The following is a 57671-nucleotide window of genomic DNA, read 5'->3' as shown; positions in this document are numbered from 1 at the left end:
TACATCTTCAACTGGAAGCTGCTCCGCAAGATGCTGACGGCCGACATGAAAGATCCGGACTCCAGCCATGACTTCGGCAAGGACATCATACCCGCCATGCTGAACGACGGCAAAAAGCTGGTGGCCTACAAGTTCAAGGGCTACTGGAAGGATGTGGGGACCATCGACTCCCTGTGGGAGGCAAACATGGACCTGCTGGACAAGAACAATGAGCTGGATCTCCACGATGCATCCTGGAAGATCTACACAGAGGATGCCACAGCTCTTCCCCAGTACATAGGACCGGACGCCGAGATCGACCAGGCCTTCATCACGCAGGGCTGCGTCATCGAGGGCTCCATCAAGAATTCCGTCCTGTTCACCGGCGCCAGAGTCGGCGCAGGCGCAAAGGTCATTGACAGTGTTCTCATGCCCGGCGCAGAGGTAGCCGAGGGGGCTGTTGTGCAGCGGGCACTTGTGGCGGACAATGTCAAGATTGGAAAAGAGGCTCAGGTCGGCAGCGCTGACAGCGAGCACATCGAGCTTGTCGCCAAACGTGTAAAGGGGGTTGAGTAATATGGCCAAAGCATTAGGTATTGTAAACTTTTCCGGAAACCACATCTGGGTGGAGGGGATGCAGGCTCACCGCCCCATCGGCGCCTTCTCCTTCCTGGGACGGTACCGCGTGATCGATTTCCCGATCTCAAACATGAGCAACAGCGGCATTGACCAGATCCAGGTATACATCCGCAGAAAGCCCCGTTCCCTGACAGAGCATCTGGGAACCGGACGTCACTATAACATTAACTCCAAGCGCGGCAGACTCCACATCCTGTTCTCAGAGACAGGTCTGGAGCACGATATCTACAACAATGATATCGCCGCCTTCATGGAAAATATGGAGTGCATCCGCACAGTAAACTGCGACTATGTGGTGATCGCGCCCAGCTACATGATCTACTCTCAGGATTTCAGCGAGCTGCTCCAGACCCACATTGACTCAGGGGCGGACATCACGCTTTTGTACCACTCCACAGACGACGCGAAGGAGCATTTCCTGAACTGCAATACAGTCAACCTGAACAAGCAGAAGGGCGTCCTTTCTCTGGAGATGAACCGCGGAACAGCAAAGAACCGCCATATCTTCATGGACACCTACGTGATGTCAAAGGATCTCTTCATCGACTTAGTTAATAAGGCCCACAAGACCTCCTCCATGTACAGCCTGGCGGATATCGTGAACGTGGCCTGCGATGAGCTGGATGTGAGGGGCGTCTCCCACAGAGGATACTTTGCCTCCATCACAGACTTCAAGAGCTACTATGACGCGAACATCTCCCTCATTGACTTCAAGACAGCTCTCAGCCTTTTTGACAATGAGTGGCCCATTTACACACGAACCAACGATTCCTGCCCGACTCAGTATTTCGAGGGCTCCAACGTAAAGAATTCCGTTGTGTCAAACGGCTGCCTCATCGAGGGAACCATCGAGAATTCTGTCATCGGACGTGGATGCGTGATCAAGAAGGGAGCTGTTGTGAAGAACTGCGTCATCCTTCCTGACGTCATCGTGGACACAGACGTCCATCTGGAGAACATTGTGGTGGACAAACACGCCAAGATCACTCATGTGAAAGAGGTTGTGGCTGACCCCAATGAGCCGGGATACATCAAGAGAAACGATGTGATTTAAAAAGACACAGAAAAATAGACACAAAAAGAAAGCCCGTCAGATGGGCTTTCTTTTTGTGTGCTTTTTTCTTGTTATTGCACTCTTTCCTTTTTATACTCTGCAGCCGGTCTATCCCAGCATCATTCTGTCGTTGTCCAGCTCTCCGCCGCTGACCTCCTCGAATTTCTTCAGCAGGTCGGACACGTGGAGCTGCCGCTTCTCCTCGCCGGACACATCGTAGATGATGCGTCCCTCGTGCATCATGATCAGACGGTTGCCATGGGCGATGGCGTCCTTCATATTGTGGGTAACCATCATGGCTGTGAGCTGGTTCTCCTCGATGATCTTATCAGAGATCTCCAGCACCTTCTTCGCCGTCTTCGGGTCCAGAGCCGCTGTGTGCTCGTCCAGAAGCAGAAGCTTGGGCTTTTTGATGGCAGCCATGAGAAGAGTCACCGCCTGCCTCTGCCCGCCGGACAGAAGTCCCACCTTGGTGGAAATGCGCTCCTCAAGCCCCAGTCCCAGAGCTCCCAGCTTTTTCTTGAATTCCTCTCTCTCTTTTCTGGAGATGCCCCACCGAAGGCCTCTCCTCTGCCCCCGCCTGGCGGCGATGGCCATGTTCTCCTCAATGGACATGGTGGAGGCCGTGCCGGTCATGGGGTCCTGGAACACCCGTCCCAGATAGACAGCCCTCTTGTGCTCCGGCAGCCTGGTGATGTCCACTCCGTCTATGACAATATTCCCCTCGTCCACAAGCCAGGTGCCTGCAACGGCGTTTAGGGTGGTGGACTTCCCGGCTCCGTTTCCGCCGATGATGGTCACAAAATCTCCCGGGTTCAGGTTCAAATTCACCCCGTCGAGAGCCTTCTTCTCGTTGATGGTCCCCTTGTTGAATGTCTTGTGAATGTTTTTGATCTCAAGCATGTATCCCATTTTCTAGGCCCTCCTTCTCACTGCCCAGCGGCCTTTTAAGTAGGGCACAGCCAGGAACACCGCAACCACGAGCGCGGAGAACAGTTTCATATAGTCTGAAGGCATCTTCAGCCAGAGCACCAGCGCGTAGGCCACGTAGTAGAGGATTGCCCCCACGAACACGGCCGCCAGCGTGTAGGCAAAGGCGATCTTTTTGCCCGCGCAGAGCTTTCCGAAGATCACCTCGCTGATGATCACGGCTGCCAGTCCGATGACAATGGCGCCACGGCCCATATTGACGTCCGCCGCTCCCTGATACTGAGCCAGGATGCCGCCGCACAGGCCCACCAGACCGTTGGAGATGGTCAGCGCCAGCACCTTTGTGTAGTTAGTGTTGATGCCCTGCGCCCGGGCCATCTGGGGATTGCAGCCTGTGGCCCTGATGGAGGCGCCCATCTCAGTCCCGAAGAACCAGTAGACGATGGCCACCAGGATCAGGCATCCCACGATCAGTTTCAGGAAGAAGAAAACTCTGTCATCTCCTGTCACATATCTGGAGGAAGCCACCAGACCCTGCTGGGTCAGGCTGATGCCCTGGTTGGATTTCCCCATGATGCCAAGGTTCACGGAGTACAGGGACACCTGGGTCAGGATGCTGGCCAGGATACCCGGTATGCCAAGACCTGTGTGGAGAAGTCCGGTCACCATGCCCGCCGCCATGCCTGCCAGCAGCGAGAACACAAGGGAGAGAGCCGGGCTCATCCCGCCCTGTATCAGCATGACCGCTGTGGCCGCTCCGGTGGCCAGAGATCCGTCCACCGTAAGATCCGGGAAATCCAGGATGCGGAAGGTAATGTAAACTCCCAGCGCCATGATCCCCCATATAATACCCTGGGCCGCTGTTCCCGGCATTGCCCGAAGCAATGCCAGAGGATTCAGGGAAAGAAAATATTCTGCTATCATTTTTCTGTCTCCGCCTTTCTACTTTTATTCCGCAGCGGATGCGGACTCGATGGGCTCGTATCCCTCAGGGACAGTGATTCCCAGCTCCTCGCATATCTCCGGATTGTACATCTTGGTCGGCTCCGGCGCTGTCCGCACCTCCATAGTTGTGATGTCCTCGCCGTTCGCCAGGATGTCATAGGCCATCTCGCCTGTGGTGTAGCCCAGCTCATAGTAGCTGATGCACAGGGTCGCTATTCCCGCCACGCTGCATGTGCCCTGCTCGCTGGCAACCACCGGGATTTTTGCCGGGCGGCAGATATTGTCGATGATGCCCGGGTTGGCCGCCATGGTGTTGTCTGTGGGAATGTAGATGGCGTCCACCTCCTGCACCGCGTTTGTCACTACAGACTGGATCTCATTGGAGTCCGCCGCTGTGTACTCCTTGTACTCCACGCCGTCCTCCTCCAGCTCCTTCTCAAACATCTCTGCCTGATACTTGGAGTTGGACTCTGCGGAGCAGTAGAGGATACCCACTGTCTTCACATCCGGCAGGAGCTCCAGCATCACATCCTCCTGCTCGGCGATGGGAGCCAGGTCGCTTGTCCCTGAAACGTTTACCCCGGTTGTCCCTGTCCAGTCGTCTATGCCAAGAGCGCTGCCGTAGTCTGTCACGGACGTGCCCAGGATGGGGATGTCCGCTGTCGCCTGGGCCGCTGTCTGGAGAGGCAGGGTGGCGTTTGCCAGGATCAGATCCACATCAGAGGAAACAAAATTATTCATGATAGTGGAGCACATGGTCTGCTCTCCCTGCGCGTTCTGCACGTCAAACTCCACATTGTCCTCGCCGAACAGCTCCTTGCAGGCGTCCTGGAAGCCGGCTGTCGCGTCGTCCAGTGACGGGTGCTCCATCTGCTGGCAGATACCGATCACATATTTCCCGGAGCCGTCCGCTCCTCCCTCGCTCTCACCGCTGTCTGAGGATGACTCGCTTCCGCAGGCCGCAAGGCCGGCAGTCATTGCCATCACCATCAGAATTGCCGCTGCTTTTTTCCATTTCATCTCTTATTCCTCCCTGTTGCTTTTATACTTTAAAAATTTCTCACTTCACTGTACGAAAGTCATCTACGAAAGCTAGTATACAACGCAAAAAAAGAGAAGTCAATCTATTTTTATAAAATAGACTGACCTCCTGCAAAAATTTTATTCCTTCTTATTTTTTAATCCTTTCTAGTCCTCCATGTAATCGTAGTACTCTTCCTCGCTGGCGAACAGCATGTAGCTTCCCTCCACATATCCCATATAGCCTTTATCTGTATTGTAACCCTTCATAAAAAGAACAGCTCCTTTCCACAACTAAGTTTTTTCTTATCTTTAAACTCAGTGTAGTCCAGAAGCTGTCCTATAAAAATGCCACCTTTATTCTTTCGGCTTCCCTGCTAAGGCTGCCCGCTGATCCCGTACTGCTCCATGAGCCTGCGGATTTCCCGGTTCACCTGCTCCACCACAGGCTCCGGTCCCAGGATCTTCACCTCATTTCCCAGGGAAAAGACCCAGCTGATAAACTGGCCGCTCACCGCCACGTCCACGCGGACTGTGAAATGCTCCTCATCCGCCGGTATCATCATGATATCCTTCCCGAACCGGTCTATGATCACCCCGGCCAGCCGGTTGTGCACCAGCAGCTTGACCTGCTCCTCCTGGCCGCCGAACATGCCAAAGCTCTTCTTCGTGTAGGCCGCCATATCCAGCCCGCTGAAGTGCTCTTTCCCCTCTCTCTCCTCATCGGACATCCGGATGTGCAGCATCTTGTCCACCCGGTAGTGCTTGATCATGCCCGCCTCCGAGTCGTAGCCCACCAGATAGTAGTTCTCATTGTCCCAGGCAAGCCCCCAGGGGCTGATCCTGTAGAAGGCCCCGCCGTGGCGCAGCTCCATCTCCTTTTTCGCGTTCCACTGAAAATACTGGAACAGGATCTTCCTGTTGCTGGCAATGGCGCTGTAGATGGCGTCCACCGTGTAGTAGATGCTCTCGTTCATGGTCTTGATCCGGCCGGACACGTAGACCTGGCGCTGCAGCTCCCTGGCCTCGTACTCACTGACCAGGCTCTCCAGCTTGCGGATGAGCTCGTTGGATTTCTTCGCCGTGATGAACCGGGAGGACTGGATGGCATCCACCAGGAGCTTCAGCTCCGGCATCTCGAACTGCCGGCCCACCACGTGGTAGCGGTAGGATCGGCCCCAGGGCTCCCCCTCCACCTCCACTCCCAGGTGCTCCAGGTCCCGCAGGTCCGTGTAAATGCTCTTCCGGTCCGCCGTCACCTCGCAGGAGCGCAGCGCCTCCAGTATCTCCGGCATGGTCAGGTAGTGGTCGTCGTCTGTCTTTTCCAGCATGATCTTCGCGAGATAGTACAGCTTCAGTTTCTGGTTCTGTCCTTTGGGCATAGGGAAAGCCTCCTTATCAGCTTGTTTTCTGCTTACTCTCTCAAGTATAGCACGCTGATGAGCAGGCTTTCAACGTTATAAAATATTGTTATCTGTCCATTTCCCCCATCCCGCGCCTGATCCGCACAAGGGCCGCCAGGGCCCGGGCTGTGCCCTCCACGCCGAGGAGGGCGCTGTTGATGATCACATGCTTGTGGGCCGGGTCGTCCGGCGCGTAGTGGGCGAACCTTCTGTGGTAGGCCAGCCGGGCCCGGTCCACCTCCCGGATCATCCGTCTGGCTGTGTCCTCCTGCATGCCGAGAGGTCCCACGCAGTTGGACAGCCGCGCCTCATAGGGGGCGTAGATGTAGACATGGATGGCATGCTTCTCGCCGGCCAGCACATAGTCCGCGCACCTGCCGACGATGATGCAGGAGTCCTTTGCCGCCAGCCTGCTGATGATCCCGGACTGGACCTGAAAGAGCTGCCTCTGCTTCTCCTCCGCCTCTGTCCCCAGGGGGAAGAGCATCCTAAAAAAGCCGGAGCTCCGCTCCTCCCTGTCGCTGACAGCGGACACAGGCAGGTTCATCCGCCGGGCCGTCTCCTCCACAATGTCCCTGTCATAGTACTCCACCTGGAGGATCTCAGACAGCCTTTTGGCAATGGGCCGCCCCAGGCTTCCAAACTGTCTTGTGATGGTCACGACATATCTGTCTCCGGCTCTGTCCCGCTTCACCAGCCGGATGTCCGGCCCCCCGGAGGGATGGGAGGCCGGCCTCTCCTCTCCTACGCGGCCAGGAACCTTGACAGAAATGACTTTGTCCTCTCTTCCCTGGGATGGCCCATGACCTCCTCCGGAGTTCCCTCCTCCACGATATAGCCGTCCGCCATGAAGATCACTCTGTCTGCCACGTCCCTGGCAAAGGCCATCTCGTGGGTGACCACCACCATGGTCATCCCCTCCGTGGCCAGCTCCTTCATGACGCTCAGCACCTCTCCCACCAGCTCCGGGTCCAGAGCGGAGGTGGGCTCGTCAAAGAGAAGGGCCGCCGGGTCCATGGCCAGGGCTCTCGCGATCGCAACTCTCTGCTGCTGGCCGCCGGACAGCATATCCGGCTTTGCCTCCGCCTTGCTCTCCAGCCCCACTCTCTTTAAGAGCTCCATAGCGTACTCCCTGGCCTCCTTCTTTGTCTTGTGCTTTGTGAGCACCGGCGCCAGAGCCACGTTTCCAAGGACAGTCTTCAGCGGGAACAGGTTAAATCTCTGGAACACCATGCCCACCTCCTCCCGGAATTTCCGGATATCTGCTTTGTCCTCCAGGACATTCTCGCCCTTGTACATGACCTCCCCGCAGGTGGGCGTCTCAAGCTGGTTGATGCACCGCAGAAGGGTGCTCTTGCCGGAGCCGGAGGGGCCGATGATGCACACCACCTCTCCCTGGTGGATGTCCATGCTGATGTCCTTGAGCACCTCCAGATCCCCGAAGGATTTCCTCAGATTTTTTACCGATATCAATGTCTCTGCCATAGTATCACTCCTCCTGTTATTTTGCTATTTTCCGCTCCACGTATTTCTGCAGGATCATAAGGATGGACAGCAGCACCAGATAGACCAGCGCGCAGATAGTGTAGGCCGGGATCGTGTTGAAGGTCCGGGCCACATAGTTCTGGGTCTGGCGCGTGATCTCGTTCACCGATATGATGGACAGAAGGGCCGTGTCCTTGACGGAAATGATGAACTGGTTGAAAAGTCCCGGGATCATGGCCTTAAAGGCCGGCGGAATGACGATCCGGAACAGGATCTGGCGGTGGGAGAGGCCGAGGGCTGCCCCCGCCTCCCTCTGTCCCTCGTCCACACCCTCCAGGGCTCCCTTTACGATGGCCGAGATAAAGGCCCCCGCGTTCAGGGTGATGACGATAATGCCCGCCACTGTGCTGTCCAGCACGAACCGGTCCCCGGTCGCCAGGGAGATGATGGCCGGCACCACAAAGTACACATACAGTGCCTGGACTACGATAGGCGTTCCGCGTATGATCCAGATGTAGACCGATGCGATCCCTCTGGCGATCCTGCTGCGGCTCTGGAGGGCGTATCCGCTGACAGCCCCCAGGACAAAGCCCAGCAGGATGCCGATGACCGCCACCTGCAGGGTGACCTGCAGTCCCCGCAGCATCATGGGAAGAATGGTGGATAAAAGTTCAGCACTCATACAGTCATCTCCCCTTTACGCCTCGCACCACTGGGTGCTTAATTCGTCCAGAGTCCCATTGTCGGACAGATACTGGATGGCCTCATTGAACCAGTCCACGATGTCCGGGTACTCCTCGCAGATGGCAAAGGAGAGGGCGATGGCGTAGGGGGCCTGGCCTGTGTAGAACTCATCGCCCACGATCTTTAAGTGGATCTCCCCTGTGCTGATGGAATAGGCTGTGCCGGGCGCGTCGTAGATGGTGGCGTCCGCCTGTCCGTCCTCCACAGCCCTGTAGGCCAGCGCCTGGGAGTCAAAGGTCTGGAGACAGGACTCGGGAAGATTTGCGGCCGCGTACTCATAGGAAATGGTTCCTGTCTGGACAGCCACTGTATAGTCGCCGCTCTCCAGGTCCTCCACGCTGGTGATGTCTGTGTTGTCCTCTCCCACGACAACCACAATGCCCGCGTCATAGTAGGTATCTGTAAAGTTCATGTTCTCTTTTCTCTCATCTGTGGCACAGAGAGCGGCTGCCGCCACGTCGATCTGTCCCTGGGTGATGGAGGTGGTGAGGGCTCCGTAATCCATGGCCTGGATCTCTCCGCCTGCAATGTCAAAGCCCAGGATGTTCTGGAGCTCCTCCAGAAGGGAAATGTCGTATCCCTGGAGGGTCATGCCGTCATCCCCGTAGTAGGAGAACGGAGCGTATGTCCCGGAGGTTCCCAGGTTCAGCGTCACGCCGTCCAGGGCTCCCTCGCAGTCAAGACCTGTGCTGCCCCCGTCCGATGCATCGTCCTGGGCGGCTGTGTCAGCTGTGTCCGCCGCGGCTCCGGATGCGTCGTCAGAGGAGCTGCCGCAGCCTGCCAGCAGCGCGGATACCATGGCTCCTGTAAGTAATATGGAAACAATTCGTTTTTTCATGTCTCTTACCTCCCTGTCTTTTTTAGGCGACCCAAACAGCGGGAGAAATAGGGAAAATAAATGAGAAAGGCAGGCACAGCGCCTTTGTAAGCGCCATTGCCTGCCGTGCTACCGCTGTCCGGATCATATGGGCATTATAGTCCCCTTTTCCCCTGCTGTAAAACGAGAAATATTGATCACGTCATGACATTTTCTCATGCTGGCTTTCCCTCATGGGGCGCATGCCCGGGCCTTTGGCCAGGCTTTTGGACCAGCCTTTTTAGCCGGGCGCCGCTTGCCTTTTTCCCGAAAATCCTCTATAATGACTCCTGTAAAAGGATACTCGCAAAACGAACACACGCATGCCAAGGGAGGTGTCTTCTCTAATAGAGAGCGCCTCCTTTTTTTATTTCAAGCAGGGAGGCGTAATTATGGATATCAGTAAATATGCACTTTTCGCAGATATTGCGGAGACAAAGAATTTCACCAAAAGCGGGGAGCGGATGGGCTACACCCAGTCCGGTGTGAGCCATGTCCTGAAGGCCATGGAAAACGAGCTGGGTTTCCCCCTCTTTCTCCGGGACAGACGCGGCGTCTCCCTCACCTCGGACGCCCAGGCCCTGCTGCCCCTGGTCCGGAACCTGCTGTCTGTCAACGAGCATCTGGAGCAGACGGCAGCAGCTCTGAACGGGCTGGAGATCGGTCATCTGACCATTGCCTCCTTTGCCAGCATCTCCTGCAACTGGCTCCCCTCCGTGATCCGCACCTTCCGGAAGGAGTGCCCCGGCATTGAGATCGAGCTGCTGGAGGGCAGCACTGACGAAATCCTGGACTGGCTCCACAACAGCCGGGCGGATTTTGGGCTCCTGAGCAGGAGAAACATCGGCACCCTGGAGTGGCTGCCCCTTTACGAGGATCCCCTGGTCGCCATTTTCCCCAGGGACTTCTATCTGGAGGGCATGACCTCGTTTCCCATACAGGCCTTTACCGACATGCCTTTTATCATCTCCGCCCTGGATGTGGACTACGACATACACGACGCCATCCAGGAGGCAAGGATCTCGCCCCGCATACGGGTCTCCTCAAAGGACGACCATGTGATCTCCTCCATGGTGGCCAGCGGCCTGGGCGTCAGCATCCTCCCCCGGCTGACCGTGGAGAGCGCAGGGGACAGCATACAGTACCTCCCCCTGGATCCGGGATTTTCCCGGGAGCTGGGCATCGGCCTTCGGTCACAGAAGGCCCTCAGCCCGGCGGCCCGGCGCTTCATCGCCCTGGTCCAGGAGATGAGCCCTTCCTTCTGACCTGTTCCAGCGTCCGTCAGTTCAGCGTGTCGTCCTTGAGCGGCCCGCTCAGGTCGCTGCCAAGCAGCCTCCGGGCTCCCAGCCAGTAGGCCAGTGCCACTGACAGGATGATGGCAAGGGCGTAGATGGCCACCGGCAGGAAGGGCGCCTCCTCCAGGAAGACTCCTGTCTCCAGTTGGCTGGCGCTGACCATGAAGGCGGTCACCGGCACAGTGATGAGAAGCCCCAGGAAAACAGGCCGCCCGGCGACGATCGCCGCCTCGATGCAGAGCATTTTTTTCATGCCGGACAGATCCATCCCCACTGACAGATATCGGGCAAACTCCCGCCGCCTCTGACGCAGAAAGCCAAAGGTGTTGGTAAAGATGCCTGCAAGGCCGATCACTCCCAGAAGGACGCACAGCGCTCCCAGTATGGTCCGGGCTCCCAGGAGCATCTGGTCATTGACCATCCTCTCTTCTATCCGGTTCTCGCTCTCCACCCGGAAAGAGGAAGCCAGAAGCCCTGCCGCCTCCTGCTCGATCTCATCCAGCGTCTCCACATCCGCCTTCTCCGGTCCAAGGATGCGTACATACGTATCCTTTTCCACACCGCTCACCTGAGTCTCCAGAGTTTTCCACAGAGAGAGCGGCATAAACTGCACCAGGGCATAGTCCTCATACTCCTCCCTGAGAAGCGGCGTCTCCTCCGTGTAGAACAGAACCGGTATCTGCGCTGTTTCCCCCTCCCCTGTGTACATAGAAAGAGTGTCTCTGTCCTGCTTCATCAAAGGAATATACTCCCTGTGCCGGAAGCTGCTGCCGGTACTGTCCCAGATCCGGTTCAGCAGAACCGCGCCGGACGTCTCAGCCGGAGCGCCGATCTGTTGGCAGTACTCCAGAAAGCTCTCATCGTCCAGGATGAATATCTGAGAGGGGATCCCTGAGGCTTCCGTTTTGTCTGTCAGGGCGCTGTATCCCCCCAGCGCTTTCAGCTCCTCGCTGATCCAGCTCTCATCCAGAGGGATGCTCCCCTCTGCCTTCTGGTAGCAGACACTGCTGCGAACGCCGGGGAGCTGTCTGATCTGCGAGACCGCCCCAATCTCCTTCAAATCCGCATCCCTCACTATCACCATCACATCCCATGCATCCTGGTACCGCTCAAAATAGGTATACCTGGTGCTGATACCGGCAAGTGCGAAAAAACAGAGCATGGACGTGAAGCCCAGGAAGGACAGGGTCAGGGAAATGCGGGAGATGCGCAGGGCTCTCCTCTGCAGTCTCAGGGCGCTGCCCGCCAGCTCTCCCTCTATGCCCAGCATGCGGCTCAGCACAGCGGTTCCCAGTCCTCTGATCCTCCTGAGCCCTCCCATCCGCCTGGGCTCCCTGTATGCCTGCCCTCTCACTGCTTCAAGAGGTGTCAGCCGGGCCAGTCTGCCGGCAGGTATCTGAGACGCCAGAAGGACTGTAAGGGCTGCCGCTCCAAAGGCGACAGCGAACACGATCGGATGACAGTGGAAGATGGCTCTGTGCCTTCCCGGCACATCCGCCGCGAACCGGTTGACAGCGGCCAGAATTCCGGCGCAGCCGGCTCCGCCAAGGAGCACGCCTCCCAGCACCGGCAGTACGCAGAGGGCGGCCGCCTCCTGCAATAGACACAGACGAATCTGCCCCGGCGACGCCCCGATGCTGGACAAAATACCAAACTGGCGCACTCTGGCCTGCATGGATATCTCAAAGGCCGTGCGGATCACCAGGGCAAGGGAAACACACAGGGCCATCAGCACCACAGCAAAGAAGGGCAGGAGAAGAGGCGGGTTCGGATCCTCTGGATCTGTCACCAGATACCGGGACAGCAGGAGCTCATGATAGACCACATCCTCCGGGTCAAGTCTCAGCTTCTGGCAGATCAGAGCCATCTGCCTGTAGGTCTCCCCCACATCTGCGAACCAGATTTCTGTCACTTCCTCATCATCAGTCCCGGCCTCGGTTCCATCTGTACTGATCTCTGCGCTCCTCTCTGTACTGACCTCTGCACTCTCCACTCCCGCAAAATTCCGGATCAGATCCAGCTCCTCCTGACTCAGGGGCGCCTCAACACGGACGTGCCAGCTCCCCTCATCCAGCTTTATGGCCTCCACATCATAGGCCCACAGATTGTAGAACAGGCTGCACAGCAGGGAGAGGAAAAAGGCCGCCCCGAGAGCTGCCGCCATGATGGAAAGGCCCGCCGTCCGGTTTTGTCTCAGATAGCTTTCTGAATACGCTTTCCACATACCTCTCACCTGACCTTTCTGTCGCTGACGACGCGCCCGTCTTCCAGGGTGACAATGCGCTCCGCCTCCAGCGCCAGCTTCTCATCGTGTGTGACAAGAAGGATGGTCTGGTGAAAATTCTTGTGAAAGAGATGCAGAAGATCCATGATCTCCCTGGCATTTTCCCTGTCCAGGTTGCCTGTAGGCTCATCCGCAAGGAGAAGCAGAGGCCGGCTCATGAGCGCCCGCCCGATGGCCGCCCTCTGCTGCTGCCCGCCGGAGAGCTGAAATGGCAGAGCCTGCAGCTTTTCCTCCAGTCCAAGGCTCTCCACGATCCGCCGGAAATAGACCGGGTCCGGCTTTCTCCTGTCCAGAAGAAGCGGCATCTGCATATTCTTCTCCACAGTCAGGGAGGGAATCAGGTTATAAAACTGGTAGATAAGCCCTGCCTTTCTCCTCCTGTATATGGCTGCCTGATGCGAGTTCAGCCTGCCTATATCTGTTCCTCCCACCAGCACGGTTCCTTGCGTAGGCCGGTCCACACTCCCCAGAATGTGGAGAAGGGTGGATTTTCCCGAGCCGGAGGCCCCTGTGACGGCCACAAGCTCTCCTCTCTCAAGGATCAGGTCAACGCCCCGCAGGGCCTCCACTTTATTTTCTCCCTCTCCGTATACTTTTCTTACTCCTGTGCATTTCAGCAGCTCCATAGCGCTCCCCCGATCTGTCTTCTGACTGGATTTTTTCAGCGGCAGTATCCGCCGATACTGTCATCTTACCAGAGCAAAGTGACATTCCGGTGACATCAGCGGTACATGCGGAGCTCAAAGCAGGCTCCTCCGCCAGGCCTGTTATAGGCCTCCAGCACACCGTTCTGGGCTTCCACCAGCTCTCTTGCCAGAAAGAGCCCGATGCCGACACTGTCCCTGTCCGCCCCCTCTCCTCTGTAGAACCGCTCAAACAGATGGGGCAGGTCCCTCTCAGAAAATCCTTCACCCTGATCCCATATGCGGATTTTAATATAGAGAGGATTTTCCTCCCAGTCACAGGAGACCACTCCACCGGCAGGACTGTGCTCCAGACAATTTTTCATCAGGTTCATGACCGCCTCCAGCGTCCACTCCCTGTCCGCCCGGAGGCAGGCCGGCGAAAGCCGGGGCACATGGATGCGAACCCTCTTTTGCCGGCAGATATCCTCCAGATTTTCCGCCCCCAGCTCAAGAAGGGTGTACACATCTGTTTCCTCCCTGTGCAGCGCAAGAGCCCCTGCGTCCATGCGGGACATGAGAAGCAGCGTCTCCTCCAGATGCGTAAGACGGCCAAGCTGCCGCTCCACTGCCGGAAGCCCCTCCAGCGTTCCCTTCTGGCCCATCCTCTGGACCAGAAGAGCGATAGCTGTCACCGGAGTCTTCATCTGATGGGCCATATCAGCCAGGCTGGCGGCAAATCGGTCTCTGGCCTCCCGGGCTCCGTCTCTCGCCTGGCCAAGAGCAGCCACCGTCTTGCATATCTCATCCCGCAGACAAGAAAATGCATCCTCCCGCTCCTCCGCCAGAAGCCCCTGCTGCCCGGTGCCCGCCTTCTCCAGGTAGGCCAGCAGCTCCCGGATCTGCCTCTCCTGTCTTCTTTTCATCCCCAAAAGGGCAAAAAGAAAGAGCAGGACTGCCGCCAGGAAGCCTGCTAACGCCACTCCGTATATCCTGCTGTCTGACTCCTGGAAATCCTGAGCCCTGTAGCCGTAAGCCCGCAGATACTCCGCACCTGAGGACTCCGCATCTCCCTTCTCTTTTTCTGTTTTCAGCGCGCGCAGGAGGGCTCCCCGGGCCTGGGGCGACTGCTCCTCCACGGTCTGGCAGACCCGTCCCAGCAGGTCAAACTGCCTCTGCGCAAAATAGCTGCCCGCCAGCGCTGTCACGACGGCCGCCGCGGCCAAGAGAGCCGCCAGAGCGGACAGAATACCGGCCGCTCTTTCTCTTTTTATTCTTCCCTTCACCTTCTCTTTTCCCCCTTTTCGTCTCCTGCCTCCATCCGGTATCCAAAGCTGCGGACAGTACGCAGGCTCTCCGGGCTGCCCAGCTTCTCCCTCAGCCGTTTCACGGCCACGGTCAGTGTGTTGTCATTGACATAGCTGCCGCCGCTATCCCAGACCTGCTCCAGCAGGCGCTGCCGCGTGACCGTCCTGCCTTTATTTTCCATGAGAAGGAGAAGGATCTGGTATTCTGTCTGTCCCAGCTCCACCTTCCTGCCGTCTATCCGGACCTCCATCCGGTCCCTGTCCAGGCGTATATCTCCGCAGGAGAGTATCTGCTCCCGTCCGGACCTTCTAAGCAGAGCCTGGATGCGGGAGAAGAGTATTTCCAGCTCAAAGGGCTTGGTCACGTAGTCATCCGCCCCTCCTTCCAGCCCATTCACAATATCCCGGGTATCACTGCGGACCGTGAGAAAAATCAGGGGAAGCCGGGGCCATCTGTCACGTATCCAGCGGCAAAGAGCCATCCCGTCCCCGTCCGGCATGTTCCAGTCCAGGATGACGAGGTCCGCCTCCTCCTTCCCCAGCGCCTCCCTGGCGTCCTGCGCCCCGGCGCAAAGTGACACCTGAAATCCTCTCTCCTCCAGGTATTCACTTACCACGCCGGCAATATCCCGTTCATCCTCGACATAGCAGATCCTGGTCATCGCTCTCCTCCCGCTTTCTTTTTTTCACCTCTCCTTATCACGTACAGGACCAGTCCCACGGCCACGCCGAGGAGCGCGGGGCACACCCAGCCAAAGCCCTGACCGGAAAGAGGCAAAAATCCCAGAACCGCGGCCGTAAGCCCGTCCAGATGAAGAAGGCTCCTGGTCGCTGCCGGCAACGCTCCCAGCCCGTCAAACAGGGCAGCCGCCCCGGTCAATCCCAGCGCCCACCTAAGGACTGTAGGATCATTTCCGAACCATCGCCCCGCCAGCGTGAGGAGCACCAGCACAATGGCGAGGGGGTAGAGGAACATGAGAACTGGCAGGGAGTAGGCGATGATGGCGTCCAGTCCCAGGTTGGCCACCAGGAAGGAGCCCACCGCGAAGATCACCGCCCAGACATGGTAGGAAGGACCGCCCGGGAACATTTCCGCAAAGGCCTCCCCACAGCTTGTGATCAGCCCCACCGCTGTCTTTAGGCAGGCCACGGTGACGATCACCGCCAGGATAAAGGCTCCCCCGCCGCCAAAGTAGCTCTCCGCGATCCGGGCCAGAGCCTCCCCTCCGTTGCTGCTCACCTCCAGCTCTCCTGTGCTCTGGGTCCCCATGACCGATACGAGAACGTAGATGACCGCCATGAGGATGGAGCTGAATATCCCTGCCCGCACCGTGCTCTTTGCCACCTCGCCGGGCTCCGTCACGCCCAGCCCCCGGATAACGTCGATAACCACGATGCCAAAGGCAAGCCCCGCCAGGGCATCCATAGTGTTATATCCCTCCAGCAGTCCCGTGGCAAAGGCGCCCTCCGCATAGCTTCCGGAGGGGACCGCCTCCCCGACGCCTCCCATGGGAGCGGTCAGAGCCCGGATCACAAGGACCGCAAGAAAGACCAGAAAAAGCGGGTTCAGCACCTTTCCGATCCAGGTCATGATCTGCCCCGGCCTGAGGGCGAAGAACAGTACCGCAGCAAAGAAGATAAAAGAAAAGGCTGCCAGGAAGAGAGGATGTCCTTTCCCCGAGAGTATCCCCTCCATCCCGACGGTATAGGAAACGCTGGCGCATCTGGGGATAGCGAAGAAGGGGCCTATGGTCAGGTAGAGGGCGCAGGTGAAGAAGACACCGTATCCTCTCCCCACTCTGCTCCCCAGTCCCAGAAGGCCGCTCTCACGGCTGATCCCCAGGGCCGCCACGCCCAGGAGGGGCAGTCCCACCCCAGTGATGAGGAAGCCCGCCGCAGCCTGCCAGATATGGCTGCCCGCCATCTGTCCCATGGATACGGGAAAGATCAGATTTCCCGCTCCGAAAAACATGCCGAACAGCATGCTCGCCACAAATATAGTCTCTTTGAATGTGAGTTTTTTTGTCATTTTCCCGCATCTCCTGTTTTTTTATCGTTTCCTTTACTATAGCACACTTTCCGAAAAATAGCGAAGCGTGCAGGTGTTCCGCGAACCAACATTACACGTTTCGAAAGCGGAGCTTACAATCCGTCTCTTGAGATGCTCGTAAAACCGGCTTCCGCTCTCGGGATGACTTTGCAGATCAAACTATTGAACAAGCAGTAAATTTTCTTGGGATAATCAGATAAGAAAAGGGATGCGATTTTCATAATGCTCTCAGGTTTCAACAGAAAGTGAGGGTGATTCCTATGAATACAATGAAAGTTTTACCTTTATTTCTACTCGTTTTTGCGGCATTGACTTACATAAATAATAGACGTAATAGAGGATAGCATCCCCGGCCCCAGGAAAGTCTGGGATGCTATCCTTATAGCATATTCTTTTACAGAGGGCATCAGATCTTGTATCTGACACTTTTCTTATCCTGATAATACACAGGGAGGCTTGAAAAATCAAGCCTACCGTTTATGTTTCTCCATTTGTTTTTACTTGTCTTTTCTACGTCCTCATCGCCCCGTCCACAGATAAGATCTCTCCCGTCACATAGGAGGCCATATCGCTGGCCAGGAAAAGGAAAGCATTGGCAATGTCTTCCGGCTCGCCTACCCGGCGCAGGGGGATGGCGTTGATCAGAGGATCTATCATCTCCTTGGGGAGCGCCGCCACCATGTCTGTCTTTGTAATACCCGGTGCCACAGCGTTGACCCGGATGCGGCTTGGGCCAAGCTCCCTTGCCAGGGACCAGGTAAGTCCGTTCACGGCAGATTTGCTTGTGGGGTAAGCCACGCCCGAGGGCTGTCCACAGATGCTGACCATGGAGCTGGTATTCAGGATGCATCCGCCTCCCTGCTCTTTCATGATTTTCACTGTGGGCATGATGCAGTTCATCATGGCGCTTACATTTAACTGCATCACTTTTGCAAACTGCTGTGCCGTGTAGTTGTCAATAGGTGTGCTGTCCGACATGCCGGCGTTGTTTACCAGGATATCGATCTTTCCCAATGTCTCTTTGACCTTTCCGATCTCCCCGGCCACCGCCTCGGCATCCGCCAGATCCGGCCAGGCGCCGTACACTTCCCATGCCGGGTTTTCCGCTTTCAGAGATGCCAGGGCCTTGTCAACTGTCTCCTGGCGGGAACCGAACAGCACGACCGCCGCCCCGTTCTCCAGAAATTTTTTCACCGTCGCGTAGCCGATGCCGCGGGTGCCGCCTGTCACAACTGCCACTTTATTTTTTAGCATTTTCATTCCTCCTTTGCGCAATTTTCTGTTTTTTTATATTTTTATCTGTTAATTTTATTTTATACCGGCTGATCCCTGTTTACAAGGAACGTTTAATATTAGTCAATCTACAGCTCTTTCCTAACAATTCAGATTGGACTATACTATGAGATACAGAAACACAACGGAAAGGAAATGATGACAGATGATAGACAAGATGAAGATCCGGGGCGCCCGGGTCCACAATCTGAAAAATATAGATGTAGATATCCCGCTGAACAAGATCGTGGGGATCGCCGGCGTGTCCGGCTCCGGCAAATCCTCCCTGGCCCTGGGTGTCCTCTACGCGGAAGGATCCAGGCGGTATCTGGACGCCCTCTCCACCTACACAAGGCGCAGGATGACCCAGGCGGCCAAAGCCGATGTGGATGATGTGCTCTACGTGCCGGCAGCTCTGGCCCTCCACCAGCGCCCGGCTGTCCCCGGCATCCGCAGCACCTTCGGGACCGGCAGCGAACTTCTGAACAGCCTCCGGCTCATGTTCTCCAGACTGGCCAGCCACCGCTGTCCGTCCTGCGGCTGCTGCCTGCCGCCTACCCTGAAAGTGGCCGCCGAGCAGGAGCTGGTCTGCCCGGACTGCGGCGCCTCCTTCTACGCTCCCTCCGCAGAAGAACTGGCCTTCAACAGCCAGGGGGCCTGCCCTTCCTGTGACGGAACCGGGACCGTCCGGACAGTGGACCGCTCTACCCTTGTACCGGACGAGACCCTCACCATCGACCAGGGCGCCGTGGCTCCCTGGAACTCCCTCATGTGGTCGCTTATGACCGACGTCTGCCGGGAGATGGGAGTGCGCACGGACGTGCCCTTCTGCCAGCTGACAGACAGGGAGAAGGACATTGTCTACAACGGGCCCGCCGAGAAAAAGCATATCCTCTACAAGGCAAAAAGCTCCAACCAGGCGGCGGAGCTTGATTTTACTTATTTTAATGCTGTGTACACCGTGGAGAACGCCCTCTCCAAGGTGAAGGACGAAAAAGGCATGAAGCGGGTGGAAAAATTCTTAAAGGAGGAGGTCTGCCCGGACTGCGGCGGGACCCGACTCTCCCAAAAAGCAAGAGCGCCCCGGCTGCGGGGCTGCTCCCTGGATGAGGTGTGCCGGATGCCGCTTGCGGATCTGGCTGGCTGGGTGTCCGGTGTCCCCGCCTCCCTGCCGGAGGAGATGCGCCCCATGGCAGAGAGTATCTGCGAGTCCTTCCACACCCCCGCCCGGCGGCTCATGGACCTGGGCCTTGGCTACCTTTCCCTAGACCGCGCTTCCTCCACCCTCTCCACCGGGGAGCGCCAGCGGATGCAGCTTGCCCGCGCTGTCCGCAACCGCACCACCGGGGTGCTCTACGTGCTGGACGAGCCCTCCATCGGCCTGCATCCCGCCAACATCGAAGGGCTGAAAGGAGTCATGCACGACCTCATAGCAGACGGCAATTCCGTCGTACTGGTGGACCACGACACACAGATCCTGTCGGAGGCTGACTGGATCGTGGAGATGGGGCCGGAGGCCGGACTGAAGGGCGGCCATGTCATCGCCCAGGGCAGTATTCCCCAGATCATGGCAGATCCCGGCTCCATGATCGGCCCCTTCCTGGCCGGCAGGACAGACGGCTTCCGGCGGGAGCAGGCTCCGGCCTCTGACATGTTCTCCCACGGCCGCATCCGCCTCTCCACCGGTTCCATCCACACCGTAAAGCCGCTGGAGGCAGACATCCCAAAAGGACGGCTCACTGCTGTCACCGGCGTATCCGGCTCCGGCAAGACCACCCTCGTCCTGGAGAGCCTGATCCCCGCCCTGGAGGCACAGATCAAGGGCAGAAAACTGCCGGAACACGTGCGTTCCCTGGAGGCGGATGGGATCGGACAGGTAAAACTCATCGACGCCACCCCCATCGGCATCAACATCCGCTCCACCGTAGCCACCTACGCCAATGTCCACGATGAGCTGCGGAAGACATTTGCCAGGACACCAGGCGCAAAAGAAGCCGGCTACAAGGCAGGGGACTTTTCCTACAACACAGGGAAGCTGCGCTGTCCGGTCTGCGACGGCACCGGCGTCATCAGCCTGGATGTGCAGTTCCTGCCGGATGTGGAAGTCACCTGCCCCGGATGCCGGGGCTCCCGGTACAGCAAGAAGGCCGCACAGATCCGATATGCGAACAAGGAGGGGAAGTCCTTCTCTCTGCCGGAGCTGATGGCCATGGATGTGAACACCGCGCTGGATGCCTGCCGTCATCTGAAAAACGTCAGTCAGCGTCTGCAGATCTTAAAAGATCTGGGGCTGGGCTACCTGACTCTGGGTGAGGAGACCCCGGGGCTCTCCGGCGGAGAGGCCCAGCGGCTGAAGCTTGCCAGCGAGATGGACCGCCCCCAGGGGGACTCGGTCTTCGTCTTTGACGAGCCCACCATCGGCCTCCACCCTCTGGACGTGCAGACGCTCCTTCTCGTCTTCGAGACCCTCATCCGTCAGGGAGCCACTGTCATCGTCATCGAGCACGACCTGGACGTGATCCGCAGCGCAGACTACGTCATCGACATGGGCCCCGGCGGCGGGGAGAGCGGCGGACGGATCGTGGCAGCCGGAACGCCGGAGGAAATTAAGACAAATGCGCAGAACGTGACAGGGAGATATCTGTAGACAGACGAAAGGAGGGCTGCCCCGCCGGGCAGTCCTCCTGTGTTTTTCCATTGTTTTATCCTTTCACCGCGCCTGCTGCCACACCTTTGATAATGTGCTTCTGGCAGAACAGGTAGAAGATGATCACCGGGATGACCGCCAGGATCAGCGCCGCCATGATGGCGCCCATGTCCACCCGGCCGTAGCTTCCCTTCATATACTGGATCGCAATGGATATGGTCTTGTATTTATTCAGGTCCAGTACAAGGTAAGGCAGGAGGAAGTCATTCCAGATCCACATGGTTTCCAGTATCCCCACAGAGATGTATGTCGGCTTCATAATAGGAAGCACCACAGAAAAGAAAGTTCTAAGAGGCGTGCAGCCGTCGATAAGAGCCGCTTCCTCGATCTCCAGCGGGATGGATTTTACAAAACCACAGAACATAAAGACTGCCAGCCCCGCCCCGAATCCCAGGTAAATGATGATAATTCCCCAGGGTGTGTTGAGCCTGGTCCGGTCCGCCACCAGAGACAGGGTGAACATTACCATCTGGAAGGGAACGACCATGGAGAACACGCAGAGCAGATACAGGATCTTTGTAAACTTTGTCTTTACCCTTGTGATATACCAGGCGCACATGGATGTGCACACAAGGATCACCAGCACAGAGCCAACGGTAATAAATACCGTCCAGCCCACGGCGCTGAGCAGTTCGTACTTGTCGATGGCCGTCAGATAATTCTCAAGGCTGTTCCACGTCTTTTCCGTCGGCAGCGTAAAAGGTTCTTTGTTGATATATACTTTTTTCTTAAAGGAATTCATAAGCACGATCAGTATCGGGGCGATGTAGACCAGCCCCAGTATGGTGAAAGCGCCGGTCCCCAGCGTGCTTATCCTGCTTCTCTTTTTCATTTACTGCTGCACCTCCTTTGAGCGGGTAGCCCGGAGCTGGAGCATGCCGATAGCCACAACGATGACGAAGAAGATCACTGCTTTGGCCTGGCCGACGCCCTCCCATCCGGTACGTCCGTAGAATGTGTTGAAGATGTTCAGGGCCATCATCTCAGACATCTTGGACGGTTCTCCTGCCGTCAGCGACAGGTTCTGGTCAAAGAGCTTGAATCCGTTGGTAATAGACAGGAACATGCAGATGGTGATGGATGGCATCATCATGGGGATGGTCACTTTGAAAAGTCTCTGGATCCGCGATGCGCCGTCGATCTGGGCCGCCTCCATCACGTCTCCGGGGATGGACTGAAGCCCTGCAATGTAAATGATCATCATATAACCGATCTGCTGCCAGCTCACCAGAATGATCAGTCCCCAGAAACCGTACCACTCATTCAGCCCCAGCGCTGTGCTGTAGTGCGCCAGCACGCCGTTGAAGATGAGCTGCCAGATGTAGCCCAGCACGATGCCTCCGATCAGGTTAGGCATAAAAAAGATCGTGCGGAAAATATTGGTTCCCCGCATTTTCTGGGTCAGCGCCATGGCAAGGGCAAAGGCGATCACATTGATCACCACCAGCGATACCACGGCGAAAAGGGCGGTATACCAGAAAGAATGTCTGAACACCGTGTCCTTAAACGCCTCGATGTAATTGGATAATCCGACAAACTTCGCATCCGTGACTGTGGTAAATTTGCAGAACGAAAGCCAGATCCCCATTACGAACGGAATAATAAATCCAAGGATAAATGCGCAGAATGTGGGAAGCACAAAGATGGGCATATACCGCTTGATCGCTTTTTCCATATAAATCCTCCTCCTTCTGAAAAAGCGGCGTTCAGACTTTTTCTGCCCGCCGCTTTCCTGTTCAATTCAATATGTCTTTCAGATCTTCCGGAAAGATTACTCTGCTGATGCCGCTGCCTCTGTAGCCCATCCGTCCACAAATGCGCTTACAACTTTATCCCAGTTGGCATCTGTCTGATCTGCCGCATATGCAGTCAGCGCAGATCCTACGCCGTTTTTCCACTCTTCAGAAGGCATGGTTGAGAATACCCATGTCACAGGTGTTTTCCCGTCTTCCATGTACGCGTTGGCTTCGTTTACCAGTGTATTTTCAGACTCAAGGTTGGACTCGAACGGAATGACAAATCCCATATCCTTGCACATAGCCTCCACACCTTCATCGGAAGTTACACACCAGTTCATGAAATCCAGTGTTGCCTGGATATCTTCCTCAGATGCCTTGGAGTTTACACACCAGTAGTTCTCTGTTCCTGTGCAGACGCCCTGGTTCTCCTCGCCCTCAACTCCGATGTAGATTGGCAGAATGCCAAGGTTCTCATCCCCGATATCCGCAATGTTGTTGTACTCCCATGTACCGTTCTGGTAGAAGACCGCTTCCTCTGTCACAAACTCTGCTGTAGAGTCATCGGCTGTCTTTGTGGAAATCTCTGTCGGTTCGCAGGTTGCATTATTGATGTACAGATCCCAGATCTGGCGGTAATTGTCAAGGTATGTGCCCTTGATGGCGTCTGTATTGTCAATGCCCTCATCCTTGTACTCATAGTAGATCGGAAGATTTGCCAGATGTGTCTTGAATCTCCAGTCAGATGAGCTGTCCATGCCTGCTGATGTAAAAGCGGAAAATCCAAGTTCATCCTTTCTTGCCGTAATGTCTTCCACTACCTTTTTGAAGCTGTCAAAGTCTGTGATATCGTCTGCTGTGTAGCCTGCTTTCTCAAGAAGGTCCTTGTTGTAGATAATGCCGTAGTTCTCGATAACGTAGGCAATACCTGCCATCTTATCGCCGTCCATCAGCGCAAAACTGTCGTCTGTCAGCTCCCCTGCGATATCGGAGTCAGACAGATCATAGCAGTAGTCTTTCCAGCTTGCCAGTCCCACAGGTCCGTTTACCTGGAACAGGGTAGGCGCATCTGTCTTTGCCATCTCTGATTTCAGTGTCTTCTCATACTCTCCGGAAGCTGCTGTCAGAACTGTCACCTCCACGCCGGTCTCCTCTGTGTAGACTTCCGCCAGTTCCTGCCAGTACTCGTCCGCCTCAGGCTTAAAGTTGAGGTAATATACCTTTCCTTCTGCCTCACTGCTGCCGCTGTCCCCGGAGTCAGAGGAGCTTCCACATCCTGCCACCAGGCCTGCTGTCATGGCTGCAACTAATAATAATGATATTACTTTTTTCTTTTTCATATCCTTCCTCACCTTTCTGAAAACCTCTGTTTTCTTTGTTCTGGGACTATTATAACCGGCTGTTCTTCCGCCCCGTTATCAAATAAAAAACCAGGAATGCCAAAAAAAATACTTCAGCGCCGGTATCTTCTTCGGCGCCGAAGCATCACTGCTCCTCCAGAAATTCCTGGATGCTCTCGTCTTCTTTTCTTGTAAATTCCTCCGGGCTGATCTTCCCCTGGGCCAGATCCGGGAGGATGGTTCCCAGCGTCTCCTCCTGCAGGATGGAGTTCCATTTCACCTGGTAATTGGGGACAAGGACCGGGCCGCTCTTGTATGTCTCTATATAGTCCCGCTCTGCCTGGGTCAGGGAATCCGGACTCTGTTCAAACAGCTCCTCCCTCTGCTCCATGTTCATCTGCGTGCGCAGCTTCAGAAGCGCCGCCGCCCCCTCTTTGACTTCCTGGCTGTAGCTGGACACAATGGCCCAGCCAAATGTCTCAGGGGATGAGATCAGCCTGTTTTCCGGAAATGCCGAGAACCTTACTTTGTCCTGCCACTCTTCGGGAATCTGATCCATCATCCAGTATCCGTTGGGGATCATGGCTGCCTTCCCGGAGAAAAAATTCTCATAGGACACATCAAAATCCACATACAGCGCATCACCTGTGGTGTACTGAAACAGCCGCTCCAGCGTCCGGGCAATGCGCAGCCCGCTTTCGCCCTGATAGGTATCCGGGTAGAACTGCTGCATGAACTGCGCCCCTTCCTCCGTGGAGGCTGCCTCCGCCGTGGCAAAAAGCATGGGCGCCCAGGCCGTCCCCTCGGTATGAAGGGCCAGCGGAGTGATGCCGCAGCTCTCCAGCTTCTCGCAGCACTCCCAGAATTCCTCCCAGGTTTCGGGAAACTTCTCAATACCTGCCTGGGCAAACAGCTCCTCGTTCCAGAAGATCCCGGAACAGGAAAATGCCGCCGTACTGACAGGCCCCAGATAGATACTGCCGTCCTCCTCGCTACAGGACTCCAGCACCGACGGCTCGATCATCTCCATCCACTCTTCATCTTCCTTGATATACCCGGACAGTTCCTCGATCCTGCCATCCTGGATCATCGTATAATAGAAAGCGGGAAGCATCCGGAGATCCGTAATAACTGCCGGGAGGGTATCCGTCACATTCTGCCGTTTCAGGTTCTGCCGGTACTCTTCCTCCGTCTCCATGACCCACTCCACATCCGCCTGCCACTTCCCATCATACAGTTCATTGAATGCCTGGATCACATCCTCCTCATTTTTATTGCCTGTAGAGGAGTCCACGATCAGGATGACCGGGATGGACACCTCCTCCCCGCCTGCTTTTTCCTCTGTCTGCCTTCCCGCGCAGCCTGCGGCTGCCACTGAGAAAAGCAGGGAAACCGCTGCCGCCTGTATGACTCTTCCTTTAAATCTGTATCTGTTCCTGCTCATATGCCTCCTGCCCGTCTCCCCGGGGAATTTTGATCGTACAGCTTGTTCCATCTTCCTGTGCTCTGCAGTAAAAGGCTGCCCCGTCCCCGTACTTCAGTCTGAGCCGGGTCAGAATATTTACCACGCCGTAACCGTGCCGCTTATCCGGAAAGCAGTTTTTCATCTCTCCCAGAGGCAGCTTGTTCATTCCGTTGATCTTCTGCACCATGTCCGCCTCCATGGGGGTGCCGTTGTTGTACACCTCCAGGTACAGCTCCTCTTCTTCCTTCCACACGGTGATCCGGATCTGTCCTCCCTCAAATATATCCCGGAATCCATACTTTACTGCATTTTCCACAAGCGGCTGCAGGACCAGCTTCAGAACGGTTGTGTGGGCGGCATCCACCCGGCAGTCTACCTGGTAGGAGAAAAGATCTTTGTTTCGTATCTGCTGGATCTCCATGTAGCTCTTCACATTCTCCAGCTCGTCTTCCACAGTCACTATATCGTTTCCTTTGCTCAGCGACAGCCGCAGATATCTGGACAGGGCCTGGATCATCCGCATGGTCGTCTCTTCCTTGTTGATCCGCGCCAGCATATAGATCGTATCCAGTGTATTGTACAGAAAATGAGGATTGATCTGGCTGATCAGCATGTTCAGCTCCGATGTGCGCAGCTCTCTCTCCTGCTCCTTGATCTCCTCCAGCAGCCTCTGGATATTCCCGAGAAGTTCATTGTAGGAGTGACCGATCTCGTCCAGCTCTGTGTTGGTATGGAGCTCTATGGTCCGGTCAAAATTGCTGCCGTCAAATTCCGCCATGGCCGTCCGGATCTCCTGGATGGGCTTTGTAAATCTTCTGGAGAAATAAATACTCAGCACCGCGGCCACAGCCAGCACCACAAGATAGATCCCGGCCAGCACCAGGAAAACAGGGAAGATCCCCTGGTTCAGCACCCTGTCCGGCACAAAGGAAAAGACCGCCAGCCCGCTGGCCTCATCCCGGTACGCCGACAGAACGCCTCCCGGAACACTCTCCCCCTCCAGGATCATGCCGGCAGACCCGCTCCCGGCGATACGCTCCGCTATATCCGCCTGGCGCTTCTTACCCACGCTGAATTCCTCCGGAACCGAGAAAAAACAGAGCTGCCCTTTGGCGTCAATAATTCCAACCGCCGCCTCGCTTGTCAGCTCTCCACTTGTCCCTGTGATCCCCTCCAGAAACGCATCATCCATCCTGAAGAACAGCATCCCGGGGTCGTGGGCGTACTCCATGCTCCGGACATACCTTCCGATAAAAAGCGCTTCCTCCTCTGTTCCAAAAAGCGTATCTTTCGCCCAGAACCATTTCGTCCGGGCGTAGTCCGCTCCCAGATACTCCTGGAAACCGCTGTCTGTCACATCCTCAAAGGTTACATCTGAATAGGATTTACTGTATACGTTCCCTTTATTATCCACATAGCAGTAATCCGCGATGTGCTCCAGCCCCACATAGGCGAAATATTTACTCAGACCAATGCGGCTGACTTCCTCCAGCCCCTTACTGCGCAGGCTCTGCTGCACATCGTCATAGAGGACGCACTCTGCCGTCGCCTCGTCGCTCTGGCGGAACAGATTTTCCAGGCTGATGCCCATTCTCTCCGTCATAAACTCGTATTTTGCGATCACCGCCCGGGTCAGCCTGTTCTTCACATACAGGCCGGCCCCCAGGCTGGAGAGAAGAAGCGCAAGCCCCAGGAGCGCCGCCGTATACTTCAAATATTTTTTCTGTATGCCGGATACCTTCTCGTTTCTTTTCATATCGATTTCTGTCTATCCCTCGTACTCTTTCTTGTATTCGCTTGGGAGCTTCCCCGTGTACTGCTTGAACACATGGGAAAAATAGGACGGGTTGTGGATCCCCACCGCCTCACAGATATCTCCGATACTGCCTTTTCCTTCCTCCAGCAGCTTTTTGGCCTTCTCCATCCTCTGCTGGAGAAGATACTGCTTGAACGTCATGTGGAACGTATTTTTAAACACCCTTCCGAAATAGACCGGGTTCAGATAAATGTGGGAGGCCACAGATACAATGGACAGCTCCTCATCCCTGAGATGTTCCTCTATATAAGCCACTGCCTCTGACATGTACTCTTTAAAATATCTCGTCTCATCCTGCTTTGCGTCACTTTTTCTCACTTCAATGGCCGCGCACAGGATCCGGTAACAGACATCCACCATCTTTGCCGTGCCGATGGTTCCCAGATTATCGTAGTAGCCCCGGAACTTTTCCCGGATATCCTCTGACAGCCCGTAAGACGCCTGGAGCATGAGTTCCACTTTCAGCATCATCCGGTGGAGATGCTGCCGCTGCTGTTCCTCCTCGTGAGGCAGCCCGTAGACAAACTGGACAAAGGCCTCCTTCAGCTCTTTCTCACTGTTCCTGCGCACAGCGTTCACGATCAGATTGTCCACGTCCCCGCTTTCTCCGGCCGTCGCCGCCTGGTCCGGCAGCTCCACCCCCTCCGGGGAAGTAAAAGCACCCGCTCCGGACACACTGGCAATCTCGAACAGCTTCCGGGCTTCCACATAACTTCTTTTGATCCCGGCAATTCCTTTGTAGGGCTTGGATATGGCGGCTATAACCCTGCTCTGCTCCTCCTTTTTGATGTATTCCAGGAAGTGCTTCAGCTTTCCCACCGCCTCTTTGTCCGTGGTGCGGACGATAAAGGCGCTGCCCGTCTCCTCGCCGTCGGCCCGCCAGCAGAAATAGCGGCTCTCCAGCTCCTCTTCCAGCCTTTTAAGAAGCGCAAATCTGGCCGCTTCATAATCCAGGTAATCCGTGATCTTGTAGGCCACATCTATATCCGCGTACACAGTGATAAAGCGCTCCTCATTTCCAGGCATGTCTCCCAGCGTCCGGAAGACTTCTTCCACCTTTTCCTCCGGTAGCCTGTCCCGGACATAATTCTGCACAACCACCTGCTGAAAGCTGGTTCCATCCTGTACCAGCAGCTTCTCCCAGCTCTCATACCTGGCCTCCTGCTCCATCTGCTCCATGCAGGTCCGGTAGGCTGCCTCCATGGTCTCCCGCAGCTTCTCATCCTCAATAGGCTTCAGCAGATAAGCGAAGGCCCCCAGATCGCAGGCCTGCTGGGCATAGTCAAAATCCCGGTAGGCGCTGAGGACGATAAACATGCAGTCCATGTCCGTTTTCTGGATCTCCTCCATCACCATTAGCCCCGTGATCTGTTTCATCCGGATATCTGTCAGCACCACATGGGGCTTTGTCTCTTTGATCACCTCTATGGCCTGCTCGCCGCTCTGGGCTGAGCCCACTACCTTAAAACCCATGTCCGCCCAGTCGTAGGTGTCAAGCAGTCCCTGCAGCAGGATAGGTTCATCGTCCACGATCACAAGTTTCAATAATTTCATAAAAACCTCTTCTCCCAGGAGCGCCCGGCCAGCCCCTCCGCCGTCCGGTACACTGAGTCTATCTTATCATATCATCACGTACTATTTTAAGTCCTCCGGGAGAAAAACCTGTAACAAAAACTATACCTGGCATGCAAAAAATTAAACCTGTGTGTTTTCCAGACACAAAAAGAGCACTCCTTGAAAGATCTCTCCTCCAAAAAGTGCTCTTCTGCAGTCTCATTTCTTATATTTTCTATTTTTAGTACAACTTTGCTCCTGCCGGAATCTGGTCATCCACCGTCAGCAGGTTCAGCCCCTCATGTCCGTCATACTCGTACACCGCGCTGATCAGCATACCCTCGGAGTCAATGCCCATCATCTTCCTGGGCGGAAGGTTTGTAATGGCGATCGCTGTCTTTCCGACCAGCTCCTCCGGCTCGTAGTACTCGTGGATACCGCTCAGGATCGTGCGCTTCCGGTCTGTCCCGTCGTTCAGGGTGAACTTCAGGAGCTTCTTGCTCTTGGGGACCGCCTCGCAGGCCTCGATCTTCACGGCGCGGAAATCGGACCGGCTGAACGTCTCGAAGTCCACCATATCTTCAAACAGGGGCTCGATCTTCACCCTGGACAGGTCAAGAGCAGGAGCGGATACCGCCGCTGTCTGTGCCGGCGCAACGGACTGAGCCTCGTTGTTTGCCGCGTTCTTTGCGGCACCCTGACTCTTCATGGTCGGAAACAGGAGCACGTCCCTGATGGCCGCGGAGTCTGTCAGGAGCATGCACATCCTGTCAATACCGAAGCCAATTCCGCCTGTGGGCGGCATGCCGATCTCCAGCGCGTTCAGGAAATCTTCATCTGTATGCTCGGCCTCCTCGTCGCCTGCTGCCGCATTGGCATCCTGCTGGGCAAAACGCTCTCTCTGGTCAATGGGGTCGTTCAGCTCAGAGTAGGCATTGGCCATCTCCCAGCCGTTCATGAAGAACTCAAAGCGCTCCACGTAGTCCGGATCATCCGGCTTTTTCTTTGTGAGCGGTGAGATCTCGATCGGATGGTCTGTGACAAAGGTAGGCTGGATCAGGTGTTCCTCCGCATACTCCTCAAAGAACATGCTCAGAATGTCGCCCTTCTTATGACGCTCCTCATAGGCAATGTGATGCTCGTCCGCAAGCTTTTTCGCGTCCTCTGTTGTCTTCACCTCATTCCAGTCGATGCCTGCGTATTTCTTCACAGCATCCACCATAGTGATCCTCTCAAAGGGCTTGCCAAGATTGATCTCCACACCGTTGTAGGTGATGGTGGTAGTTCCCAGCACCTCCTGGGCCACATGGCGGTACAGGTTCTCGGTGAGATCCATCATTCCGTTGTAGTCTGTGTAAGCCTGGTACAGCTCCATCAGGGTGAACTCCGGGTTGTGTCTTGTGTCCAGTCCCTCGTTTCTGAACACCCGGCCGATCTCGTAAACTCTCTCCAGGCCGCCCACGATCAGTCTCTTCAGGTAGAGCTCCAGGGAAATACGGAGCTTGAAGTCCTCTCCCAGAGCGTTGAAATGTGTCTCGAAGGGTCTGGCCGCAGCGCCGCCGGCATTGCTTACCAGCATGGGGGTCTCCACCTCGAGAAATCCCTGGCTGTCCAGGTATCTGCGGATTGAGCTGATAATGTGGGATCTCTTGATAAATGTATCCCGCACCTCCGGGTTCATGATCAGATCCACGTACCTCTGGCGGTAGCGTGTGTCTGTGTTTGTCAGGCCGTGGAATTTCTCCGGCAGGATCTGAAGGCTCTTGGACAGGAGCTTCACCGCAGAGGCGTGAATGGAAATCTCGCCTGTCTTTGTCTTGAAGACCTCGCCCTCAATGCCCACGATATCGCCGATATCCAGCTTCTTGAACTCCTTGTAGGGCTCCTCACCAACGCTGTCTCTCGCCACATAGGACTGAATATTGCCGCTCTGGTCCAGAACATTACAGAAAGAAGCCTTGCCCATCACGCGCTTCTGCATGATACGGCCGGCAACGGACACGTGCTTGCCCTCCATCTCCTCATAATGATCTTTGATGTCAGCCGCATGGCATGTCACATCATACTTTGTAATCTTAAACGGGTCCTTCCCGTTTGCCTGGAGATCCGCCAGCTTTTCGCGGCGCACCTTCCTGAGCTGGTTCACATCCTGTTCCTGTACATTGTTCTGCTGCCTGGTCACTTTATTCACTCCTTCTTTTTCTTCTTATTCTTGTACTTATTCTGTACCTGTTCTCTTGCTATCTGTACTCTTATATCCGTATGGCTCCTTCGCCCAAATCCATCCGCCTGCGTCTGCCTGGTCTGACCTGATCCTGTCGCTTCCGGTCCGGTCAGCCCTCATCCGGCCTGCGGGATTTAGTTTAAATGGAGCGCTCGATCTTAAGTACCTTGTACACCAGTTCCCCTGCCTGCGTCTCCACAGTCACTTCATCGCCCTCCTCGTGGCCCAGAAGCGCCTGACCCACCGGGGACTCATTGGAAATCTTGCCCTGGAGACTGTTTGCCTCAGTGGAGCCAACAATCTTGAATTCCATCTCCTCCTCGAATTCCTCGTCGTAGACAGTCACTGTGCAGCCAATGCTGATCTTGTCCAAATTGACCTCATCCTCCACAACGACCTCTGCGTTCTTCAGGATCTTCTCCAGCTCCTCAATACGGGCCTCGATATCTCTCTGCTCGTCCTTGGCTGCATCGTACTCAGCGTTCTCGGACAGGTCTCCCTGCTCCCTTGCCTCCTTGATCTTTCCGGCAACCTCTTTCCGTTTTACAACCTTCAGGTTCTCCAGTTCATCCTCCAGCTTTTTCAGGCCTTCGTAGGTCAGAATTGTCTTTTTTTCTTCCATTTTGATCCTCTCCTCTTCCTGCTTACATTCTGTCTATTTTACAGAAGTTTTCTTCTGTTTAAGTCCACTTTCACAATTTCAATATTATACATAACGTCTTTTTCAATGTCAATACATTTTTCCCCTTAACTGTATACTTAATATATACGTAAGAAACGCAAAAAAGAACAGGGACACCACCTGATTGTGATGCCCTGTTCCCGCTTGATTTATACAGACGGACAAACCCTTTTTAATTTCTTTTATACCAGCCGTTCATGCAGAAGAACCTCCAGCTCCCCGTAGGTCTCCACCTGGTTGATCTCCTCCCGGAGCCGGGCCGAGCCCCGCAGCCCTCTTGTATACCAGGAGACATGGCTCCTCATCTCCCGGATGCCTGTGTACTCTCCCTTGTACTCCACCTGGAGACGGGCGTGTCGCAGCATCATCTCCCGGATCTCCCGGATGTCCGGCCTGGGCGGGATCTGCCCTGTCTCGTCATAGCTCTTCAGCTCGCGGAAGATCCACGGGTTCCCCCTGGCTCCCCGTCCGATCATGACGCCGTCGCAGCCGGTCTCCTCCATCATCCGCAGGGCGTCCTGCACACATGTCACGTCCCCGTTGCCGATGACCGGGATGCGGACCGCCTCCTTCACCTGGCGGATGATATCCCAGTCCGCCTGCCCGGAGTAGTACTGCTCCCTTGTCCGCCCGTGGACAGCCACTGCCGCCGCCCCCGCGTCCTCGATGATCCTGGCGATCTCCACCGCATTGACGCAGGTGTCGTCAAAGCCCTTCCGTATCTTGACTGTCACCGGCTTGCGGATGGCCTTCACTGTCCGGGACACGATCTCGTGGACGAGGCGGGGCTGCTTCATGAGGGCAGAGCCCTCCCCGTTCTTCACCACCTTGGGCACCGGGCAGCCCATGTTGATGTCCAGGATCTGAAAGGGCAGCTCCTCTATGGCTTTGGCCTGCTCGCTGATGACCTCCGGCTCGGAGCCGAAGAGCTGCAGGGATACCGGGTACTCCTCCGGGTGAATGGAGAGGAGGGCCTTTGTGTTCCTGTTCTTGTACTGGAGCGCCTTGGCGCTGACCATCTCCATGCACAGAAGTCCCGCCCCCTGCTCTTTGCAAAGCAGACGAAATGGCAGGTCTGTCACGCCTGCCATCGGTGCCAGCACATAGGGGTGCTCGATCGTGAGTGTTCCTATCTTCAGCTGTCTTCTCTCTCCCATGTCCTGTGTATCCTTTCTCCCGTCCGATCTTTCTTGGTCTATCCCTTCTCTAGGCATCCTTTCTCCCGTCCGGCCTCCTGCTGCGGAACCGGTTTCTCTCATAGACCAGCCGCAATCCCTCCAGCGTCAGGATGGGATCATAGATGTCAATGCTCTCCGTGGCCGCAGCCAGGATATTGCCCAGTCCGCCTGTAGCCACCACCCTGGCGTCCGTATAGCCGGACTCCTTTTTCATCTGGCTGATAATGTACTCTGTCTGTCCGATGTAGCCATAGACAAGTCCGGCCTGCATGCTGGACACAGTCTCCCTGGCCAGGATGGTCTCGGGCTTACGGATCTCGATCTCCGGAAGCATGGCCGCATCCCCCCAGAGAGCCCTGGCGGAGGTACGGATACCGGGCGCTGTGACCCCCACGGCAAAGGTGCCGTCCGGCTCCACCAGATCGTAGGTGGTGGCAGTTCCGAAGTCCACCACAATGACCGGCCCGCCGTAGAGATAGTAGGCGGCCACCGCGTCCACGATACGGTCCGCTCCGGTCTGCCTTGGATTTTCCGTAGCCACCCGGATGCCTGTCTTGATCCCAGCTGACACGATGATCGGCTTCCGGTCAAAGTACTTGATAATGCAGCTGGTCAGAGAGTGCATGATATCCGGCACAACAGAGGCGATAATGATATCGTCCACGTGATCCGGATCCTCCCCCTGGTTGCGGATCAGCTCACGGATGGCGATCCCGTACTCGTCCGATGTGCGGGGCAGCTTTGTGGTCATACGGAATTTGGCCACCAGCTCCTCCTCACGGAAAAGTCCCATTGTAAAGTTTGTGTTTCCCACATCGATTGCAAGAAGCATCTGTCCTGTTTCCTCCTTACTCCCCTGGCGGGGCTGTTCTTATACCTGCTACAGATCCAGGTCCTCTCCCATAAAAAACACTCTGTAGTAGAGCTGGAGGGACTGGAGCAACTCCGCCTTCTCCTGCTGGAGCTGCTTGATCTTCAGCCTGCTCCCGATCTCGTCGAACATGGCATCCCCCTCCGCGGATGTGACCTCAAAGCACAGGTCCCCGTTCTCCTCGTAGACAAGGGTCAGGATGCCTCCCACGTCGTGGACATAGAGGACGCACATGATCTTCAGCTCGTCCTTTACGTGATCCGGAAGCTGCTCAAAATCCGGGTTCAGATAATATTTTTCCTCGTATGAATTGGCTCCGCAGAGCACGATCTTTCCATTATACATATCCATAAATTCCTCTCACAGAGACCTCCCCCGCAAAGACGGCCTCCCTGCTGCCGTCCTCCTTCCGCACGAGGAGCTCTCCCCTGTCATTAATGCCAAAGGAGAGGGCATTGTACTCGTGTCCCGGCTCCAGGACCCGCACCTGCTCTCCCACATTCACCAGCAGCTCATTGTAGGCCTCCCGCATCCCGGACAGGTCATTTGTCCCCAGGAAGCGGCTGTAATTGTCCTCAAAGCGCTCCATCACCGCGGCTATGAGGGGCCCCCGAAGGAAGCTCCTGCCCGCCTCCAGCATAAGAGAGGTGGCCCTGTCCGCAATGTCCTCCGGAAAGGAGGGCTGGTTCACATTGATCCCCACGCCGATGACGATATAGTTGATATAGTCCATCTCCGCGCTCATCTCCGTCAGAATGCCGCAGAGCTTTTTCCCGCCTGCCACAATGTCATTGGGCCACTTAATGCGGGCATCGATGCCGGTCTTCTCCCGGATGGCTTCCGCCACGCTCTGGGCCATGACAAGGGTCAGCATGGGGGCGTCCGAGGGCCGGATGTCCGGCCTGAGGAGAAGCGACATATAGATGTCCCTGCCCGGCGGAGAATCCCAGCTGCGTCCCCGGCGTCCTTTTCCTGCCATCTGCCGGTCCGCCACCGCCAGGGTCCCGGCGGGAGCCCCCTCCTCACCCAGTCTCTTGGCCTGGGTGTTGGTGGAATCCGTCTCGCGAAAATAAGAGACATTCCGCCCTGCCCACTCAGTGGAGATCCTGCTCTCGATCTCCGCCTGTGACAGTATGTCCGGGCTCTCGCTCAACCGATATCCCCTGTTGCGGACTGCCTCTATCTGATAGCCTTCTTCCTTCAGCTGTTCTATTACTTTCCAGACAGCAGTTCTGGAAACATGGAACTTTTCGCAGATCTGCTGTCCGGACACATATCCTTCGCTCTCCCGGAGCATGGATAAAATCTCAGTCTTCTTCATATCCCACTTAATCACCGAGGGTGGCGACCATGATGGCCTTGATGGTGTGGAGACGGTTCTCCGCCTCGTCAAACACGACGGATGCCTCGCTCTCGAACACGTCCTCGGTTACCTCTTTTCCTTTATTTGCCGGCAGGCAGTGGGAGAACAGTGTGGTAGACTTGCCTGTCCTCTTCATGAGCTCCGCGTTGACCTGGTAGGGCAGCGCCAGCTTGGTGCGCTCCTGCTCCTTCTTCTCCTCTCCCATAGAGAACCATACGTCGGTGTAGAGCATATCTGCTCCCTCCACAACGTCCAGCTTGTCGGAGACCTCCACAGTGGAGCCGGCTGCCTGCGCAAAGCCCTTGCATGTCTCCACCAGCTTCTCGTCCGGCCAGAGCTCCTTCGGCGCTGCCACGGCCACGTTAACGCCCACCTTGCTGCAGCCCACCAGAAGGCTGTTGGCCACGTTGTTGCGTCCGTCGCCCAGATAGACGATCTTCAGCCCCTTGACATGTCCAAAATTCTCCTTCAGCGTCAGCAGAGTGGCCAGGCACTGGGTGGGATGCCACTGGTCTGTCAGTCCGTTCCACACCGGCACGCCGCTGTACTCGGCCAGAGCCTCCACAAAGGACTGCTCAAACCCGCGGTACTCGATACCGTCGAACATGCGGCCCAGAACCCGGGCTGTGTCCTCTATGCTCTCCTTCTCCCCCAGCTGGAGCTCGCTTCCCGCCAGGTAGGTGGCTGTGGCCCCCTCGTCCTGGGCTCCGATGGTGAAGGCACACCGGGTTCTGGTGGACGGCTTCTCGAAGATCAGGGCAATGTTCTTTCCCTTCAGGCTGTCGCCTTTAATTCCCTTTTTCCTCTTCTCCTTCAGCTCCTCCGCCAGGTCCACCAGATACATGATCTCCTCCGGTGTAAAGTCAAGTAATTTCAAAAAGCTTCTTCCTTTTAAATTCATTTTATATACATTCCTTCCTGCTGTCAGTGTATACACCCTATAATCATGCATACAAATGCATAAAAATGAGGTGTACCGCTTTCATCATAGCACTTTTGTATATTTTATTCAAGAATTTTGTATATTTATGCTTTCTTTTCTTCCTTTCCGTCCGAGGCGCCCACCTCTGCCAGGGATTTCACCAGGCCGGCAATTCCCTGGATCTCGGAGGGGATGATGATCTTGGTGGCCTTTCCGTCAGCCGCCTTCTCAAACGCCTCCAGGCTCTTGATAGTGAGGACGGACTGGTCTGCGCCCGCCTCCTTCAGGAAGCGGATACCGTCGGCATTTGCCTGCTGCACCTTGAGGATGGCCTCCGCCTGTCCTTCTGCCTCCCGGATGGTGGCCTCCTTCTCTGCCTCTGCTTTGAGGATAGCTGCCTGCTTCGCGGCCTCGGCGTCCAGGATGACGGACTCCTTCTTACCCTCCGCCACGAGGATGGAGGATTTCTTCTCACCCTCTGCCCGGAGGATGGCCTCACGTCGCTCACGCTCCGCCTTCATCTGCTTCTCCATAGCGTCCTGGATGGCTGCCGGCGGGATGATGTTTTTCAGCTCCACCCTCTTCACCTTGATGCCCCAGGGATCTGTAGCCACGTCCAGAGTAGCCCGCATTTTCGTGTTGATAGTCTCCCTGGATGTCAGCGTCTGGTCCAGCTCCAGGTCACCGATGATGTTTCGCAGCGTGGTGGCTGTCAGGTTCTCGATAGCCATGATAGGATTTGCCACGCCGTAGCAGAACAGCTTCGGGTCTGTGATCTGGTAGAACACAACGGTATCGATGCGCATGGTAACGTTATCCTTTGTGATCACAGGCTGGGGCGCGAAGTCCACCACCTGCTCCTTCAGATCCACACGCCTTGCCACCCGCTCGATGAACGGGATCTTGAAGTGGATGCCCACTCCCCATGTAGCCTGGTAGGCTCCCAGCCGCTCAATGACGAGCGCCTTTGACTGCTGTACTACCTTGACACAGGATATGAGTATCAGTACGACAAAAATCAAGAGAATAATTCCAACAACTGCCCCCAACATATTACAGTTCCTCCTTTTTCTTTACAATCAGTTTCACGCCCTGCACTCCTTCTACAGAGACGATCGTGTCCTTCGGGATGACTCCCTCCGGTTCATCCGTCCTGGCGGACCAGGTCTCCCCGTCCACCTCCACCAGTCCCTGGCTCTTTATCGTGTCGATGTCCTCCAGGACCACGCCCTGGCGCCCGATCATGCTCTCCACGTTGGTGCTCTGCCGCTTGTTGTTGAAATACTTCAGCGCGATGGGGCGCGTCAGCACAAGAAGCACAACTGACACCACCAGGAACAGGACGATCTGCGTGATGATCCCGAACCCCAGTATACCTGCCAGGAAGGCTACCAGCGCGCCTGCGGCAAACCAGATAGTGGTCAGTCCCAGGGTGGCTATCTCGATGACGAGCAGCACGATAAAGATGATGATCCAGTAAATTGGCGACATGCTTCTCCCTCCTTCTCTTCTAGCTTTCTATACTGCTTTTATCTCTTATTCTCCTCTGCCTGCCCGCCTCGAACATGAGCACAGTGGAAGCAATGGCGACATTCAGAGACTCTACCTCTCCCTCCATGGGGATGCGGATCCAGGTGTCCGCCAGCTCTGCCACCTCCCGTCGCAGGCCGTTCCCCTCATTTCCCATAAGAAACGCGCACCCGCCTGTGTAATCCTCCTCATCGTAGGCCCTCTTTCCCTCCAGGTGAGCGGCAAAGGTCCGTATCTTCTCCTGTTTCATCTGCCACAGAAGCTCCGGCACATCATCCACATACAGACAGGGCATCCGGTAAATGGAGCCCATGGTAGACCGGATAGTCTTCGGGTTGTACAGATCCACACAGTCCCTGCCAAGAAAGATGCCTGTCACCCCCGCTCCCTCTCCGGTGCGGACGATGGTGCCCAGATTGCCCGGGTCCTGCAGATTGTCCAGGACCATGAGAAGAGGCATTTTCCCACTTTCGTCCGGCCGCAGCAGCTTCTCCCGGGACACCCCCGGCATCCTCCCTGCCACGCAGAGCACTCCCTGGGGCGTCTTTGTGTCGGACACGTATCCAAAGACATGGTCGGAGAGGATCTCCGGTCTGACACCGGCCTGGCCGGCCTTTCTGTCCGCCAGCTCCCGCTCTCTCCCGTAAAATGTCTCCGATACGTAGAGCTCCCGCAGCATCTCCCCCGGGATCTCCCGGAACATGCGCAGCCCCTCCGCCAGAAAAACCTGCTCCTCATCCCTGGCTCTTCTCTTTTTTCTGAGTGTGACCAGTCTCTTCACTTTTGGATTTGCCGTGCTCGTGATCATGCTGCCTTCTCTCCCCCGCGGTGTTTTCCGGGAAGCCCACAGGGCTCTCCCTCCAAAATAGTAATAAAAGGGCTGCCCGCGCAACTGCATCGCCGCGCGGACAGCCCGATAGATCCGATGAATTTCCTACATCTTAAAGCGGTAGCCCACTCCCCAGATGGTCTCAATATACTGCGGATTGGCTGTATCCATCTCTATCTTCTCACGGATCTTCTTGATATGCACTGTGACAGTGGCGATATCTCCGATAGATTCCATGTCCCAGATCTCGCTGAACAGTTCATCTTTAGTATACACATGATTAGGGTGACTTGCAAGAAAAGTCAGCAAATCAAACTCCTTTGTCGTAAAATTCTTCTCCTCCCCGTTGACCCACACTCTGCGGGCCGTGGTGTCGATCTTCAGTCCCCGGATCTCGATGATCTTGTTGGCCTCCGCCGCGCTTCCCACAAGCCGCTCGTAGCGGGCCAGATGGGCCTTCACGCGGGCCACCAGCTCGCTGGGACTGAAGGGCTTGGTCATGTAGTCGTCGGCTCCCAGGCCCAGCCCACGGATCTTGTCAATGTCGTCCTTCTTGGCCGACACCATGATGATGGGCGTATTTTTCTTATCCCGCACCTGACGGCAGATCTCAAAGCCGTCCACCCCGGGCAGCATCAGATCCAGGATGAGAAGGTTGAAATCCTCGTTTAAAGCCTTCTCAAGCCCCGTCTCCCCGTCATTGGCCACTTCCACCTCAAATCCGCTCAGCTCCAGATAATCCTTCTCCAGATCTGCGATGGCCTCTTCGTCTTCCACGATCAGTATCTTATTCATTTACCGGCACCTCCTGATATTTCCGGAGGACAAAATACATGGTGGTCCCAGTGCCTTCCCGGCTGGTGGCCCATATTTTTCCTCCATGGTCTTCTATGATCTTCTTGACAACGGAAAGACCGATCCCGCTTCCTCCCTTAGAGGAGTTCCGGGACGCGTCCGTCCTGTAAAATCTCTCGAATATATTGGTCAGGTCCTTGGCGGCAATGCCGCAGCCGTTGTCCTCCAGCTCCACCTGGACGAAATCTCCCACGTCCTTGACACGCAGGTTGATCTTGCCCTTTGCCTTGTCCATATATTTCAGAGAGTTGTTGATGATATTGTGGATCACCCGCTTGATCTGCTCCGCGTCCGCGATGACCTTCACGTCCTCCTCCACATAGTTGAAATAGCCGAACTCCACACCCCGCTGCTCCAGCTCCAGAGCCAGATCCTCGGCGCAGTCGTCAAAGTAGTTGTTCACCGAGAGGGTGTCAAAATTGTAGGGGATGCGGTTCGTGTCGATCTTGGAGTAGAAGGTCAGCTCGTTGATGAGAGTATCCATCTCCCCCGCCTTGTTGTAGATGGTGCGGATATATTTTTCCAGCTTCTCCGGCGTGTCCGCCACGCCGTCCATGATACCCTCGGCATAGCCCTTGATGGTGGTCACGGGGGTCTTCAGGTCATGGGAAATGTTGCTGATGAGCTCCTTATTCTCTTTATCAAAGGCCAGCTTCTCCTCCGCGTTGGCCTTCAGTCTCTTGCGCATCTCCTCAAAGTCCCGGCACAGCTGTCCCAGCTCGTCGTCGGTCTCCCACTTCATCTCAAAGTCCAGGTTTCCCTCCTTAATGTTCTGGGCCGCCTGCTGCATCCTGCCCAGGGGCTGCATGACAGTCCGGTAGATCCAGAGCACAAGCAGCGCCGCCGTAAAGATAAGCACCAGGGCGATGACCACCAGCACGTCCACCGCAAACTCCCTGATCTCCGGGATCATATCCCCCACGTCCGTGACGATAAAGGCGCTTCCGTCGGTTCCGTCGGTGTACTGGAAATCAATCTGTTTCACAAGGATCTGTACATTCCCCCCATAATAGAGGCCTGCGTCAGAGGTGGTCTCTGTGTTTCCGTAGGGAGGCAGCTTGCTCAGCACGCCGTCCAGGCTCTGCACCTTCTCTCCCATATAGGTGATCGTGTCGTCCTTGCGCACGATAAGGCAGGATTTCTTGTCCGCCAGCATATCGTTAAATTCTGCCAGGTAGGTGGCGTCCTCCAGCTTGTCCGGCTCTGTCAGGGCTGTCGCCTTCAGCTGATGGCAGGGCTCCACGGTGAGCTGCCCCAGCACCTGCACCGGGTTGGTCAGCACCTCCAGTGTGGTCCCCGTCAGGCCGTAGGTCTTCTCGATGGAGCTGATCTGGTATCTCCCCAGCAGAAGGATGAACAGGGATGTGAGCACCACAGGCACCATGATAACTGTAAAAAATGCAATGATCAGTCGGGTTTTAAACTTCATAGCATAAACCTCCGCTGTTATTTTAACATAAAAAGAGCGCTTTCCCAAAAAAGCGCTCATAAATTTTTATAAACTTTTTATAAATATGGCGCCGGGCCTTTACAGGCGCCCGGAGGACACCGCAAATATTCCGAGGCTCCTACAGATATTTCTTCAGATCCTCTGCCCTGTCTGTCTTCTCCCAGGGCAGATCCAGATCCGTGCGGCCAAAGTGTCCGTAGGCCGCCGTCTGCTTGTAGATAGGCCTTCTCAGGTCCAGCATCCGGATGATGCCGGCCGGGCGGAGGTCAAAGTTCTCCCTGATCATCTCCACGATCTTCTCATCAGACAGCCTGCCGGTTCCGAAGGTGTCTACCATGATGGATGTAGGATGGGCCACGCCGATGGCGTAGGAGAGCTGGATCTCGCACTTCTTCGCGATCCCCGCGGCCACGATGTTCTTGGCCACGTACCGGGCCGCGTAGGCCGCAGACCGGTCCACCTTGGTGCAGTCCTTTCCGGAGAAGGCGCCGCCGCCGTGGCGCGCCATGCCGCCGTATGTATCCACGATGATCTTGCGGCCCGTCAGTCCGCTGTCCCCGTGAGGTCCGCCGATGACAAACCGTCCTGTGGGGTTGATGAAGAACTTCGTGTGCTCATCTGTCATGCCCTCCGGGATGACCATGTCAAAGACATACTTTTTGATGTCCTCGTGGATCTGCTCCTGGGTCACATCCGGGTCGTGCTGGGTGGACAGAACCACTGCCTCCAGCCTGGCGGGCGCTCCGTTTTCATCGTACTCCACTGTCACCTGGGTCTTGCCGTCCGGACGAAGGTAGGGAAGAGTTCCGTTCTTCCTCACTTCCGCCAGCTTCCGGGCCAGCTTATGGGCCAGAGCAGCTGAGTAGGGCATCATCTCCGGCGTCTCGTCTGTGGCGTATCCGAACATCATGCCCTGGTCGCCGGCGCCGATGGCGTCCAGCTCCTCCTCGGACATCTTGTTCTCCTTTGCCTCCAGGGCCTTGTCCACGCCCATGGCGATGTCGGAGGACTGCTCGTCAATGGCTGTGATGACACCGCAGGTGTCCGCGTCAAAGCCGTATTTTCCTCTCGTGTAGCCGATCTCCCTGACTGTGTCGCGGACGATCTTCTGAATATCCACATAGGCGTTTGTAGTGATCTCTCCCATGACAAGCACCAGACCGGTAGTAGTGCATGTCTCGCAGGCCACACGGCTCATGGGATCCTGCTCGATGAGGGCATCCAGAATGGCGTCTGAGATCTGGTCGCACATTTTATCCGGATGGCCTTCGGTTACTGACTCTGATGTAAATAATCTTTTTTCCATTGTCCTCTCCTTTTCTTTTCTCCTGTTCATATCCTGCGCATAGGGCAAAAAAGAAGTCCGCTTATCAGGAATAAGCGGACTGTTATACACCCAACAAATCCTCTTATTGTTCGATCGCTCGCTCAGGTTGGCACCTTCCGTCGCCGGGGTTGCCGCAGCTTCACAGGTCCTTTGTACCTCCACTGCTCTGAATAAGAGAAATTTTCTTTATTTACTGTTTTTATATCCCGTAAGATACAATAGCTACTTTACATTCTTTTCCGTCAGAAGTCAAGCACTTTTTAGCTGACCTTCAGCATGAACTTTCGGATCTCCTTCTCCGTGGACACCTTCTCAATGACTGCGCCCAGGCTCCGCAGCTTCTCCTCAAAGCGCTCGTAGCCTCTCTGAATGTAGACGATGTCGTCCACAATGGTAATCCCTTCTGCGGCCAGTCCCGCGATGCACAGGGCTGCCCCCGCTCTCAGGTCCGGTGCGCTCACCCTGGCGCCGGAGAATTTCTCCACGCCCTCGATGGTGGCGGAATTGCCCTCGATCTTCACATTGGCTCCCATCCGTGCCAGCTCATCCAGGTATTTAAACCTGTTCTCAAAAATGCTCTCCGTGATGATACTTGTCCCCTCGCACAGAGCCAGGGTCACGCCGATCTGGGGCTGCATATCTGTTGGGAATCCCGGATAGGGAAGGGTCTTCACATGGGTACATTTCAGTCTGCCCTTGGAGACTACCCGCACGGCGTCGTCAAACTCCTCCACCTCGCATCCTATCTCCAGCAGTTTGGCCGTGGTGGCCTCCAGATGCTTGGGAATTACGTTCATCACCGTCACGTCTCCCTGGGTAGCCGCTGCCGCGAACATAAATGTCCCCGCCTCAATCTGGTCCGGAATGACAGAGTACTCTGTCCGGTGCAGTCTCTGAACGCCTCTGATCCTGATGACGTCTGTCCCGGCTCCCCTGATGTTAGCTCCCATGCTGTTGAGGAAGTTGGCCACATCCACAACGTGGGGCTCCTTGGCCACGTTCTCCAGGATCGTCAGTCCCTCTGCCATGGCTGCCGCCATCATCACGTTAATGGTGGCTCCCACGCTGACCACGTCAAAATAGATGTGCTTTCCTACCAGCCTTGATGCCTCGGCAATGATCTTGCCGTGCTCGATCTCCACGTCCGCTCCCAGAGCCCTGAAGCCCTTGAGATGCTGGTCAATGGGACGGCTGCCGATATTGCAGCCTCCGGGGAGGGCTACCTCAGCATGCCTGTATTTCCCGAGCAGAGCTCCCAGCAGATAGTAGGACGCCCGGATCTTCTTGATATAGTCGTACTCGATATCAACGCTTGTCACGCCTTTTCCGTTGATCTTCACTGTGTGCCGGTCCACTCTGTGCACCATCGCGCCGATCCCCGCAATGGCGTCCAGAAGTACATTGATGTCATTTACATCCGGAAGATTATCGATCATTACAGTTTCATCGCTCATAATTGCAGCCGCAAGAATAGCAAGAGCCGCATTCTTTGCTCCGCCTATCTCCACTTCACCGACAAGCGGATTGCCGCCTTTAATAATATATTGTTCCATACTGCACCTCGATCATACTCTCATTCTCCGCCCTCGCCGGCGAAGCCCGATTTTCTTGATATTTCCTAATTTTTCTGATGTTTCCGTATTCCAGCTATATATGTCCAGATCTTCTAATCTGATTATACTCTTATTATTTCTTGATCCCGCGCCAAAATTCATGGGAGTCATATCCTTATCCGGGACATTTTCCTTGTTTCAACGCAAAATCCGCCTTCACCATTATATCACATATAGTGTGCTTGTAAAACATTTTTTACAAGTGCGTAAAATTTCTGTAACATTTTACCATATAATGGATGTGTATGGCCTGTATTATTTTTCTAAAACGTTTAAAACTTTACCAATAGTTTCTTCCAATGTCAACCCATCTTCGCAAATTGTAATATCCGCATACTTTTCAAACAGGACTCTGCGCTCCTCGTACAGCTCCCGGAGCGTCTGGCCGTCCCGCAGGGCAACTCCTCTCTCATGGGGATCCCCGATCCTGTCTTTAATGGTCTCATAGGACACCTGAAGGTACACCACTTTTCCGATCCTCTTGTAGTGCTCCATGGCGTTTTTGCAGTAGACCACGCTCCCGCCCGGCGAGATGATGCAGTGCTCCGCCTCCACCTGGGCGTTGATCCGATCCTCCACCTCCAGGAACCCTTCCGTTCCGCGCTCCTCAATGATCTCATGCAGGAGCTTCTTCTCCTTCTCCTGTATGAGAAGATCCACGTCCAGAAAGCTGTAGCCCAGCCTCTTCGCCGCCACAACTCCTATGGTGCTCTTCCCGGCCGCCGGCATTCCGATGAAAATAATATTATCCATACTCCTCTCCTTCTCTCTTTGTACGTCTCCCCTTATCCAGTGCGTCTCCCCCGCACTGCGGTTCCACATTTCTTTTCGCACATTATAGCACGCTTTCGGCGCATTTGTCCACGGTTCGTCTGTCTCTGCGCTATATGGTTATTATATGCCGCCGGAGGGCCCCCGGTCACCGCCGCCCCTGGCTTTTGCACACGCTTCCAGATCAAAAAAACAGGAGGGCTCACAGACTCAGCGTCTCTGATGCTCTCCTGTCCTCTCTGGCTGTCAATAAAATTTCCGTTTGTACTTTCTGTGGTCGCAGCGCCTCTTGCAGACCTCCTGGTACAGCATGACCTGGATCAGATCCCGCAGCCACTCACCCGGCTCCTCCTCTTCTTTCTCCATCTTCTCGTATATCCGCCTGCACATCAGGCCGAGCTGCAACTTATCCGGGTACTCATCGTAGAGCATGCTGCCCTCGTATTCCATGCGGTCACATTCGTCCTCCACATAGGGCAGCGCCCGCTTCGCCGTGTCAGGATACATGCTCTTCATATAATCCAGATCCCGTCTCTCTATCCGCTCATCGTCATATAAGAGGGGTGTCGGATAGGCCATATAGTAAGGTAGCTTCCGTTCCATGCGCAACACACTCCCAGCTGAAAAGTTCTTTCTACGTACAGCATATGCGAGCCTTCTTATTTTGTTACATTTCATTTACATATATTGTTTTATTATGTCATTTATGCTATTGTAATTATGTTGTCCGGAACCTCCGACAGAGAGGAGGTGATATCTGTGGATTATTTTACAAACCTAATCCTTTCGGTCATGGCTGGTCTGATCGTACATCTCATCAGCAAGTGGTTAGACCGAAACAAACCAGACAACTAGCCCAGCTACATAAAAACTCCCCGGAAGGCCAATTTCCGGGGAGTTTTCTCTGTGGACTATTTTTAAACCTTTATAGCTCTCGCTATATCCTTATAATATATCCCTTTTTTGTTTCTGTCAATACTTTTCATTTCGTTTATGTCGCTTTTATCGTATACTTATTATGTTGTCCGGAACCTCCGACAGAAAGGAGGTGATCCTATGGAGCACTTTTTAAATATAGTGTGTTCGGTCACGGCTGGTCTGATCATCCATCTCATCAGCAAGTGGATAGACCGAAACAAACCAGACAACTAGCCCAACTACATAAAAACTCCCCGGAACCGACACTTCCGGGGAGTTTTTCCTATGGAACACTTTTTAAATCATAATAGCTTTCGCTATATTCTTATATTATCTCTCTTTTGCTTCTCTGTCAACACTTTATGTCATTATATATTCCTATGCCCGCTCGCTGTAGTGATGGGCCTCCTCAAGCATCATATCCTTCACCTTCATGAGCCGGATCTGGGAGCTTCTCTCGTTCTCATCCAGCTTCATGGTGATATATTTGATGGTCTCCTGCGCCTGAGGGATGATCACATGCTCCAGCGCGTTTACACGGCGTCGGGTCTTCTCAATCTCGGCAGCCATCAGCTGGCAGGCCTTCTCCACCTCCGCAAGCCGGAGCATATCCGGCAGGATGTCCGCAAGAGATTTCACCGCTCCGTCCAGGTCGCTGGATGTAAAGGCAAAGCCGTAGGAGTAGATATCGTTGGCGTCTGCTGTCCGGGTCTTTGTGTCAAACACCGGAATGTTGACGCTCATGACATTCTTCTTTCCCACCTCCAGGCTCACCTGCTGCTTCGGCGCCATCAGCGCCGTGTGGAGCGTGGCCTCGTCCATGCCCGCTCTGGCGATGACAAAATTCTTGTTGGCAGCCAGTATCCCAGCCTCCACCTTCTGGCGGAGGGCCATGTTCTCCCTGGCAAGATCCAGGAACTGCCGCATCAGCTCATCACGCTTATCCTTGAGGAGCTTGTGCCCCCTCCGAGCTGTGACAAGTTTCTTTTTCGTTTTTGTAAGCTCCATGCGGGTAGGAGTGATCTGTGTAGATGCCATATGCTTTCCTCCTTACTGTCTGCGCACGCCCTATGCAGATTTGCGGAAATATCCGTCCGCAGGCAAGCCTGCGCGGCTATTTCCACCAATCTGCGCACGGCTTACTGTTTCCCATAGTACAGATCCAGATACTTGTCGTCGATACGTTTCAGCTCGGACCTGGGCAGGATGGACAGAAGCTTCCAGCCGATCTCCAGCGTCTCCTCGATGGACCGGTCCGTGTGATAGCCCTGGGACACGTACTGCTTCTCGAACTCATCGGCAAATTTTGCGTAGATCAGATCGATCTCTGTCAGGGCCGCCTCGCCCAGGATGGTCATCAGCTCCTTGGCGTCTTTTCCTCTTGAGTAGGCCGCAAAGAGCTGGTTCATAGTGTTGGAGTGGTCCGCCCTGGTCTTGCCCTCGCCGATCCCCTTGTCCTTCAGACGGGACAGGGACGGCAGCACGTCGATGGGGGGCTGGATGCCCTTGCGGTAGAGGTCACGGCTCAGGATGACCTGCCCCTCTGTGATGTATCCGGTCAGGTCCGGGATGGGATGGGTCTTGTCGTCCTCCGGCATGGTCAGAATGGGGATCATGGTGATGCTTCCCTTCTTCCCTCTCTGCCGCCCCGCACGCTCATACATCTGCGCCAGGTCTGTATACATATATCCGGGATAGCCGCGGCGTCCCGGGACTTCCTTCTTGGCTGCGGAGATCTCACGGAGAGCGTCCGCATAGTTTGTGATGTCCGTCAGAATGACAAGGACATGCATGTCTTTTTCAAAGGCAAGGTACTCTGCCGCCGTCAGGGCCATACGGGGCGTGGAGATACGCTCCACGGCCGGGTCATTGGCCAGATTGATAAAGAGCACCGTCCTGTCGATGGCTCCCGTCTCCTTGAAAGACTCCACGAAGAAATTGGACTCCTCAAAGGTGATGCCCATGGCTGCGAATACAACGGCGAATTTCTCGTCGGTTCCCCGCACCTTTGCCTGCCTTGCGATCTGTGCCGCCAGCTGAGAGTGGGGCAGGCCGGAGCAGGAGAAGATAGGCAGCTTCTGCCCCCGGACAAGGGTGTTCAGTCCGTCGATGGCCGAGATACCTGTCTGGATAAACTCGGAGGGGTAGACTCTGGCTGCCGGGTTCATAGGCAGACCGTTGATGTCCCTCCTCTCCTCCGGAAGGATTTCCGGGCCTCCGTCCGCGGGGCGCCCCAGGCCGTCAAACACGCGGCCCAGCATATCCCCGGACACGCCCAGCTCCAGGCTCCTTCCAAGGAAGCGCACCTTACTGTTGCTTAAGTTGATGCCGGCGGCGTTTTCATAGAGCTGTACGACCACCTTGTCGCCGTCCACCTCCAGCACCTTGCAGCGGCGCTTCTCGCCGCTCATCAGTTCAATCTCGCCGAGCTCGTCGTAGGTGACTCCCTCCACGCCTTTTACCATCATCAGCGGGCCGGCAACTTCCTGTATGGTTCTGTATTCTTTTGGCATAATTAGAAGTCCTCCTTCCCGAATGTATCCGCGATCTCCGCGTCGAGCTCGCTCATAATGCTCTCATACTCAGACTCGATCTGGTCTGTCACTGTGTATTTGTAGCGTCCGATCTTCTCACGCACTGCCATCGTCAGGAGAGCGTTCATGGAAGCCCCCTTGTTCAGAGCGTCCATAGACTTCTCGTAGAAGGCCAGCACCAGGTTCATCATCAGGTACTGCTTCCGCAGAGGCGTGTAGGTGTCCACGTCGTGGAAGGAGTTTTGGTGCAGAAAGTCCTCGCGGATAGACCTGGCAGCCTCCATCTTCAGCCGGTCAGCCGGAGACAGGGCGTCCATGCCTACCATCTGCACGATCTCCTCCAGCTCCGCCTCGTCCTGCAGAAGGCTCATCATCTTCTGGCGGTCCTCCATCCAGTCAGGAGCCACCTTCTCATTGAACCAGCCGCTCACGTTGTCCAGATAGAGGGAGTAGCTGGTAAGCCAGTTGATGGCCGGGAAATGTCGCTTGTAGGCCAGATTGGAGTCCAGTCCCCAGAACACCTTCACGATACGCAGGGTTGCCTGGGACACAGGCTCCGAGGTGTCGCCTCCCGGGGGAGACACGGCTCCGATCACAGACAGGGAGCCCTCTCTTCCCTCTTTTCCGAGGGAGACTACATGGCCTGCCCTCTCGTAGAACTCCGCCAGACGGGAGCCCAGGTAAGCCGGGTATCCCTCCTCGCCGGGCATCTCCTCCAAACGACCCGACATCTCGCGGAGAGCCTCCGCCCACCGGGATGTGGAGTCCGCCATCAGGGCCACTGAGTATCCCATGTCGCGGAAATACTCCGCAATCGTAATTCCTGTATAAATAGACGCCTCACGGGCTGCGAAGGGCATATCCGAGGTGTTGGCGATAAGAACCGTCCTCTCCATCAGGGAACGTCCTGTCTTGGGATCCTTCAGCTCCGGGAATTCATTCAGAACGTCCGTCATCTCATTGCCCCGCTCACCGCATCCGATATAGACCACGATGTCCGCCTCGGCCCATTTTGCCAGCTGGTGCTGGATCACGGTCTTGCCGCTTCCGAAGGGTCCCGGCACAGCCGCCACACCGCCCCTGGCGATGGGGAAGAAGGTGTCAATGACCCTCTGGCCTGTCACAAGAGGCACATCCAGGGGCAGCTTTTTCACATAGGGCCGTCCCCGTCTCACGGGCCACTTCTGCACCATGGTCAGCTCCTTGTCCCCGTCCTCGGTGGCAATAACCGCCACTGTCTCCTCCACCGTGAATTCTCCTGCGCGGATCTCCTTCACGATTCCTTTTATCCCATAGGGAACCATGATCTTCTGCTGCACCACCTGTGTCTCCTGCACGGTGCCCAGTACATCTCCGGCCTCCACCTCGTCTCCGGCCCTGGCCACGGGGACAAAGTCCCATTTTTTCTGTCTGTTCAGAGCCGCCACCTCCACGCCTCTTTGCAGGTTGTTTCCTGAGATCTTCATGATCTCGTCAAGAGGGCGCTGGATGCCGTCATAAATGCTGGAGATGAGCCCGGGCCCAAGCTCCACCGACATGGGAGCCCCCGTGGACTCCACCGGCTCGCCGGGTCCCAGTCCGGATGTCTCCTCGTACACCTGGATGGACGCCTCGTCTCCGTGCATCTCTATGATCTCGCCTATCAGGCGCTGCCTGCTGACGCGCACCACGTCGGACATGTTGGCATCCCTCATTCCGGACGCAATGACCAGCGGTCCCGCTACTTTTTTGATCGTACCTGTACTCATAATGGACGTATCACCTCAACTTTCTTAGTTACTGAACAGGATATCGGACCCAACGGCCTGTTCCACCGATTTCTTCACTCCTCTGACACCGCTGCCCGTATTTCCGGACACCCCCGGGATCTCTATGACCGCCGGGATGATCTGCCCCTCGTACCGGGCTATGTCGTGCTTCAGCTGGGCCGCCAGCTTCTCCGTGATATAGATGATCCCATACCCCTCTGCGGCAAGCTGGTGGAGCCTCTCCCCTGCCTCCTGGAATGTGACGGGAAATGTGTCAAGTCCCAGGGCAGCAAAGCCGTAAATGCTGTCATAATCGCCCATCACTGCTATCTTATACATACATTTCCCTTACCCTTTCCCGGATTGCCTGTTCCGGCAGCTGACTTCGCTTGCCGGAGAGGATGATCCGCACTGTCTTGATCTCGTTTTGTCTTGCAAGTACATACGCCACCACCGGGCCTATGGTAAATGCTTTATATTTCTGCGGGCTGATGGTCTGGATGATGCGGTTGTCACACCAGCGCTCAAAGGCGGACATGGACTCTGCGAGAGCCTGTGCCCCTCCCGCGTACTCGGTGCCAAGGAGATAGTCCCGTATGGCCTCCGGTCCCGAGAGGGCCGCCTTTGCAAGCTGGTCCACGCTGAGGCTTCCGCACTCCGCCATGGCCTGCTTCATAAATTCTATGGATTTTGCGGTTTTCTGCGCCCGCACGGCGATCTTGATGTCCGCCACCGCCACCACGGATCTGGCATAGTCCCGGATGATCTCGTCCTCCGACTCCATTCCCGCCTTGTAAATGGCGTCCAGGGCCGCCCTGTCTATGATGATGTCGCAGAGCTGTCCGTCCCCCGCGTGAAGCAGCGCCTCACAGGCCTGCCGGGCCGCCTGGCTCATATTTGCGGGAAGCCGCCCGAAATCCTTCTCACGTATGATCTCCAGCATCTCCTGACCGGAAACTGCCGTGTCCTCGTAGAAAATGTCTCCGGGAGGCTCCTCTGTACAGGCCGCCTTGACTGCTGCCTTCAGATTGTGGAACAGCTTCTGGCAGAAGAGAACGTCGAACTTTTTCCTGTCAATGGACAGCTCACCCACGGTCTGCCAGATCTTCTCCTCCTCCCGCTTCAGCATCGTCTCTGCGTCCCCGGAGGTGTCTGTGTCACCCCAGCCCCGCTCCGCCAGGAACTGCAGGCACTGCTCATAGCTCTGGCAGGCGATGAGCTGGTCGATGACCGCGTTGGAGAAGAGAGAGACCTCAAGGGCTCTTATGCGGGCAACCGCGTAGGTATACTTTTCACTCATCTAGGTTCCTCCTCACGCCCTGTCCCGGGAAAACAATCTCTTCTGAACCCGGTCGCTCATCTCATCCCGCCTTGTCTCAAAGATGGCTTTAAAGGTACAGTTCTCTTCGATCCCGCCGTACACCAGCACGAACCCGTCGGGTACAAGAGGATCCCCCTCTGCCAGAGAAAGGGAGCCTCCCTTTGCCTCGGCCGCCTTCTGTATCTTTTCCTCAAATCCGTCCGGCATGCGCTGTGCGTCCGCAGGTGAAAAATGGATCTCTCCCACCTGGGGGAGTACGTAATGATCCAGCAGCCTCTCTATCAACTCAAAATACGCTGCCGTATCCATGTCCTTTATTTTCCGGTAAGCCTCCTTTAGCACCTCCGCTATCATCTCCTGCCTGGCGCCAAGAAGCCTGGTTCGCCTCTCCAGATCCGATGCCGACAGCGCCTTCTCCTTCAGGCCCTCCGCATCTGCCCGGGCCTTTTCGAGGATGGCCGCGGCAGATCCCTCCGCCTGCCTCTTCCTCTCGTCCAGAAGCTCCCGGGCCTGTCTGTTCGCATCCTGTATCTTCACCTCAGCGGAGGACCGGGCTTCTTCCAGGATACGGCTTTTCATTTTCTCTAATCCAGTCATAGCCTTCGCACTCCTTTTTCTGATTTTTCCCTGTCACCTGTCTGCGTTCCTATACCTGGATCATGGTCACGGCGATGACGGAAATCAGAAGAGAAAGGATCGCGTAGGTCTCAACCATGGCCGGGAACAGCATGGCCTTACCGAACTGCTCCGGTTTTTTCGCAACGATGCCAATGGACGCCGCGGCAGCCTCCCCCTGGGATTTTCCTGAGATCAGTCCCACGATGCCTACCGGCAGGCAGGCCGCCAGGATGAGAAGCCCTGTCTGGGGATCCAGCTCCAGTCCGCCGCCGCCCAGAAGGCCGATCTTGGAAAGTGTGACAAAGCCTACCAGCAGTCCGTAAATTCCCTGTGTACCGGGCAGAAGCTGGAGTACCAGAACCTTGGCAAATTTGCTGGGGTCCTCTGTCACGACCCCTGCCGCCGCCTGTCCTGCGATGCCGACGCCGAGAGCTGATCCCGCGCCTGCGAGAAACACGGCCACTGCCGCTCCGAGAAGTCCATATACCAGTCCTAAATTCTCCCATATACTCATGATATCGTTTCCTCCTTAATATCTACATATTTTGTATCATTCTCAAAGGGTTCAAAGGGCTTCCCTCCCCCTTCATAAAACTTTCCGAAAAACTCCACAAACTGGAGACGGTTCGTGTGTACGTATGCTCCCAGCAGGTTGATGGCCATGTTCATGGCGTGTCCCACGATGAATACAGCGATGAACACCAGCACTCCGAAAACGCTCTTTCCCAGCATGCTCCCCATCATGTTGACGACGGAGGCGATGACGCCTGTAGCCAGTCCCAGAGCCAGAAGCCGGGAGTAGGACAAAACGTCGCTGAGCCAGCCGGTGATGTTGTAAATGTCGTAGGCTCCCAGGGCCAGCCTGAGCACCGGGTTTTTGTTGGCCCGTCCTGACATCAGGAGAAGTCCCACAGCCCCCGCGACAGCCAGCACCTTTGCCAGCGTGTTAAGGGCCGGCGGGAAGACGATGTCCATCTGCGAGATGGAGCGGAAGATCTCCGACGGAAGCAGCATCAGGATAAGCCCCATCAGAAATACGTACCAGAGCACCACGTCGCAGAAAAAGTCCAGATACTGTTTGTCCTTAAGCTCCATGTAGCCCTTGATCCCAAGTCCCACAAACAGGTGGATCGTCCCAAACAGCATGGAGTAGACCAACAGCTTCATGGGGTCGTTAAGCGGCGCGAACCACAGCGGCGGTATGCTCACCTCTTTGCCGAAAAACACGCTGGAAACCACGTCCACCACGTCCCCGAAATAGCCTCCGAACAGAACGCCCCACACGATAGTAGAGATGCCGCAGAACATGAACAGCTTCAGCGATTTGTGCATCCCCGCGCTCATTCTGGGGAATTTCCTGAGCACCACAAAGCACACGATGGCCACGATAGCGCCGTAGGCTGCGTCGGAGAGCATCATTCCGAAGAAGAACACATAAAAAAACGACATGATAGTGGTTGGGTCAAACTCCCCCTTATGGGGCAGCCCGTAGGACTCCAGCACTCCCTCCACACTGGAGGAGAAGGCGTTGTTGTGCAGGATGGTGGGCGGCTCCTCGTCCTCCCCCGGCTCCTCCACATCCATGACGCAGTCGTATTTCTCTTCTATCGCCTTCCGCAGGGCAGGCACCGCCTTTGCCGGCACGTACCCGCTGATGAGAAAGGTGCGCCCTGACTGGGGCAGTGTTCCCAGCACCTGGTATTTCTCCGCCCGGATGCGGTAGTAATCTGAAATGTACTCCAGCTCCTCCCGCCTTTCGGCACGGGCCTTTATCTCCTCTTCCTTCTCTTCTATTTCCCTGTTCAGCTTTCCAATATCTGCTTTCAGCTCCTCTGTCCGGACCGCCGGATCCTCCGGTACAATCTGAGAGGGCCTTGCAAATCCTCCCTGGCGGAGCGCTTCCTCCACTGCCTCCGCGTTCTCTCTCATGCAGAGCACAGCCAGGTACACGCCCTCCGTCCCGGAGGAGACGATCTCCACATCCAGCTCCTCTGTCTGGGGGAGCTGCTCTGCCAGGACCGCGTACACGTCCTCCAGTGTGGTGCCGGCGGCCATAGTGCCTATCAGCATGGCTGTGTGCTCTGTCCCCTCAAAGTTCATGGGCACGCCCAGAGCCAGCCAGGGGCTCAGGCTCTCAATCTGGTTCTCGTCCTTGAGGATGGCAGCCTTCTTCTCCGCGATCTGTCTGCTGTCCCGAAGGATATCCGCCGCCACATCCATGATTTCTTCCCTGTCTCCGGCCGCCTGTCGGAACCGCTTCTCATCCACCAGCTTTTTCCCCTCAAGGCTGGCGAACAGGGACTTCTTCCGGGGAACGTACTGCTCCAGCACGTCCAGGGCCTGATCCGCAGTGTGGGCCTTCTTCTCAAAGCTCAGCCTTGGGCTGGTGGTGTCCATCCGCTGGAAGACGTCATCGTCCTCCGCCAGCTGGCTGACCTCCATAAGTCCCAGGGACTGGAGCCGTTCAAGGATGGCCTTCCGGTCCTTCTTCAGCGCGCAGATACTGACTCTCTGCATCTGCAGTACTGCCATAGACACATCCCTCCTTTTCTTTCATTTTCCAGGAAGCGTCTCAGATCAGATGATCGATGACATCTGACACGGCGGCCTCCTTCTCTTTTTCCGCTTCCTCTCGCAGAGCCCGGATCATCTCCTCCGTCTCCGCAGCCGCCTTTTCCGCCATTTGTTTCCCTTCCTCAGCAGCAGAGTCCATGACAGCCGCAGCCTCGGTTTTTGCATCCTGCGTGATCTTTTCCTGCATTTTCTTTGCCTCATCGGATGCCTGGGAAAGGATCTGCTCACAGCGGGCATCCGCCTGCGCCACGATCTCTCCGGCCTCTTTTTCGGCCTGCTTTATGGTCTGAATGGTCTCTTCTACCATCTATTCACCACCTCTCTTTTCCTTTTTTTGCTATCTTGTAGTTCAAATTATAATATGATTTGTGCGGCATGTCTATTATTTTTTGTATTTTTTCTTTTAAAACCATTTATGATTATACAATTCGTTTTATAATCTTACAATTATTTCTGTTTTCGCGTATCTCATATTTTTTCGCTCTATTCCTTTACTTTCTCCCTCTGATTTTGATTTTATACAGCCCGTTTCCTGCAATCCAGGAAAATAAAAAAGAGTCCCGCTTGCGGAACTCTCACGCCATGCGCGGCTGCGCATGTCTGATCTGTCTTTTTATTTTTCCCAGGACAGGCGGTGCAGATGCCCTTCCCTGTTCAGCTCTGCAAATCCGTTCTGCCGCAGAGCCTCATAGAGAACGATGGCCACGGAATTGCCCAGGTTGAGAGACCGGATCTGGCCCATCATGGGAATCCGCACGCAGGTGTCCTGATGCTCCACCAGAATCTCCTCCGGTATGCCGGCGCTCTCCTTTCCGAACATGATATAGCAGTCCGGCTCGTAGCGGACATCCGTGTAGACCCTGGGCGCCTTTGTGGTGGCCATGTAGATCTTGGCTCCCGGATTTTTCTCCAGAAAATCCCGGTAGTCGATGTAGGTGGTCACATCCAGATCCTTCCAGTAGTCCATCCCCGCACGCTTCAGGCTCTTTTCATCCAGCCGGAAGCCCAGAGGCTCAATGAGATGAAGCCGCGCCCCGGCGGCCACGCATGTCCTTCCTATATTTCCCGTATTGGCCGGTATCTCCGGCTCGTGCAGTACAATGTTCAGCATCCGTACCCTCCTTATTCCTGCTGCCAGAGCTTCCAGATCTCGTCCAGCCCGGGACGATCCAGAAACCTGACGTCTTCCCCATTCTGTACGATCTTGTCGTTGTCCCCTCTGAGCCTTCCTATGACACAGGCCTCCACCTGCTGCCGGGCAAGCCTCTCCGCTGCCGCCTCACCGTCGGCTGCCGCCAAAAGAAAGCAGCCCGCCGATGTGAGCTGGTAGGGGTTGATGTGAAAAAGCTCGCACACCTCGATGGTCTCCTGCCTGACAGGGATCTTCTTCAGATCCGCCTCCAGGCCCCGGCCTGTCCAGGCGGACAGCTCCCACAAAGTCTTGAAAATTCCTCCCTGGCCCACGTGACAGATCACCGGTATGCCGGCTCTTCTGACCGCCCGGGCTATGTCCAGGCCAAAAATCTGATCCTCCGCTGACTCCACAAGGCGCAGAAAAGAGGGGGCGAACCTGCCGGCCAGGACCTCTCTCTTCTCCTGGCTGATCCGCAGCATCCCCTCCAGGCCCGCATAGCCCGCCACAAGGATGTCCAGCTGCTCCAGGTGCTCCGGGCGCCCCGGAGTCTCCCGGCTTTCAGGAGCAGCCGGTTTTCCCTGGATCCCCGGGGAAGCAAAGCCCGGTCTGCCCTCAGCCGTCACCAGGGCGCAGGGCAGGGAGATGGCCGGGCATTTTCCTCCCTCTGTCCCCCTTATCTCCAGAAAAAATGGCAGGGTATCTGCCATTTTCTTCCATTTCTTTTTTAAATCATACAGAAAAGTATTCTCCCGGTCCGCCGGTATCTGGAACACCGCCTTTGCGGCGAACTCTTCCGCCCCCCGGGCCGCCAGGGCATTGACGCAGTGAGCCAGGGCGTACCGCCCCAGATCCCTTTGCTCCCCGTAAATGATCGCTGTCTCTGTCACAATCCGCTCTCCTTTGTCCTTCTCTTTGCGCCTACTCCTGTGTCTGATCCGGCGCCTGCTCCTCGCTTCCCGCCGAGGCAGCCTGGCTCACTGCCGCATTGACCTTGTCCGCGTCCTGGGAGGCAATGGCGCTCTGGAGGGCAGTCAGCACACCCCCGCTGGCCGACGCAGTCCCCACTTCGATCACCTGGTCCGACTTTTCATAGTGGCTGGTGTTAAACACCTCCCGGCTGACCTCCTGGCCGTCCTCGTACACGATCTTCCAGAGCTGCGCCTCCACGCCGTCGTGCGGGCTTCCTGTCACCTCTGTAGTTCCCGCCGCCAGCTCGGTGTTTTCCTTATATACTGTGCCGTAGGGCTCTGTGCTGATGGTCTCGCTCTCGTATTCCACCGTCCGGTTCTTTGGCCTTGTCTCCTTGCCGTAAATAATAAACCGGAGCTGGTTGCTGTCATTGATCTCCCCATAGATATAGATGGGCGTGTCATAGCTGTTCCTGAACTTGAAATCCAGATAATCTCCGGCTATCGCCGCGTCCCTGGAGGGCTTCACGTAAGCCACGGTCATGGAGTGGGGAGACCGCTCCACCACCTCCAGCTCGGCGTAAATAACCGCGTTGTAGAGGGTGGTTGAGACCTGGCAGATGCCGCCGCCGTAATCGGACACCACCTGGCCGTTCTCGTAGGCTCCGGCCTCCACATAGCCGTTCTCCGGCGTGAAGGGCCCTGTTGTCTGTCCCACAGACAGAGTCTCGCCCGGCATCAGGATCTTCCCGTTCAGCTTATCTACACCGTTTTTCAGGTTCTGCCATCTCTCTCCGCCCCCGGCGTCAGTCCAGAAGCTGCCCAGCTCATCCTGTATGGTGGACAGATCCTCCTCCGTGATCTTTGGCTTCTCCTTTTTTGTCTGCAGCTCCACGGCAAAATCATCGTGCTCCCACTGGTCATTGAGGTGGTCTGTGACCGCCTCGATGGTGGCCTCCACATCCAAAGCCTTCCCTTCCTGCTCCGGAGTAATCTCAAAGGAGGTGGCGGTCTTCTGGATGGAGGCGTCCACTGCGCCCTGTACAAGAGGCACCGCCCGTTCATTCAGGACAGCCTCTGTCTGCTCCTGATCCAGACTGAATTTCTCCCGGATCACATATTTTTCTTTTTCCAGATTTTTCTGCTTTCTGTAGCGGGAAAATACGCTTCCTGTCTTGCCGTAGTCCACCGCTTCCTGGGCCAGCTCATCCACATCCTCGGCGGACAGCCCCAGCTCACTCAAAGCGGCCTGGGCGGAACCGTTGTCAGCCTCCAAAGTCACAGTCACCGCGCCGTCGGACTCCATATGCTCCTCCAGAGCGGCGCTGGCCTCCTTCGCGGTCATGCCGGACACATCCATGGCGCCGATCCATACATTGTCGCAGATCACATTCTCATCCACTCTATTTACATAATTCCTTAAATGTATATAGACACCAAGCAGGGCGATCAGTATCAGCCCTGCGCCTGCCATGATGAGAAGACGCGCCCGCTTCTTCCTGCGCGCAGTCATTCTCTTTGTTTCCCTCAGGCTCCTTCTCCGTGATGCCATTACCTTCCGCCTATCCTTCCTGGTTACGTTTCATCCTGCCCTTTAGATTATGATGGAGGGTATGATGGACGTAGCCACCATAGCTACAATCACAATCATAATAATGATCGCAATGATCCGTCTTGTCCGCTTATTGTTAAAATTCATGATTCTTTCTCCTACTATTAGTATTGTCATAGTCATTCTTTACCTTTTCTACAGGTTAGACTATGCTATTTTAAGATACTGTGGATTGGTTTCTTTC

At 55.7% G+C, this 57671-nt stretch carries 53 protein-coding genes and 1 riboswitch (1 of these 54 running past the window's edge); of the genes, 5 read left to right on the top strand and 48 right to left on the bottom strand.

Features of this window, described 5'->3' with window-relative positions; translation table 11 throughout:
- Together NI21_RS0109385 and glgD are read left to right on the top strand one after the other, a co-directional pair.
- Nucleotides 1–555, top strand: partial view of a glucose-1-phosphate adenylyltransferase gene (locus NI21_RS0109385; protein ID WP_033125981.1) — the 3' end only. The gene continues 585 nt to the left of window position 1, outside the view; the window shows 555 of its 1140 coding nt (coding positions 586–1140); its start codon lies off the left edge, out of view; its stop codon occupies nt 553–555.
- 1 nt (nt 556) lies between these two features.
- Nucleotides 557–1672 (top strand): glucose-1-phosphate adenylyltransferase subunit GlgD, encoded by a 1116-nt coding sequence (gene glgD, locus NI21_RS0109380; RefSeq protein ID WP_033125980.1) that lies wholly within the window; start codon nt 557–559, stop codon nt 1670–1672.
- Between the two features lie 108 nt (nt 1673–1780).
- Here the strand turns inward: glgD and NI21_RS0109375 are convergent, their stop codons facing one another.
- The 8 genes from NI21_RS0109375 to NI21_RS0109340 form a co-directional block, all read right to left on the bottom strand.
- A complete protein-coding gene (locus tag NI21_RS0109375) occupies nt 1781–2575 on the bottom strand; it encodes an ABC transporter ATP-binding protein (protein WP_171031587.1) in 795 nt (264 codons plus the stop codon).
- Nucleotides 2576–2587: 12 nt separating this feature from the next.
- Nucleotides 2588–3526: an ABC transporter permease gene (locus tag NI21_RS0109370; protein WP_033125978.1), complete on the bottom strand. Its 939-nt coding sequence runs from the start codon at nt 3524–3526 to the stop codon at nt 2588–2590.
- Between the two features lie 24 nt (nt 3527–3550).
- On the bottom strand, nt 3551–4567 hold the full coding sequence (locus NI21_RS0109365) for an ABC transporter substrate-binding protein (RefSeq protein WP_033125977.1): 1017 nt from the start codon (nt 4565–4567) through the stop codon (nt 3551–3553).
- Nucleotides 4568–4944: 377 nt separating this feature from the next.
- Entirely contained in the window at nt 4945–5949 is a 1005-nt protein-coding gene (locus tag NI21_RS0109360; RefSeq protein ID WP_033125976.1) for a YafY family protein, read from the bottom strand.
- Between the two features lie 88 nt (nt 5950–6037).
- Nucleotides 6038–6664 carry an AAA family ATPase gene (locus tag NI21_RS0109355; protein ID WP_033125975.1) on the bottom strand — a complete coding sequence of 209 codons (627 nt, stop codon included), beginning with the start codon at nt 6662–6664 and terminating at the stop codon, nt 6038–6040.
- Nucleotides 6665–6714: 50 nt separating this feature from the next.
- Entirely contained in the window at nt 6715–7443 is a 729-nt protein-coding gene (locus NI21_RS0109350) for an amino acid ABC transporter ATP-binding protein (RefSeq protein ID WP_171031586.1), read from the bottom strand.
- Nucleotides 7444–7471: 28 nt separating this feature from the next.
- Entirely contained in the window at nt 7472–8137 is a 666-nt protein-coding gene (locus tag NI21_RS0109345) for an amino acid ABC transporter permease (protein WP_033125973.1), read from the bottom strand.
- Nucleotides 8138–8152: 15 nt separating this feature from the next.
- Nucleotides 8153–9037, bottom strand: a complete 885-nt coding sequence (locus tag NI21_RS0109340; protein ID WP_033125972.1) for an ABC transporter substrate-binding protein — start codon at nt 9035–9037, stop codon at nt 8153–8155.
- Nucleotides 9038–9447: 410 nt separating this feature from the next.
- On the opposite strand from NI21_RS0109340, the gene NI21_RS0109335 reads away from it, so the two are divergent.
- Entirely contained in the window at nt 9448–10320 is an 873-nt protein-coding gene (locus NI21_RS0109335) for a LysR family transcriptional regulator (protein WP_033125971.1), read from the top strand.
- A gap of 16 nt (nt 10321–10336) precedes the next feature.
- Here NI21_RS0109335 and NI21_RS0109330 read toward each other — a convergent pair whose 3' ends face one another.
- The 5 genes from NI21_RS0109330 to brnQ all read right to left on the bottom strand — a co-directional run bounded on the left by NI21_RS0109330 (nt 10337) and on the right by brnQ (nt 16593).
- Nucleotides 10337–12574, bottom strand: coding sequence for an FtsX-like permease family protein (locus NI21_RS0109330; protein WP_033125970.1), 2238 nt, complete (start codon nt 12572–12574; stop codon nt 10337–10339).
- Between the two features lie 5 nt (nt 12575–12579).
- A complete protein-coding gene (locus NI21_RS0109325) occupies nt 12580–13260 on the bottom strand; it encodes an ABC transporter ATP-binding protein (RefSeq protein WP_033125969.1) in 681 nt (226 codons plus the stop codon).
- A 95-nt stretch (nt 13261–13355) separates the two neighbouring features.
- Complete coding sequence (locus NI21_RS0109320) at nt 13356–14543, bottom strand: sensor histidine kinase KdpD (protein ID WP_052084032.1); 1188 nt, start codon at nt 14541–14543, stop codon at nt 13356–13358.
- A complete protein-coding gene (locus tag NI21_RS0109315; protein ID WP_033125968.1) occupies nt 14540–15226 on the bottom strand; it encodes a response regulator transcription factor in 687 nt (228 codons plus the stop codon). The genes NI21_RS0109320 and NI21_RS0109315 overlap by 4 nt, the downstream gene beginning before the upstream one ends.
- Nucleotides 15223–16593 (bottom strand): branched-chain amino acid transport system II carrier protein, encoded by a 1371-nt coding sequence (gene brnQ / locus NI21_RS0109310; RefSeq protein ID WP_033125967.1) that lies wholly within the window; start codon nt 16591–16593, stop codon nt 15223–15225. Before brnQ ends, NI21_RS0109315 begins: the two co-directional genes overlap by 4 nt.
- Before the next feature lie 57 nt (nt 16594–16650).
- Between brnQ and NI21_RS17260 the strand changes: the two genes are divergently transcribed.
- A complete protein-coding gene (locus tag NI21_RS17260; protein WP_081958030.1) occupies nt 16651–16791 on the top strand; it encodes a helix-turn-helix transcriptional regulator in 141 nt (46 codons plus the stop codon).
- 333 nt (nt 16792–17124) lie between these two features.
- Here NI21_RS17260 and NI21_RS0109305 read toward each other — a convergent pair whose 3' ends face one another.
- Complete coding sequence (locus tag NI21_RS0109305; protein WP_033125966.1) at nt 17125–17868, bottom strand: SDR family NAD(P)-dependent oxidoreductase; 744 nt, start codon at nt 17866–17868, stop codon at nt 17125–17127.
- A gap of 184 nt (nt 17869–18052) precedes the next feature.
- On the opposite strand from NI21_RS0109305, the gene NI21_RS0109300 reads away from it, so the two are divergent.
- Nucleotides 18053–20533: an excinuclease ABC subunit UvrA gene (locus NI21_RS0109300; protein ID WP_033125965.1), complete on the top strand. Its 2481-nt coding sequence runs from the start codon at nt 18053–18055 to the stop codon at nt 20531–20533.
- 55 nt (nt 20534–20588) lie between these two features.
- Here the strand turns inward: NI21_RS0109300 and NI21_RS0109295 are convergent, their stop codons facing one another.
- The 34 genes from NI21_RS0109295 to NI21_RS0109130 form a co-directional block, all read right to left on the bottom strand.
- Nucleotides 20589–21425 (bottom strand): carbohydrate ABC transporter permease, encoded by an 837-nt coding sequence (locus tag NI21_RS0109295; protein WP_033125964.1) that lies wholly within the window; start codon nt 21423–21425, stop codon nt 20589–20591.
- On the bottom strand, nt 21426–22268 hold the full coding sequence (locus NI21_RS0109290; RefSeq protein ID WP_033125963.1) for a carbohydrate ABC transporter permease: 843 nt from the start codon (nt 22266–22268) through the stop codon (nt 21426–21428).
- A gap of 96 nt (nt 22269–22364) precedes the next feature.
- A complete protein-coding gene (locus NI21_RS0109285) occupies nt 22365–23669 on the bottom strand; it encodes an ABC transporter substrate-binding protein (RefSeq protein ID WP_033125962.1) in 1305 nt (434 codons plus the stop codon).
- A 145-nt stretch (nt 23670–23814) separates the two neighbouring features.
- Nucleotides 23815–25113 carry an ABC transporter substrate-binding protein gene (locus NI21_RS0109280; protein ID WP_033125961.1) on the bottom strand — a complete coding sequence of 433 codons (1299 nt, stop codon included), beginning with the start codon at nt 25111–25113 and terminating at the stop codon, nt 23815–23817.
- Nucleotides 25088–26890: a sensor histidine kinase gene (locus NI21_RS0109275; RefSeq protein ID WP_033125960.1), complete on the bottom strand. Its 1803-nt coding sequence runs from the start codon at nt 26888–26890 to the stop codon at nt 25088–25090. The genes NI21_RS0109280 and NI21_RS0109275 overlap by 26 nt, the downstream gene beginning before the upstream one ends.
- 12 nt (nt 26891–26902) lie before the next feature.
- On the bottom strand, nt 26903–28504 hold the full coding sequence (locus NI21_RS0109270) for a response regulator (RefSeq protein WP_033125959.1): 1602 nt from the start codon (nt 28502–28504) through the stop codon (nt 26903–26905).
- A gap of 241 nt (nt 28505–28745) precedes the next feature.
- Nucleotides 28746–30686 (bottom strand): lysine--tRNA ligase, encoded by a 1941-nt coding sequence (gene lysS / locus NI21_RS0109265; RefSeq protein WP_033125958.1) that lies wholly within the window; start codon nt 30684–30686, stop codon nt 28746–28748.
- Nucleotides 30687–30867: 181 nt separating this feature from the next.
- Nucleotides 30868–31350, bottom strand: a complete 483-nt coding sequence (greA, locus tag NI21_RS0109260) for a transcription elongation factor GreA (protein ID WP_033125957.1) — start codon at nt 31348–31350, stop codon at nt 30868–30870.
- A 242-nt stretch (nt 31351–31592) separates the two neighbouring features.
- Nucleotides 31593–32567, bottom strand: coding sequence for a tRNA dihydrouridine synthase DusB (gene dusB / locus NI21_RS0109255; RefSeq protein ID WP_033125985.1), 975 nt, complete (start codon nt 32565–32567; stop codon nt 31593–31595).
- Nucleotides 32568–32616: 49 nt separating this feature from the next.
- Complete coding sequence (locus NI21_RS0109250) at nt 32617–33420, bottom strand: type III pantothenate kinase (protein ID WP_033125956.1); 804 nt, start codon at nt 33418–33420, stop codon at nt 32617–32619.
- Between the two features lie 48 nt (nt 33421–33468).
- Nucleotides 33469–33804, bottom strand: coding sequence for a DUF6145 family protein (locus NI21_RS0109245; protein ID WP_033125955.1), 336 nt, complete (start codon nt 33802–33804; stop codon nt 33469–33471).
- A complete protein-coding gene (locus NI21_RS0109240) occupies nt 33797–34780 on the bottom strand; it encodes a biotin--[acetyl-CoA-carboxylase] ligase (protein WP_033125954.1) in 984 nt (327 codons plus the stop codon). Before NI21_RS0109240 ends, NI21_RS0109245 begins: the two co-directional genes overlap by 8 nt.
- A gap of 7 nt (nt 34781–34787) precedes the next feature.
- The gene (argF, locus tag NI21_RS0109235; protein ID WP_033125953.1) at nt 34788–35723 is read right to left on the bottom strand and encodes an ornithine carbamoyltransferase; all 936 of its coding nucleotides are present in this window, start codon (nt 35721–35723) and stop codon (nt 34788–34790) included.
- A gap of 125 nt (nt 35724–35848) precedes the next feature.
- Complete coding sequence (locus tag NI21_RS0109230) at nt 35849–36796, bottom strand: SPFH domain-containing protein (RefSeq protein ID WP_033125952.1); 948 nt, start codon at nt 36794–36796, stop codon at nt 35849–35851.
- A gap of 1 nt (nt 36797) precedes the next feature.
- Nucleotides 36798–37235 (bottom strand): NfeD family protein, encoded by a 438-nt coding sequence (locus NI21_RS0109225; RefSeq protein ID WP_033125951.1) that lies wholly within the window; start codon nt 37233–37235, stop codon nt 36798–36800.
- A gap of 19 nt (nt 37236–37254) precedes the next feature.
- A complete protein-coding gene (locus tag NI21_RS0109220; protein WP_033125984.1) occupies nt 37255–38082 on the bottom strand; it encodes an RNA methyltransferase in 828 nt (275 codons plus the stop codon).
- 126 nt (nt 38083–38208) lie between these two features.
- Nucleotides 38209–38898 carry a response regulator transcription factor gene (locus tag NI21_RS0109215; protein WP_033125950.1) on the bottom strand — a complete coding sequence of 230 codons (690 nt, stop codon included), beginning with the start codon at nt 38896–38898 and terminating at the stop codon, nt 38209–38211.
- On the bottom strand, nt 38891–40387 hold the full coding sequence (locus NI21_RS0109210; protein ID WP_033125949.1) for a cell wall metabolism sensor histidine kinase WalK: 1497 nt from the start codon (nt 40385–40387) through the stop codon (nt 38891–38893). Before NI21_RS0109210 ends, NI21_RS0109215 begins: the two co-directional genes overlap by 8 nt.
- A 139-nt stretch (nt 40388–40526) precedes the next feature.
- On the bottom strand, nt 40527–41714 hold the full coding sequence (gene metK / locus NI21_RS0109205) for a methionine adenosyltransferase (RefSeq protein ID WP_033125983.1): 1188 nt from the start codon (nt 41712–41714) through the stop codon (nt 40527–40529).
- A gap of 100 nt (nt 41715–41814) precedes the next feature.
- A riboswitch (SAM riboswitch) is annotated at nt 41815–41912 on the bottom strand.
- 83 nt (nt 41913–41995) lie between these two features.
- On the bottom strand, nt 41996–43288 hold the full coding sequence (locus tag NI21_RS0109200) for a UDP-N-acetylglucosamine 1-carboxyvinyltransferase (protein WP_033125948.1): 1293 nt from the start codon (nt 43286–43288) through the stop codon (nt 41996–41998).
- 315 nt (nt 43289–43603) lie between these two features.
- The gene (locus NI21_RS0109195; RefSeq protein WP_033125947.1) at nt 43604–44101 is read right to left on the bottom strand and encodes a shikimate kinase; all 498 of its coding nucleotides are present in this window, start codon (nt 44099–44101) and stop codon (nt 43604–43606) included.
- A 264-nt stretch (nt 44102–44365) separates the two neighbouring features.
- Nucleotides 44366–44722, bottom strand: coding sequence for a hypothetical protein (locus tag NI21_RS0109190; RefSeq protein WP_033125946.1), 357 nt, complete (start codon nt 44720–44722; stop codon nt 44366–44368).
- A 693-nt stretch (nt 44723–45415) separates the two neighbouring features.
- Nucleotides 45416–46075 carry a V-type ATP synthase subunit D gene (locus NI21_RS0109185; protein WP_033125945.1) on the bottom strand — a complete coding sequence of 220 codons (660 nt, stop codon included), beginning with the start codon at nt 46073–46075 and terminating at the stop codon, nt 45416–45418.
- Between the two features lie 101 nt (nt 46076–46176).
- The gene (locus NI21_RS0109180) at nt 46177–47550 is read right to left on the bottom strand and encodes a V-type ATP synthase subunit B (protein WP_033125944.1); all 1374 of its coding nucleotides are present in this window, start codon (nt 47548–47550) and stop codon (nt 46177–46179) included.
- A 2-nt stretch (nt 47551–47552) separates the two neighbouring features.
- Entirely contained in the window at nt 47553–49319 is a 1767-nt protein-coding gene (locus NI21_RS0109175) for a V-type ATP synthase subunit A (protein WP_033125943.1), read from the bottom strand.
- A gap of 24 nt (nt 49320–49343) precedes the next feature.
- A complete protein-coding gene (locus NI21_RS0109170; protein WP_033125942.1) occupies nt 49344–49658 on the bottom strand; it encodes a V-type ATP synthase subunit F in 315 nt (104 codons plus the stop codon).
- Complete coding sequence (locus NI21_RS0109165; RefSeq protein ID WP_033125941.1) at nt 49651–50619, bottom strand: V-type ATPase subunit; 969 nt, start codon at nt 50617–50619, stop codon at nt 49651–49653. The genes NI21_RS0109170 and NI21_RS0109165 overlap by 8 nt, the downstream gene beginning before the upstream one ends.
- Nucleotides 50620–50631: 12 nt before the next feature.
- Nucleotides 50632–51237, bottom strand: coding sequence for a V-type ATP synthase subunit E (locus NI21_RS0109160; RefSeq protein WP_033125940.1), 606 nt, complete (start codon nt 51235–51237; stop codon nt 50632–50634).
- Between the two features lie 49 nt (nt 51238–51286).
- Nucleotides 51287–51772, bottom strand: coding sequence for a V-type ATP synthase subunit K (locus NI21_RS0109155; RefSeq protein ID WP_033125939.1), 486 nt, complete (start codon nt 51770–51772; stop codon nt 51287–51289).
- Complete coding sequence (locus NI21_RS0109150; protein WP_033125938.1) at nt 51769–53790, bottom strand: V-type ATP synthase subunit I; 2022 nt, start codon at nt 53788–53790, stop codon at nt 51769–51771. The genes NI21_RS0109155 and NI21_RS0109150 overlap by 4 nt, the downstream gene beginning before the upstream one ends.
- A gap of 40 nt (nt 53791–53830) precedes the next feature.
- Nucleotides 53831–54139, bottom strand: coding sequence for a hypothetical protein (locus NI21_RS0109145; RefSeq protein ID WP_033125937.1), 309 nt, complete (start codon nt 54137–54139; stop codon nt 53831–53833).
- A 306-nt stretch (nt 54140–54445) separates the two neighbouring features.
- Nucleotides 54446–54943, bottom strand: coding sequence for a tRNA (cytidine(34)-2'-O)-methyltransferase (locus tag NI21_RS0109140; RefSeq protein WP_033125936.1), 498 nt, complete (start codon nt 54941–54943; stop codon nt 54446–54448).
- An 11-nt stretch (nt 54944–54954) separates the two neighbouring features.
- Nucleotides 54955–55854, bottom strand: a complete 900-nt coding sequence (locus tag NI21_RS0109135) for an AIR synthase-related protein (protein WP_033125935.1) — start codon at nt 55852–55854, stop codon at nt 54955–54957.
- Nucleotides 55855–55885: 31 nt separating this feature from the next.
- Nucleotides 55886–57388: a VanW family protein gene (locus tag NI21_RS0109130; RefSeq protein WP_033125934.1), complete on the bottom strand. Its 1503-nt coding sequence runs from the start codon at nt 57386–57388 to the stop codon at nt 55886–55888.
- Between the last annotated feature and the right edge of the window lie 283 nt (nt 57389–57671).

The organism is Eubacterium sp. ER2, assembly GCF_000765215.1.
Lineage (GTDB): Bacteria > Bacillota > Clostridia > Lachnospirales > Lachnospiraceae > Claveliimonas > Claveliimonas intestinigallinarum.
Note: the sequence above shows the minus strand (reverse complement) of the source record. Positions and strands in the feature narration are given on the sequence as shown.

What these genes read in the sequence shown, in the direction of transcription:
- glgD (WP_033125980.1), top strand. Translation starts at nt 557, where the DNA reads ATGGCCAAAGCATTAGGTATTGTAAACTTTTCCGGAAACCACATCTGG.
- NI21_RS0109375 (WP_171031587.1), bottom strand. Translation starts at nt 2,575, where the DNA reads ATGCTTGAGATCAAAAACATTCACAAGACATTCAACAAGGGGACCATC.
- NI21_RS0109370 (WP_033125978.1), bottom strand. Translation starts at nt 3,526, where the DNA reads ATGATAGCAGAATATTTTCTTTCCCTGAATCCTCTGGCATTGCTTCGG.
- NI21_RS0109365 (WP_033125977.1), bottom strand. Translation starts at nt 4,567, where the DNA reads ATGAAATGGAAAAAAGCAGCGGCAATTCTGATGGTGATGGCAATGACT.
- NI21_RS0109360 (WP_033125976.1), bottom strand. Translation starts at nt 5,949, where the DNA reads ATGCCCAAAGGACAGAACCAGAAACTGAAGCTGTACTATCTCGCGAAG.
- NI21_RS0109345 (WP_033125973.1), bottom strand. Translation starts at nt 8,137, where the DNA reads ATGAGTGCTGAACTTTTATCCACCATTCTTCCCATGATGCTGCGGGGA.
- NI21_RS0109340 (WP_033125972.1), bottom strand. Translation starts at nt 9,037, where the DNA reads ATGAAAAAACGAATTGTTTCCATATTACTTACAGGAGCCATGGTATCC.
- NI21_RS0109335 (WP_033125971.1), top strand. Translation starts at nt 9,448, where the DNA reads ATGGATATCAGTAAATATGCACTTTTCGCAGATATTGCGGAGACAAAG.
- NI21_RS0109330 (WP_033125970.1), bottom strand. Translation starts at nt 12,574, where the DNA reads ATGTGGAAAGCGTATTCAGAAAGCTATCTGAGACAAAACCGGACGGCG.
- NI21_RS0109325 (WP_033125969.1), bottom strand. Translation starts at nt 13,260, where the DNA reads ATGGAGCTGCTGAAATGCACAGGAGTAAGAAAAGTATACGGAGAGGGA.
- NI21_RS0109315 (WP_033125968.1), bottom strand. Translation starts at nt 15,226, where the DNA reads ATGACCAGGATCTGCTATGTCGAGGATGAACGGGATATTGCCGGCGTG.
- brnQ (WP_033125967.1), bottom strand. Translation starts at nt 16,593, where the DNA reads ATGACAAAAAAACTCACATTCAAAGAGACTATATTTGTGGCGAGCATG.
- NI21_RS0109305 (WP_033125966.1), bottom strand. Translation starts at nt 17,868, where the DNA reads ATGCTAAAAAATAAAGTGGCAGTTGTGACAGGCGGCACCCGCGGCATC.
- NI21_RS0109300 (WP_033125965.1), top strand. Translation starts at nt 18,053, where the DNA reads ATGATAGACAAGATGAAGATCCGGGGCGCCCGGGTCCACAATCTGAAA.
- NI21_RS0109295 (WP_033125964.1), bottom strand. Translation starts at nt 21,425, where the DNA reads ATGAAAAAGAGAAGCAGGATAAGCACGCTGGGGACCGGCGCTTTCACC.
- NI21_RS0109290 (WP_033125963.1), bottom strand. Translation starts at nt 22,268, where the DNA reads ATGGAAAAAGCGATCAAGCGGTATATGCCCATCTTTGTGCTTCCCACA.
- NI21_RS0109285 (WP_033125962.1), bottom strand. Translation starts at nt 23,669, where the DNA reads ATGAAAAAGAAAAAAGTAATATCATTATTATTAGTTGCAGCCATGACA.
- NI21_RS0109280 (WP_033125961.1), bottom strand. Translation starts at nt 25,113, where the DNA reads ATGAGCAGGAACAGATACAGATTTAAAGGAAGAGTCATACAGGCGGCA.
- NI21_RS0109275 (WP_033125960.1), bottom strand. Translation starts at nt 26,890, where the DNA reads ATGAAAAGAAACGAGAAGGTATCCGGCATACAGAAAAAATATTTGAAG.
- NI21_RS0109270 (WP_033125959.1), bottom strand. Translation starts at nt 28,504, where the DNA reads ATGAAATTATTGAAACTTGTGATCGTGGACGATGAACCTATCCTGCTG.
- greA (WP_033125957.1), bottom strand. Translation starts at nt 31,350, where the DNA reads ATGGAAGAAAAAAAGACAATTCTGACCTACGAAGGCCTGAAAAAGCTG.
- dusB (WP_033125985.1), bottom strand. Translation starts at nt 32,567, where the DNA reads ATGGGAGAGAGAAGACAGCTGAAGATAGGAACACTCACGATCGAGCAC.
- NI21_RS0109250 (WP_033125956.1), bottom strand. Translation starts at nt 33,420, where the DNA reads ATGCTTCTTGCAATCGATGTGGGAAACACAAACTTTACAATGGGACTT.
- NI21_RS0109245 (WP_033125955.1), bottom strand. Translation starts at nt 33,804, where the DNA reads ATGTATAATGGAAAGATCGTGCTCTGCGGAGCCAATTCATACGAGGAA.
- NI21_RS0109240 (WP_033125954.1), bottom strand. Translation starts at nt 34,780, where the DNA reads ATGAAGAAGACTGAGATTTTATCCATGCTCCGGGAGAGCGAAGGATAT.
- argF (WP_033125953.1), bottom strand. Translation starts at nt 35,723, where the DNA reads ATGAATTTAAAAGGAAGAAGCTTTTTGAAATTACTTGACTTTACACCG.
- NI21_RS0109230 (WP_033125952.1), bottom strand. Translation starts at nt 36,796, where the DNA reads ATGTTGGGGGCAGTTGTTGGAATTATTCTCTTGATTTTTGTCGTACTG.
- NI21_RS0109225 (WP_033125951.1), bottom strand. Translation starts at nt 37,235, where the DNA reads ATGTCGCCAATTTACTGGATCATCATCTTTATCGTGCTGCTCGTCATC.
- NI21_RS0109220 (WP_033125984.1), bottom strand. Translation starts at nt 38,082, where the DNA reads ATGATCACGAGCACGGCAAATCCAAAAGTGAAGAGACTGGTCACACTC.
- NI21_RS0109215 (WP_033125950.1), bottom strand. Translation starts at nt 38,898, where the DNA reads ATGAATAAGATACTGATCGTGGAAGACGAAGAGGCCATCGCAGATCTG.
- NI21_RS0109210 (WP_033125949.1), bottom strand. Translation starts at nt 40,387, where the DNA reads ATGAAGTTTAAAACCCGACTGATCATTGCATTTTTTACAGTTATCATG.
- metK (WP_033125983.1), bottom strand. Translation starts at nt 41,714, where the DNA reads ATGGAAAAAAGATTATTTACATCAGAGTCAGTAACCGAAGGCCATCCG.
- NI21_RS0109200 (WP_033125948.1), bottom strand. Translation starts at nt 43,288, where the DNA reads ATGGAACAATATATTATTAAAGGCGGCAATCCGCTTGTCGGTGAAGTG.
- NI21_RS0109195 (WP_033125947.1), bottom strand. Translation starts at nt 44,101, where the DNA reads ATGGATAATATTATTTTCATCGGAATGCCGGCGGCCGGGAAGAGCACC.
- NI21_RS0109190 (WP_033125946.1), bottom strand. Translation starts at nt 44,722, where the DNA reads ATGGAACGGAAGCTACCTTACTATATGGCCTATCCGACACCCCTCTTA.
- NI21_RS0109185 (WP_033125945.1), bottom strand. Translation starts at nt 46,075, where the DNA reads ATGGCATCTACACAGATCACTCCTACCCGCATGGAGCTTACAAAAACG.
- NI21_RS0109180 (WP_033125944.1), bottom strand. Translation starts at nt 47,550, where the DNA reads ATGCCAAAAGAATACAGAACCATACAGGAAGTTGCCGGCCCGCTGATG.
- NI21_RS0109175 (WP_033125943.1), bottom strand. Translation starts at nt 49,319, where the DNA reads ATGAGTACAGGTACGATCAAAAAAGTAGCGGGACCGCTGGTCATTGCG.
- NI21_RS0109170 (WP_033125942.1), bottom strand. Translation starts at nt 49,658, where the DNA reads ATGTATAAGATAGCAGTGATGGGCGATTATGACAGCATTTACGGCTTT.
- NI21_RS0109165 (WP_033125941.1), bottom strand. Translation starts at nt 50,619, where the DNA reads ATGAGTGAAAAGTATACCTACGCGGTTGCCCGCATAAGAGCCCTTGAG.
- NI21_RS0109160 (WP_033125940.1), bottom strand. Translation starts at nt 51,237, where the DNA reads ATGACTGGATTAGAGAAAATGAAAAGCCGTATCCTGGAAGAAGCCCGG.
- NI21_RS0109155 (WP_033125939.1), bottom strand. Translation starts at nt 51,772, where the DNA reads ATGAGTATATGGGAGAATTTAGGACTGGTATATGGACTTCTCGGAGCG.
- NI21_RS0109150 (WP_033125938.1), bottom strand. Translation starts at nt 53,790, where the DNA reads ATGGCAGTACTGCAGATGCAGAGAGTCAGTATCTGCGCGCTGAAGAAG.
- NI21_RS0109145 (WP_033125937.1), bottom strand. Translation starts at nt 54,139, where the DNA reads ATGGTAGAAGAGACCATTCAGACCATAAAGCAGGCCGAAAAAGAGGCC.
- NI21_RS0109140 (WP_033125936.1), bottom strand. Translation starts at nt 54,943, where the DNA reads ATGCTGAACATTGTACTGCACGAGCCGGAGATACCGGCCAATACGGGA.
- NI21_RS0109130 (WP_033125934.1), bottom strand. Translation starts at nt 57,388, where the DNA reads ATGACTGCGCGCAGGAAGAAGCGGGCGCGTCTTCTCATCATGGCAGGC.